Source organism: Streptomyces sp. NPDC054834, assembly GCF_053611185.1.
On sequence record NZ_JBSGZV010000003.1, the window covers coordinates 227199 to 282932 of the forward strand.

The window sequence follows — 55734 nt, forward strand, 5'->3', positions numbered from 1 at the left end:
CTTCGGGGTGGGAGGCCAGGTCGCTGTTGGTGACGGTCGCACCGATGCGCAGGCCGCCGGCTTCGGTCGGCTCGACGCGGTCCAGTGGAAGGTCGCGTACGTCGACGAGCCGGGCGGGACGTTCGACGCCGGCCTTCATCAGGTCGACGAGGTTGGTGCCCCCGCCCAGGAAGCGCGCGTCGGGATCGGTCCCGAGCACCGCGACCGCGCCGGCGACGTCGGAGGCCCTGTGATAGCCGAACTCCTTCACGCCGCGACCTCCCCCTGCTCCGCTGCCGCCTTCTCCGCCGCCGCCCGGGCGACCGCCTCGACGATCGACACGTATGCGGCGCAGCGGCACAGGTTGCCGCTCATCCGCTCCCGGATCTCCTCGGCGGACAGCGGTGGCGGCCCGGACTCGGGCCGGAGGTCGTCGGTGACGGCGCTCGGCCAGCCGGCCGCGTGTTCCTCGATCACCCCGATCGCGGAACATATCTGCCCGGGCGTGCAGTACCCGCACTGGAGGCCGTCCAGATCGAGGAAGGCCTGCTGCACCGGGTGCAGCCGGTCGCCCTCGGCCACGCCCTCGATGGTGGTGATCTCGCGCCCCTCGGCCGCCACCGCCAGCTGGAGGCAGGCCACGGCTCGCCGGCCGTCCAGCAGGACGGTGCAGGCGCCGCACTGCCCCTGGTCACAGCCCTTCTTGGTGCCCGTCAGGTCGAGCCGCTCGCGGAGTGCGTCGAGCAGGGTGGTGCGGTGGTCGACGGGTAGCGTGTGCTTCTCGCCGTTGACGTTCAGGGTGATGACACTGGACGTCGATGAGGCCATGAGCAGCTTCTTTCGCTTTTCCGGAACAGGAAGGACGTCCGGTAGCCGGACGGATCGGACGTCGGAGGGATGGCGTCGCACAGGGCGCCGCCGCTTCAGCGAAGGCACGTCCACGGCTATGGTGGACCGAACCGGACAGCTGTCCGCTACTACGAGAACCTAACGGACAGCTGTCCGCTTAGCAAGGACCGGGTTCGGACACGAACCTCGAGGAGGACGGGTGCAGCAGAAGAAGGACGCGCCCCTGCGCTCGGACGCGCAACGCAACCGCGAACGCATCCTGGAGGTCGCCCTGGCCGAGCTGACGCGGAACGCGGACACCCCGCTCAGTGTGATCGCCAGGAAGGCGGGCGTCGGGCAGGGCACGTTCTACCGCAACTTCCCCAACCGCGAGGCCCTCGTCCTCGAGATCTACCGCCACGAGATGCGGCAGGTCGCCGACAGCGCGGCCGAGTTGCTCCAGGACCGGGCACCCGACCAGGCCCTGCGCGCGTGGATGGACCGGCTGGCCGAGTTCGCGATGACCAAGGCCGGCCTGGCCGACGCGATCCGCCAGGCGACCAGCGCGCCGGGAAGTCCCGGCAAGCCGGCCCCCACCGCGGTGGCCGCCGCGGCCGGACTCCTGCTCCGTGCCGCCGAGAAGGCCGGCACCATCCGCCCGGGAGTGACCGGGGACGACTTCCTCCTCGCCATCGCGGGTCTCTGGCAGATCGACTCCACCGACGACTGGCAGTCACGCGCCAACCGGCTCCTCGACCTCGTCATGGACGGCCTGCGCGTGGGAGCGCCGGGACGGTGACCGCCGCGGTCACGATCCCAGCTGCGCCTGGGTGACCGCCCGGGCTGCCGCCATGACGGTCAGCTGCGGGTTCGCCTCGGGACAGCGGGGAGCACGGACGCGTCCGCGACCAGCACGCCGCGCGCCCCGCGGAGCCGGCCCGTCGAAGCGGGCGTGCCGTACGGGTCCGTCCGGAGGGAACACGGCGGCCCAGCCGTGCGCGTACGGGGCGGAGCCGCCGGCGGGCGCGGTGAGTTCGTCGCGGAACCAGAGCCCGCTGCCGGTCGCCGGGTCGGTGACGGTGGTGTACCAGACCTCGGTACGGCCCGGCTGGCCGCGCCGGCGCGGGGCGAGATGGCCGGCCGGGTCCTCCCGGCGCGGGAAGCGGAAGCTCGCCAGGACGGAAGGAGCCGCGTGACCACGGGAAAGCGGAGCGTCCCGGTGCCGGTCCGTGCGCCGTTCTCGTGCAGGGTGTATGGCAGCACGGTCATCGAGGCCGGCGGCCTCAGCGGCGTCACGGACTTCCAGCCGTCGAGTGTCAGCCGGCGCCCGTGCGCGGTGAACGCGAGGCGGTGGCGGATACGGCGTCACGCGAGCGGTGAGATCTCCACCTCGCCCTCGGCGTCCGGGTCATGGGCCCAGCCCGCGATCCGGATCCGGCCGGTGGCGCGGGCCTCGGTCGTGCCGGTGAGCCGCATGACGCCGTCCGCCGAGACCCTCAGGTGCAGCCGTACCCGGCGGGTGCGGTCCCCGTCGCCGAGCCGCAGCGTGCCGAGCATCGTCTCGCTGAAGACGGTGCCGCGGGCAGTGGTGTCCGCGTTCATGCGAGGCGTCCAGCATGATGCGCTCGGTCGCGGTCAGATACTCCTCGGCCGCCCGCCGGGCGGCGGCCTCGTCGCCGGCCACGACCGCGTCGACCACGGGCTCCAGACGGCCCCTGGCCGCCTTGGCGTGCGTGAACGGTCCCCTAGCACGCCGCGCACCGGCACGTAGGCGTTGAAGAGGGTGTTGGTCAGCAGGACGTAGACCCGGTTCGGCGGTGGCGCGGGCCAGGGCCCGGTGCACCTCGATGTCCGCGAGCTGTACGGCGTCGGCGTCCGCCGCCTCGCCGACGGCCCGGAGCAGCCGGCGCAGTTCGGCGCGTTGCCGGTCGGTCGCCCGGGCCGCGGCTCGCTCGTCGATCAACGCTCCGATGCCGCGCCGTACTTCGAAGATCTCGCCGATCCAGTCGGGGCTGTGCCGTACGAGCATGGGCAGCAGATCGGCTCCGCCCAGCGCAGGCAGTCGCGCACGCGGGGGCCGACCCCGTGCCGGGTCTCCAGCAGTCCCGCCTGCACGTGGCGGCCGCAGGCGTGCTTGAGGGTGGTGCGGGTGACGCCGTAGCCGTCGGCGAGCCGCCGTTCCGGTGGCAGGTGGCTCCCGGCCGGGTGGCGTCCGGCGAGGATGTCCTCGCGCAGACGGCTCTCCAGGACATCGACGGTGGTCTCGCGGGGCAGTGCCTCCACGCCGTCCTCCCCAATGGCTGAGTGGATGAGCCACTCAACAGCCGGTGGTGGCACAGTCGATGGGCCGGTGCGTGAGGCGAGTTGCTCAGCCTTCGGCTGCGTCCACGGTGGCGCCGCGGCCGACTTGTTCCGGGCGGGTGGGAAGGGCGGGGTTCAGCACGCGGGCCGGCCGGCGGTTCCAAGGAGGTGTGGCGGAAAGGATGAAGCTGACGCGGTCGGCGAACCGGGGTTCGGGGACGGGGATTTCGATGCTGGGGTGGCGTGCGTAGCCGTGCGTGACGGCGTGGGCGACGTAGTTGGTGATGGCGTCGGCCCGGTGGGTGCGTGGGCGGAGGCCTGATGTGCTCAGGCGGCTGAGGACGCGCAGGACGGTGGGGACGCTGGCGTCGAAGCGGAACTGGTTGTGGGGTGGCCAGGCGCCGGTGACGGTGAGCGTCTCCGAGTCGGTGACGGACTCGAGGCCCGTCTGGTCGTACCAGAAGCCGGCCGCGTGGGCCTCGCCGCGGGCGAGGTGGTGCAGGGACAGGCAGTAGGCGGCCGGGGTGTGGCCGGCGCCGGCTGCGTACTGCCACCAGAAGCGGGAGCCGTCGTCGATCCCGGCGAGATTCAGCGCGCAGCCCAGCAGCCAGGCCCCTTCGGGCTCGGGGAGCTGGTCGGTGAGGAATTCCAGCGCTCCGGGGGCGGCGGTGGTGACGACGGCTTCGCACAGGGTGTGCAGGTGCTGGGCGGCGCAGCCGTCGGTGTCCGCGCCGTCGGGACGCGGGGTGGCCGGGTCGTGGGTGAGATCGGGGTAGGTGCAGTCCTCGTAGGGGACGGTGTCGGGGTGCACCTGTGCGTCGTGGTGCAGGCGGGCGCGGGCCAGGAGCTGGTCGATGGCGGTCATGGCGGGTGGGTTCACTCCCGGGGACTGTAGGGGCGGAGGAGGTCTTCGAGGGCTGCGCGGGCGTGGTGGTCGACGGCGTGGCAGATGGCCGGGCTCAGACCGAGGACGTCGGGCATGTCGTCGGGGTGCATGCCGCACAGGTAGCGCAGCACGGCGACGTCCATCTGGTCGTGGGGCAGGCGGCCGATCGCGTCGAAGAGGTCGACCAGTTCGGTGAGGATGATGAAGTGGCCCGGCGTGCTGTCGCGGACCTCCGCCGTGGAGAAGACGGCCGGGCGCAGATCGGGGTGGCCGTCGTGGTGGCGGTCCGCGCGGGCCATGACCCGGGAGCGCAGCAGGCGCCAGGCGTAGCGGCGGATGTCCTCGCTGGTGCCGGCCTCGCTCCAGCACAGCCACAGCAGGTCGAAGGTTTCTGCTACGACCCAGCGGGCGCGGTGGTCGGTGAGGAGGAAGGCCCGCGTGTAGTCGGTGTAGGGGGTGCGCAGGGCCTCGGTGAAGGCCTGGTGGGCGACGGGCGGGTGTTCGGGTTCGAGGGCGACCTGCTGTATGCAGTGCTCGATCCAGCCCGGTTCCTTCCGGGCCTCCCGCGCGGCCGCGGTCCACAGGCGGCGCATCGGCTGGACCGGCAGGCCCAGGGCGCGTATGACGCTGAAGGTGATCTCCCAGGCGGGGTAGTAGCCGTTGCCGCGCAGGAGTTCACTGATGCGGGTCTTGGAGTAGCCGGAGCGGTCGACGAGGTCGTTGAGGGTCAGGCCGCTCGAGAAGAGGAAGCTGCGGACCGGCTCCAGCCAGGCCCGGTGCGACAGGCCGGCGGCCTGGGAGATCGGGGCCGGCTTGCGGCCCCGCTTGCCGCCGGTGTCCGGTGGCGGAGGCTGGTCTGCGTCGGGGGTCCAGATCATCGGGGCGGCTCCTGTCCGCCGACGGCGGTGGGGCCGGGCTCGGCCGGCGGGCGGGAGCCGTCGGGCGCGGTCAGGGCCTGGACGATCTGCTGCACGAGCAGGCCCAGGGACGGGAGCAGGGCGGCTGCCGCGGCCACCTGCCCCAGCGCGGTCATCACCGTGCTCCACGTGAGGACCGCCACCAGAACGGCGACGGTCACCACCTTCTTACTCGACATCGCACTCGGTTTCTGTGAGCAGTTCACACACCAACAACCCCTGTCGGCAATGCCGTTGAAGCACCACCGGCAGGGCGACGCCAGCATGGCCCGAGATCCGCCCGGCACGCCACGTGATCATGGAGTTACGGAACAATGCCCCCGATGACCCAGTCGACTGCCGTGGCGACGTCCCCGGCGACATGAGTGGGACGGTAGGGGACCTGGGGCCACGGCCGCCCGTTCGAGACCCATACGCTGCGCAGACCGAGCGCGTTCGCGCCCGCTACGTCGGCGTGCGGGGAATCGCCGACGACCCACGCGCCGGTGAGGGGCACTCCGACGGCATGCGCCGCGGCGTGGAAGATCTCCGGTTCGGGCTTCTTGTGACCGACGCCCTCGGAGATCACCCACCCCTGCACGAGCCGGTCGAGTCCGGTGTGGCGAATCTTCGCCTCCTGCTGGCCGGTGCGGCCGTTGGTGACGATCACGCAGGTCCAGCCGCCGGCCCGGGCCCTTTCCACGGCCTCGCGAGGCGGCATTGGTCACGAGGTCCTCCAAGTACGGCTCGGGCAACGCCCGTTCAGCCTCGCGTCTCGCGGACCTCGGCACACTGGGGCGGTCCCCCGGCGCCTCCTGGTGCCTGCCCCCGTTCGCTTCAGGGGGTGGGGATGCCTGCCGGACGGAGCGGGCCCCCGAGGCGGACCGGTACGCCCGGGGAGTACAGCACACTGACCGGCGCGTCGGCAGGTGCCGGCAGACCGGCGGCGGCGAGCAGGTTCTCCTCACAGCCGAGCAGCTCGGCGCGGTGCAGGGGCCAGCGCGGATGGTGATTGGGCAGATAGGAGGCTCCGCCGAAGAACGAGTTGTGCATGCCCCAGCGGGCGGTGAGGAAGTGCTCCAACTCCGTCGGCCGCTCGATGCGTTCGCCCCTGCGTACGGTGATACGGCTGTACGCTCCCCGTGGGCCGGGCCAGCGGCGGGAGCTGGTGTAGGTGACGGTGTCCTCGGCGGCCTGGACCCTCATCCGCGACCAGAGGTAGGGCAGCCGGAAGCCGACGCGCCCCATCACCACGGGGATGAGCCGTGAGGCGTCCATGGACCGGAAGACGACACCGCGTCGGCCGTGCGCGTCGACGGAGTACAGGCGGACGTTGGTTTCCGGGAAGGACCCCAGATACGGCACGCCGGGCAGCCGCAGCCACCCCACCCGATGCATGCGGAAGGCGACGAGTCCGACGTACGTGACCCCGTCGTGCGTGTCCGGAACGGTTCCGCCGGGCAAGAGCCCCGCCACCGAGTCCGGTGCGACGGCCCAGTGGACGAAGCACAGGTCGAGCCACTGCTGGGTGAGCAGCGGGGCACGTATGCCGGTCGGGGCGTCGGGGGTGATGGGCGTCGGCTGCTGCACGGGCCCAAGCATGGCAGAGGCGCCGGCACCGGTGGCCTGCGGACGGTGCGCTAGCCCTGGGAGCGGGTGGCGCCGAAGTTCGTCTCGTGCGACCAGATGTGGGTGCACGACGGGCACTGGAGGTGCAGGAGGCTGCCGGTGTTGGAGAGCAGGTAGCGCCAGTGCTCGGAGCACGTACGTCCCTGCTCGCACGTGGCGCACCCGCGGTGGTCCGCGCAGTTCGGGCAGTCCACCCAGGCCCGGCGCCCGATGTCGGCCTGCGGGTCAAGCGGCAGCATGGCCGCCTCCTCGCCTGGGGAGCACACCGGCCGAGACCAGCTCGTCGTACAGGCGCTGCTGCTCTTCGCTGAGGCCGGAGTACAGCAGGTCCTGCGCCTCCTCCTCGCCGCGCAGCGCCGCGGCCGGGTCCCAGTCGGGGCCGAGGGCGGACATGACATGGGTCCGCCGGAGCATTTCGTGCGAGCTCAGGTCGACGGCGAATTCGACCGGTGCCGAGCTGTCGGGGCCAGGGGAGGACATGCCACCGAACCTAGGAAAGCCCTGCGGGCTGGGGCAAGAGCAGGTGGGAGAAGTCACAGCAGGTCAGCGACTCGCCGCAGCCGGCCTGCCCCAGCACCGGGCGGGCTTCAGATGCCGGTGACGGACGCCACGGTGAACGGCGTCTCGGGCACGCCGGGGCCCATCGGACCGCCCTTGTCGAACTGGGACCGTACGACCAGCAGCCGCCCCCGGTCGCGGACCAGCGTGGTCGGGATCTGCAACGCGCTGTCGGTGAACCGCCGCTCCAGACGCGCGGACGTGCCGTCGGCGGACAGCCGCCAGCGGGTGAGGGTGTTGACGCTGTTGTGCGCGGCCCACAGCGTGCCGTGCGCCAGTTCCAGTCCGTCGCCGTGCGTCAAGTCCCCTCCGTGCAGGGTGACTCGGCGGACCGACCCGGTGGCGGTGTCCACTTGGTACAGCCCGCCGCCGGTCATGTCGACGACGTACAGCCGGCGTCCCGCGGGGTCCACGACGATGCCGTTGAGGGTGACCGCGTCGCGGGCCTGCGGGTCCTTGACGGCGGTCAGGTCGTAGGCGGCGTCGAGCGTCCCACGTCCGTCGCGGGCGGCGGTGGCCAGGTCGGCGGGGGTGACACGGTAGACGACCGCGCGGGTGCTGTCGGTGAGGTAGGCCGTCCCGTCGGGGGCGAGGGCCAGGTCGTTGACGAAGCGGGGCGCGTCGCCGGGGACATCGAGGCGGGCGATCAGGTGCCGGGTGCGCGAGTCGTAGACGCCGACCCCGGCGGTCGAGTCGGTGACCCACAGCCGGCCGGCCCGGTCGGCCTTCAGTCCGTTGGCGGTGGTACGGCCGTCCGCGCCCGGCGGGAGGAAGACCTCGGCGGTACGCCGCCCGGGCACGGCCCGGTAGACGGCGCCGGTGGTGTACGACCCGACGTACACGTCCCCGGTCCGCGGGTCGAGCGCGATGCCCTCGGGGTAGGCGCGGTCGCCGGGGAGGGCGAAGGCGGTGGAGACGCGGGGTGCGGTGGCCGCGTGGGCGGCGGGTGCGGCGGCCGTGGACACGGCCAGGGCGGCGGCGGAGGCCAGGAACGTGCGGCGGTGCATCGAACGGGACACGGTGGTCGACGCCTCTCGGTTCGGCTACTAACAAGCTGACGTACATGAACGTAGATTAGACCTCTAATACTCGTCAATGCATTAACGAATGCACGTGCGTGAATCGATGGATGCGCCCGCTACCATGCGTGCATGACGTCCATGCCCGCCTCCGAGCGCCTCGGTTCCCATCTCAAGCGGGCTGAGCAGGCTCTCAACGCGACCAAGAACGCGGTCCTGAAACCGGCGGGCGTGACGGTCGCGCAGTACGGCGCGCTGCTCCACCTCTCCGCCAACCCCGGCATCTCGGCCGCGGCCCTGGCCCGGCTGTGCGGGGTCACCCCGCCGACCATGAACACGGTCCTGAAGAACCTCCAGGACCGCACCCTGATCGAGCGCACCCCGCACGAGTGGCACCGCAACGTCCTGGAGACCCGCCTCACCGAGGAGGGCCGCGCCGTCCTGGCCGACGCGGACGCCCGCGCCGTACGCGTGGAACGCGCCCTGGCGGCGGAGTTCACCGAGGAGGAGCGAACGGCACTGGAGAGCCTGCTCGCCCGTTGCGTCGGCCTGCTGGAGCGGGAGCGGCCCTGACGCCCGGACCGGTGTCGCCGCTCACCGGCCCCGCCCGCCCCTGAGGCCCCACCGGACACCTGGGCAACAACCGGACTTCCACCACTACAGGCCGCCTACCAGGCAGTTCCGGAAAAACCCTCCTCGTCGTACGCACGGCCGAATAGCGTGCGAGGACCCGAGCCGCTCCCCCACCTGGAGTTCCGGAATGCCTCACGGCGATGCCCTTGCCCATGCCCGGCCGCACCACGGCGACCTGCGGCGACTGCGACGCAGGTACCGATTACAGCGCCGGGTCACCACACTGCTGGCCCTCGGCTACTTCACGGCCTTTCTGATCCTCTCCGCGGGAGAACCCGCCCTCATGGCGCGCCCGCTCCTCGGCGGACTGCCCACGGGTCTCGTCCTGGCGCTCTCCCACGTCCCCGTCACCTGGCTCGCCGTGCTGCTGTACGAACGCACCGCGCGGCGCTATGTCGATCCCCTGGCCTTCCGGGTCACCCGGCACGCGCCGTGGGCCGCCGGGACGGAGCGGGGGCAGCTCCCGTGACCGGCTTCGGCGAGACCGCCCAGGCCTGGTCGCTGGTCGCCTTCTGCACCGCCGTCACAGTGACACTGCTGCTGTGCGTGCTCACCGGCCCGGGCCACGACGACCTGGACGAGTTCTACACCGGATACCGCTCACTGTCCCCTTTTCGCAACGGACTCGCGATCGCCGGGGACTACATCTCCGCGGCGACCGTGCTGACCATCGGCGGAGTCATCGCGCTGTGCGGCTACGACGGTGTCGTCCTCGCCGTCAGCACCCTGCTGTCGCTTCTGGTCCTGATGTTCCTGCTGGCCGAACCACTGCGGAACACAGGCCGTTTCACCATGGGGGACGCCCTGGCCCGGCGCATGCCCGGACGATCGGTACGGATCGTCGCCTGCGTCGTCACCATCGCGTCGCTGGTGCCGATGATGCTGGTCCAACTGGCCAGCACAGGGCAGCTGCTGGCCTTCATCCTCGGCTTCTCCGGCACCGCCGGGAAGACCGGCTGCATCGTCGGGGCCGGCACGTTGATGATCGTCTACGCGGCCATCGGCGGGATGCGGGGCACCGCGCTGCTGCACATCCTGAAGATGGTGGCACTGCTGGGATCCGGTGTCGCCATCGCCGTACTCGTGCTGCGCACCTTCGACTTCAGCCCCGCGCGCCTGTTCGGTGCCGCCGCCGACCGGAGCGGGGCGGGCAGGGCCTTCCTGCGCAGCGGCCTGCAGTTCGCCGGCGGCCCCCACCCGCGCCTGGACATGGTGAGCACCCAGTTCGCCATCGTGCTCGGCGGTGCCTGCCTGCCGCACGTGACCATGCGCATGTACACCGCCGACAGCGCGCGCCAGGTGCGACGGTCGATGTCCTGGGCGGTGTCGTCCGTGGCCCTGTTCGTCCTCGTCATCACGGTGATCGGGGTCGGAGCGACGGCTCTGGTGGGCCGCACCGGCATCGCGGCCGGGGACCCGCGCGGCAACACCGCCTATCTCCTCGCGTCGCGAGCGGTGTTCGGCGAGCACGTGTCCCGCCCGGAGACCCTGCTCTTCACTGCGGTCACCACCGCGATCTTCCTCACCCTGCTCGCCTCGGTCGCCAGTATGACGCTGTCCTGCGCCAACTCCCTGGCGCACGACGTCATCGCCTCCCGCCGTTCGGGGATGGCCCCGCCGCGGGAGTCGGCCGTCGCGCGGGTCTCGGCGGTCGTGGTCGGCGCTCCGGTGATCGTGCTCGCCGCACTCGTCCAGCAGCGCAGCCTGCAACCGCTCGCGACGCTGTCCTTCTGCCTGGCGGCCTCCGCCATCGCGCCCGCGCTCGTCTACAGCCTGTTCTGGCGCCGCTTCACACGTGCCGGCCTGCTGTGCACCCTCATCGGCGGCACCACGGCGGTACTGGTCCTGATGCCGGGCACCAACCTGGTCTCCGGCTCACCCATGGCGGCCTTCCCGGACGCCCACTTCAACTGGTTTCCGTTCACCACCACGGGCCTGGTGTCCATTCCGCTCGGCTTCGCCTTCGGCTGGCTCGGCACGATGCTGCCGGGACGGCGCGCGCGACAGGAGGCACGCGCCCGGTACGAGGCCGTCGAGCCGCTGATCCTCGCCGGACCGCAGCGCAGACTCCGGTGACGGTGCGGGCGGGCCGCCGAACATGCCGCTGAGTGGAGCAATGACCGGTGTGCCGGGACGCGGCACCGCAGGCTGGACCTCTTGTGGAGATCGTGTGCCAGGAGTCCCGTGTGCGCAGGCCGCATGAGCCGAGCCGTCAGGCGTGTCGTCCGCCCGCCCACCCGAGTGCAGCCGCGTCCGGGAGCGCCGGGTGAGGCACGGGCATACCTTCCGCGCGGACCGTCATGCATCGCCGGCGGGCAGCACGGCGAGGACGCGGCTGCCCGCTCCCCCGGCGTGGCTGCGCCGGCTCCCGGTGCTGTACCTCGCGGCCGTGCTGCTGCTCGAACCCGCCACGCCGGTGGAGTGGCCGGTGAGCTTCGCACTGATCGCCCTGCCTCTGGTGGCCGCCTTCGCCCACGGAGCCGTCGTCGTCGGCTGCACCACGGTGTTCGCCGTCCTCTTCCAAGGTGTGCTGGCCGGCACCCCCTGCTGTGCCGGCCGCTCCGTCGGCTACCTGTGGGACCGCCACTACGTCGCCGCCTACGTGTGCACCGCCCTGGTGGGCGCCCTCGGCACCGTCCTGGCCGCTCATCGCATCCACCGGGAGCGCACGCTCGCCGATGTGCGCTTCGTGGCCGACATCGCCCAGCGCGTCCTGCTCAGACCCGTCCCGCGCCGGATCGGCGACCTCCGGCTGGAGAGCTTCTACCTCTCCGCCGCCGCGGAAGCACGCATCGGCGGGGACCTGTACGAGGCCGTCCCCACCGCGTACGGAGTCCGGCTGCTCATCGGGGACGTCCGCGGCAAGGGCCTCCTCGCGGTGGAGACCGCGGCCGCGCTGCTGGGCGCGTTCCGCGAGGCGGCCCACGACGAACCCGACCTTCCCGCCCTTGCCGAGCGCCTGGAGACGAGCATGTCCCGCAGGGCGACGCAGATCGCCGGGAGCGAGACGAGCGAACGGTTCGTCACCGCCGTCTTCGCCGAGCTGCCCACCGACGGCCGCCACGTCCGCGTCGTCAACTGCGGCCACCCGCCCCCGCTGCTCATCCGCACCGACGAGGTGCTCGAACTCGACAGGGGCCCGTCGGCTCCGCCGCTGAACCTCGGCGTGCTCGTGGGCGCCCCGTTCCATGTCGACACCTACCCCATCCGTCCCGGCGACCAGCTCCTGCTCTACACGGACGGCATCACGGAGACCCGCGACCCGGCCGGCTCCTTCTACCCCCTCCTCCAGCGCCTCCGCTCCTGGGGCCCCTTGCCGCCCGGAGACCTCCTGGACCGCCTCCACCAGGACCTGCTCGCCTACAGCCACAACCGCCTCCAGGACGACACCGCCGCCCTCACCGTCTGGCTCCCTCCCGACACCCCGGCCACCGGGCCGGCCGGGGGCGATGGTCCGGGGTGACGGCGTGGGCCGCTTCGGTGCCACAGGGCGACGTACCGGGGTGTGCGCCGCGACGCCAACGCCTTGCCGGGGCCGGCAGCGCCCCGGGGCGCGGGTGCCCGGCCGCATCCGGCGGCCCCCTGCCGTCGTCCCCGTGGTCCGCCTCTAGGCTTGGCCCGTGACCAGCTTCGATCAGGCAGGCAGCGCTCCCAGGCCGCAGTCGCTGATGCTGAGTTTCTTCGGCATCCATGTCCTCGGCCGGGACACCGCCCTGTCGTCCAGCAGCCTGATCGACGTGTTCGCGCGGGCCGGGATCACCGAAGAGGCCGTACGGTCCACGCTCACCCGGATGGTCAAGCGCGGTCTGCTCGAGCGGCACCGGCGAGGCCGCAAGACGTACTTCGGCCTGACCCCGCGCGCCGTGGGTGTTCTCCAGGAGGGGCACGACCGGATCTGGCACACCGGAGCGGTCAACCGGACCTGGGACGGCACCTGGACCCTGGTGGGCTTCTCCCTGCCGGAGGCCTGGCGCAGCGAGCGGCACGATCTGCGGTCCCGGCTGGTGTGGCACGGGTTCGGCCCGCTCCAGAACGGTCTCTGGGTGGCGCCCGGCACGGTGAACGTGCCCGAGGTGGTGGCGGAGCTCGGCCTCGACTCCTATGTGCGGGTGTTCCAGGGGGCCATGGCCGGTGCCCCGACCGAGGCGCGGACCGTGCTCCGGACGGCCTTCGACGTCGAGGCCATCGCCAAGGGCTACGAGGAGTTCCTCGCCCGCTGGGGCGCGGATGCCGACGTGCCGGACGGCGGCGACGAAACGGGCGCGCTCGTACGGCAGTTGCTGCTGCACACCGACTGGCTGGGGCAGGTGCGCCAGGACCCGCATCTGCCCGCCGAGCACCTGCCCGAGGACTGGCCGGCGGGTCGGGCGGAGCAGGTGTTCCAGACGTTGGCGCGACGCTACGAGGGGCCGGCCCGGCGGCAGGCGGCCGACACGTTGGACATGATCACCTTGGGCGCATCGCAGGAGTAGGTCCCCGCGCACGGCAACCGGGCCCGCAGCCGACGTCAGGCGCGGGCCCGCGTCGGCATGCCCGCGAACCGCTCGCGCGTCGATCGACACTGGGCACTCTATTGACCGTGGTCGAAAATCTGCCCTACATTCACCGCACACCCGCCGCTCACCCCGCACACCCGCCGCTCAAAGGGGAGCCACACGTGTCCACTGCAACGACCACGCACTCCGATGCCACCGTCCGCGGACCATCCAAGGGGCTGCCCGTCGGCACCCTCGTCGCCGGCTGTTTCGCCGTCTGCCTGGCCCAGATCGCCCTCGCGATGCCGGCCACCCTCAACGGCCTCTTCCAGCAGGACCTGCACCCCGTAGGCTCACAACTGACGTGGATCTCGGACGCGTTCCTGCTGCCCGTCACCGTGCTGGAGCTGACCTTCGGCGTCCTCGGCGACCTCTTCGGACGCAAGCGGCTGCTGGTCGGCGGTGGCGCCCTGCTCGTCGTGGGTGAGGCCGTCGCCGCCGCGAGCAGCGGCATCCACCTGCTCTGGGTCGGCCAGATCATCGCCGGTCTGGGCGCCGCGGCCCTGTTCCCGACCTCGCTCGCCGTCATCGCCGCGGGAACGCACACGGCCCGTGACCGCGCCCGGGCGATCACCATGTGGGCCGCCGCCCTGTCCAGCGGCGGATTCGTCGCTCCCGTACTCGGTGGCATCACCGGCAACTACGGTTCCTGGCGCTGGGCCTTCGTCGTCGTCACCGGGCTGGCGCTGATCAGCACGGTGCTCAGCCAGCTGCTGGCACAGAACTCCAGCGCCCCCGAGGGGCGCTCACTCGACCTCGCCGGGCAGATCACCATCGGCGTCGGCATGTTCGCCCTGCTGTACGCGGTGATCCAGGGCCCGACGGACGGCTGGACCGCGACGCCGGTGGTGATCGCGTACGTCCTGGCAGCCGTCTTCATCGGGCTGTTCCTCGTCGCCGAACGGCGCGCCGCCTCCCCGCTGCTGCGCCTGGACCTGTTCACCAACCGGGCCTTCGCGGTGGCCTCGTTCGTGGCCGTGGTCGGCATGTTCAGCTACCTGGGCACCGCCTACGCCACCAGCATCCGGCTCGGTCCGATCCAGCACCAGAGCCCGCTGCGCGGCTCCTTCGCCTTCATCCTGCTCAACTGCTGGACGCTGCTGCTGATGCCGCTGATCTCGCGACTGCTGGAGCGGGTGAGCGCACGCTGGGTGCTCGGCTCCGGGCTGGCGCTGATGGCCGCGGGAGACTTCGCCGCCGCCACCCTGGCCGTCGACGACCGTGCCCTTACCTCCCTCATCCTCCCCATCGGCCTGGTCGGCATCGGTTTCGCGCTCACCGTCTCCTCCATCACCGCGACCGCCGTCAACACGGTGGAGGTCCACTACGCGGGCATGGCCAGCGCGTCCACGAGCCTGCTGCGCGACTTCGGTTTCACTCTCGGCCCCGCTGTCATCGGGGCGATCGCGCTCAGCCACGCGGCCGACGAGTTCAACCGGAAGCTGGCCGCCTCCGGCCTCGGCGCCCAGGTCAAGGCGGCGGCCGGTCAGGTCGCGGCCGAAGGCGGCCCGCTCGCCGTCAACTCGGTTCCCCCGGCCTCCCCTCCGGGTGGCGCGGCCCCCCTCGCCCTGGAAGCCCTGGGCAACGGCTACACCATCGGCTACGTCGTCTGCGGCATCGCCGCCCTCGCCTGCTGCCTCCTCAGCGTGGTCGCCCTGCGCGGCAAGGGCGGCGAGGAACAGGCCAAGGCCGGCATCACCGAGGAGGAGCCCGCGGCGGCCTGAGCACCACCGCTCCCCCGTCGCAGCCCCGTGCGTTCAGCCGGCCTTGCGGGCCACGCCCCCGTAGAAGCCGATCTCGCCGGAACGGGGCGGCGGCGGGGTGTCCGGGCGCCAGAACGGGACCTGGGCCAGGCCGGGTTCGAGCAGTTCGAAACCGTCGAAGAAGCGCTCGACCTCGGCGCGGGACCGCAGGTTGAGGGTGGCGGTGGCGTTGTTGTAGACGGCCTGGGCTCCGCTGCGGTCGGCGATGTCGCCCGTGGCGTGCGACAGCACCAGGAAGCTGCCGGCCGGCAGCGCGTCGCGCAGGGTGGCGACGATCTGCTCGGGCTTCTCCGCGTCGGTGAGGAAGTGCAGGACGGCGACGAGGAGCAGGGCGACGGGTTCGTCGAAGTCGATGACCTGGCGGACGTCGGGGTGCTCCACGACGGCCCGCGGGTCACGCAGGTCGCCGAGCACGATGCTGGTCGTGCCGGAGCGGCTGAGCAGCGCGTTGCCGTGCGCGCTCACGATCGGATCGTTGTCGACGTACGCCACGCGCACGTCGGGCGCCGCCTCCTGGGCGATCTCGTGCACGTTCGGCGAGGTGGGCAGCCCGGTGCCGATGTCGAGGACCTGGCGGACGCCACTGCCGACCACGTACCGGACGGCCCGCCGGAGGAAGGCACGGTTGGCCCGCACGCCGATGCGCACCTCGGGTGCGGCGACGGCGAGCGCGTCGCCGGCTTCGCGGTCCACGTCGTAGTTGTCCTTGCCACCCAGCAAGTAGTCGTAGATCCGCGCAGGGTGCGGCCTGCTGGTGTCGATCTCCTGCGTGTGGAAGCCGTCCCGCGTCACCCTGCGCTCCTCTCGACGGACCGCTGCCACGGCCCCCTCGCCCGCGAACGGGTCACGACAGTTTCCCACATCAACTACCGCGCTCATGGCGGGAGTTCCCGGGAACCATCGGGCACTCCCGGAAGTTCCCGTGACCGTACGTCTGCGGAATTGTCCGTGGTTCGTAACAGGCGGATCCCTCGGCGCTCCTTTTCCGTCCTGATCAGTGCACGAGATCGACAGAGACGGTGAGGGCGGGGCGGACATGGCACGGCATGGCGGACGGGGTTGGCACGGTCGGGTGCTCGCGGCGGCGGTCGGTGTGACGGCGCTGGCCGCCGCCACCTCCGCGTGGACCGCGCAGGCCGGTTCGACCGGGGCGCAGGACGGACGCACGGGTGCGTCGCACCACAGCTCGGCGGACGCCGGGTCGCAGGGCCGCGCGGGGAAGCCGGTGTCGGTGGAGATCGCCCACGCCTCCGACCACGGCGACCGGGGGGTGAACATCACCATCGACGACGGCCCCGACCCGACGTGGACGCCCCAGGTGCTCCAGGTGCTGAAGGACAACGGCGTGAAGGCCACGTTCTGCATGGTGGGTACGCAGGCCCAGGCTCACCCCGACCTGGTCAAGGCGGTGGTGGCGGCCGGGCACCGGCTGTGTGACCACACGGTCTCCCACGACACCACCATGGACCGCAAGTCCGAGGCGTATCAGTCACAGCAGATCCTGGACGCCGAGAGCATGATCACCAAGGCCTCCGGAGGTGTCCGGCCGCTGTACTACCGGGCTCCGGGCGGCGCGTTCACTCCCTACAGCCGCAAGCTCGCCGCCTCGCACGGCATGCGGCCGCTGGGCTGGAACGTCGACTCCAAGGACTTCGAACGTCCCGGTACGGCCGCCATCGTCAGCACCGTGAAGAACGAGGTCTCCAACGGCCCGACTCTTCTTTTCCACGACGCGGGCGGCGACCGTTCCCAGACGGTCGCCGCCCTGCGCGAGATCCTGCCCTGGCTGAAGCAACAGGGTTATTCCTTCGGCTTTCCCGTGCGCTGAGCCCGCGGGGTCACCAGCGATACCAGCGGCCCTTGCGGCCGCCGGTGTCGGCGGTGCGGACCACGAAGCCCAGCAGCCAGACGACCAGCACGATCACGGCGATCCACCACAGCGCCTTGAGGGCGAAGCCCGCGCCGAAGAGGATCAGAGCCAGCAGCAGAACGAGAAGCAGGGGAACCATAGTTATCAACCTCCGTCGCTCCTGGTGCCCGGCGAACGGGGGAACACACAGCCGATTCACCTGGTTTCTTCACCACTTCTGCGGGCACCGGCCGGGGGTCAGCCGAGCCCCAGGGTGCTGAGGGTCTGCTGGGCCATGCGTGACTCACCCAGGGCGTTGGGGTGGACGGGGACGATGTTGGTGCCGAACAGGAGCGGTTCGATCCAGCGGGTTCCGGCGGCCGCGCAGGCGTCGTGACCATCGGACGCCTGGGAGAAGTCCACGAAGGTGGCGCCGGCCTCCTCGGCGGCCCGCTCGACGACGGCGTTGAGGTGCGCCTCCATGCCGCGCAGATAGGGCACGTCGCCCGAGGCGACAGGCAGCTTCGCGTAGCAGGACGGGTCGGCGGTGGCGGGCACGATCCACGGGTAACCGAGCACCGCCACTTCGGCGTCGGGCGCCGCGGCGCGGACGCTGCGCAGGGCGGCTTTCAGCGCCGGGTAGGTCTTCGCGTCGATCTGGTCGTCGAACGTGCTGCCGTTCTGGTCCTTGCAGGGGCTGCCCTGTCCCCCACTGAGGACGCCCGCCGTGCCGCAGGCCAGCACGGCGTTGATGAAGGTGCCGTTGTCGTTGCCGCCGACCGTGAGCGTCACCAGGTCGGTGTCCGGCCCGAGGGCGTCGGTCTGCGGCGGTACTCCCGGGTACTGGGACTCGGTGAAGTCCTTGGTCTGCGCGGCACCGCAGCTGACGTCGGTGAGGTCGGCGCCGGTCCGGGCGGCGATGACGTGGGGGTAGTTCGCCGTGGAGCGCAGGCACAGCAGGTTGGTGAGGTCGACGGGCAGTACTCCGGAGGCGGCGCTGTAGCTGTCGCCGAGGGCGGCGTATCGCAGGGGTGTGGTGGCGTGCGCGGTGGGGGCCGTGAGGCTGAGGGCCACGGCACCCACGACCGCGGCTGACGCGGTCATGACATGACGAAGGGCATGCATCGGCGTATGCTCTCTTCTCGGAAAGTGGACCCGGCGCCTGCGGGCATGGCAGTGCCCTCAGGCGTATCCATGGCGGGAGTTCAGCGGCTCGAGCAGCGAAAGTGCCGAGGAGTGCGGGGTTACCGCACGTACCTACTGATAGGTAATGTGCGACCACTTGGACACCGCGTCAACGTTGTTGACCGCACTTCTTCAATCCCGCACGTAATGTGCCCATGACGAACGGGCCGGCCTCCGGAGCGCACACTCCGGAGGCCGGCCCGTGGCCCGGTGGACGGGTGGGGACTAGCCGGTCGTCAGCAGCCCCTCGCGCAGCCTGGCCAAGGTGCGCGAGAGCAGGCGGGACACATGCATCTGGGAGCAGCCGAGACGGTCACCGATCTGCGCCTGGGTCAGTTCCTCGACGAACCGCCAGTGCAGGATCTGCCGATCGCGCTCGTCGAGGGCGGCGATGAGGGGTGCCAGGGCGTGGAAGTCCTCCACGAGTCCCAGCGCCGCGTCCTCGGAGCCGATGAAGTCGGCCAGGACACTCTCGCCGTCCTCGCTGTTGTTGATCGCGGCGTCGAGGGAGGAGGCGTTGTAGCCGTTGGAGGCCAGCCGGGCCTCGATGACCTCGTCCTCGCTCAGGCTCATCAGCTCCGACAGTTCCTTGGCGGTGGGTGTCCGGCCCATGCGGCTGCGCAGTTCCTCGGTGGCGCGTGCCAGTTGGACGCGGGCCTCCTGGAGACGGCGGGGCACATGCACGGCCCAGGAGGTGTCACGGAAGAACCGCTTGATCTCGCCGACGATGTAGGGCACGGCGAAGGAGGTGAACTCCACCTCGCGCGAAATCTCGAACCGGTCGATCGCCTTGATCAGACCGATCATCCCCACCTGGACGATGTCCTCCATCTCCTCCGGGCCACGGCTGCGGAAGCGGCCGGCGGCGAAGCGGACGAGGGACATGTTCATCTCGATGAGTGTGTTGCGCGCGTACTGGTACTCGTGCGTGCCCTCCTCGAGGACCGCGAGCCGGTCGAAGAAGAGCCGGGACAGCTCTCGTGCGTCCTTCGGTTCCACAGCGGTCGGCTCGGCGATCTCCGGCAGTTCGACCGTTGCCTGCTGACCGGTGTTCCTGGCCGTCGCGACCGTCATCATGCCCCTTCCCCCGCCGGAGTCTCCGACGTGTGTTCGTAGTGCCGATGAGCGGCGGCTACCCGGGTCCGCTTCGGATATGCAGCGTGTGTGTTCGGAAATGCAGCCCGCGCTGCCCCGTTTACCGATTGCCGGGTACGACTCACAGCCAAATGGGTGTACTCGCCCGTATCATCTGTCGCCCGAAGAGACTTGGTGAGTCGTCCGAAGACGCAGTCACCGGTCATGACCCGAGGAGAGTGCCGCCACATGCCCGAGAACACCACCCCCGCCACCGAACTGACATCGCAGTACATCACCCAGGTAGCCTCGGACCTCGAGCAGAACGTCAAGGAGCAGGAGCGCGTCAGTGAGGAAATCACCGCGCTCCAGGAGCAGTTGGCCGTTCTCCAGCACGACCACACGGTACTCGTGAACATGCGGCAGGCCCTCGGTACGGCCGCGGTGCCCGTTCAGCCGGCGGCCGAGTCCGGCACGGCGACGAAGGCCGAGGCCCGTACGGCGGAGCCGGCCGCCAAGGGCGCGGCCAAGCGGTCGCGCGGCAAGGACGCCACCGCCGGCCGGGCCCGGCGCAAGGCCGCGAAGCCGGCCACGAAGCCGGCCGCGAAGAAGGCGGCCGCCGCACCCGCTGCCGCCAAGAAGCCGGCCACGAAATCCCCGGCCGCCAAGAAGTCGGCGACCACTGCCCCGGACGCCAAGAAGTCGCAGCCCAAGCTGATCGAGCTCGTCCGTGCCCAGCTCGCCGAGCAGAAGGAACCCCGTTCCGCGGCGGAAGTCGCCACCTCCCTCGGCGACGCCCATCCCGGACGGGGCATCAAGGTGACGGTCGTACGCTCCACCCTGGAGAACCTCGTCGCCAGGAACCAGGCCCAGCGCAGCAAGCAGGGCACGTCCGTCTACTACACCGCCACGGAAGCGGCCCCGGAGACGAAGGCTCCCGACAGCGACACCCAGCCCGAACCGGCTGGTGCCTGACCGGCCCGAAGGGCCTGGTTCCGCAAGGGGGGAGACCTCCGCGGAGACGAGGATCGCGGGCAGCCGCACGGCATCTGATGCGGCGCCGCGACCACCACCCGGCACATCATCTAGCGTGGGCGCTATGTCCGAGTTGCCGCATGGTGTTCACGGTCGGCCGCCCACCCGGGCGGAGCGCTGGGCCGCTTTCCGGGAGAGTCCTTTCCTGCCCGCGACGGTGCTGGTGCTGATCATCGCCGCGGCGGCCGGACTCTTCGCCGGCTCCTACACGTACGCCATGGCCAACCCGACCCCGCACACCATCCCCACCGGGGTCGTCGGCGCCTACGACGGGGAGCAGGGCCGGCGTTTCGTCACCGGGATGGAGAAGGCGCTGGACGCCTCCCTGAAGCTGCACCCCTACGCCACCCGCAATGCCGCGAAGGAGGCGGTGGACGACCAGAAGGTGTTCGCGGTGCTCGATGTTCCCGCCTCCGGTTCCCCGGTCACCGTGGACGTCTCCGGCGCGTCCGGGGCCACGGTCGCCCAGGTGATGGCGGAGGCGGCGGTGAAGGTCGGCACGGCCACCGGTGTCCCCGTCGTCGTCCACGACCTCAAGCCGTTGCAGCGGGGCGATCCCCGTGGTCTGGCCATCTTCTACATCTCGCTGGCGGCCGTGATCATCGGTTTCGTCGGCGCCATCCAGCTGAGCGTGCACGCGCGGGCACTCGATCCGCCGGAACGCATCGCCGTCACCGCCGTGTACGCCCTGCTCGGCGGCTTCGCGATCGCCGCGGTGGTGGACTGGCTGCTGGGGTCGGTGGACCTGCCGTTCGTCGAGTCCTGGCTGATCCTGGCGCTGACGATGTTCACCACCGGCATGGTCTTCACCATGTTCAACACCATGATGGGACGCTGGGCCATGCTGCCCACCTGGGGACTGATGGTCCTGCTGGGCAACCCCTCCTCGGGCGGTGCCGTCTCCTGGCCGCTGCTGCCCTCCCCGCTCGGCACGATCGGCCGCTGGCTGCCGCCCGGGGCCTCGGTCAACGCCCAGCACACCGCCGTGTACTTCGCCGGTCACCAGCACGCCTTCCCGTTCCTGGTCCTGGCGGGCTGGGCAGCCGTCTCCATGGCGGTCTTCTGGATCTGGCGGCGCCGCTACCCCGGCGGCCGGCCGGCCCCCGCCCACGCGTCCTCCTGAACAGTTCACGGTGCGAGCTCCGTGCGGGTTTGATGTGGTCGATCGCGTCAACGTTGTCTGTATGGGCCAGTCGACACGAGAGATCGAACGCAAGTACGCGGCACCGGCGGCGGACGACATGTCGTGGCTGTCCGACCTGGCCGGTGTGGACACCGTCGCGTCGCTCGTCGACCGCGGGGTGCGGGACCTGGACGCCGTCTACTACGACACCGCCGATCTGCGGCTGGCGCGCAGCTCGGCGACGCTGCGACTCAGGACGGGAGGCACGGACGCCGGCTGGCACCTCAAGCTGCCCCTGGCCGGCGACAGCCGCGAGGAGATCCACAGTCCGCCGGGCGACGAGGTGCCGGAGGAACTGCGCGAGCTGGTGCTGGCCCGGACCCGCGGCGCGCCGCTCCGGCCGGTGGTACGCATCCGCACCACGCGCTCCGTGCGTGAGCTCGCCGACACCGGGGGCGGGGTGCTCGCCGAGCTGAGCCTGGACACGGTCCGTGCCGACTCCCTCCTCGACGAGGACGGGCACGCCGTGTGGACGGAGATGGAGGTGGAGCTGGCCGAGGGCGGCGACCCGGCGCTCCTGGACGACGTGGAGAAGGTGCTGCGCAAGAACGGCGTGGACCGCGCGCCGACCCCGTCCAAGCTCGCCCGCGCCCTGGCCGAGACGACACCGGCGCAGGAGGCCGCCCCGGAGCCGCCCTCGGAGGTCGTGCCCGGTTCGGCCGGCGAGCATGTGTACACGTACCTGCGCGCCCAGGCCCGGGCGCTGGTGGACCTCGACCCGGACGTGCGTCGCGGCGCGCCGGACTCGGTGCACCGGATGCGCGTCGCCTGCCGTCGCCTGCGCGGCGCCCTGCGGTCCCACCGCCCCGTCCTGGACCGCGAGGCGGTCGACCCCCTCCGCGGGGAGCTCAAGTGGCTGGCCGGTGAGCTGGGCGCCGAGCGCGACCACGAGGTGCTGGCCGACCGCCTGGGCACGGGCGTGCACGAGCTGCCCGACGAGCTGGTCCTCGGCCCCGTCGCCGCACGTCTGCGGGCGTGGGACGTGGCGCAGCGGGACGCGACCCGCCGACGCTCCCTGGCCGCACTGGACTCGCCCCGCTACCTCACCCTGCTGGACCGGCTCAGCGAGCTGACCACTCGTCCGCCGCTGCGCACCAAGGCCGCCCGCAAGCCGAAGAAGGTGATGGCGAAGGCGCTCACCAAGGAGTTCGATCGGCTGCGGCGACGGATGGACCGCGCCTTGGAGACGCCCCCGGGTCCGGAACGCGACGCCGCCGTCCATGAGGCCCGCAAGGCGGCCAAGCGGCTGCGTTACGCCGCCGAGACGGCCCGCCCCGCCCTGGGCAAGCCGGCCCGGCGTCTCGGCAAGCGCGTCAAGGCGGTGCAGAAGGTGTGCGGCGATCACCATGACGGCGTGGTGGCCCGGGACATGCTCCGCCGGCTGGCCGTCGCGGCGAACGCGGCGGGGGAGGCCGGGTTCACCTGGGGCCTGCTGCACGGTCAGGAACGGGCCGCCGGCCGCGCGCGGGAGCAGCAGTTGCCGGCGGTCTGGCAGCGGGCCTCGGCTCCGCGGCTGCGCAAGGCGCTGCGATAGGCGCGGGGGCGCCAAGTCACTGGTGCTTGGCGCGCGGGTGAGGGAGCTGCTCGCGTGCGCTGCGCCAGCCCGACCGCGCCTGTTCGACCACGTTGTCCCACTCACGGCGGACCTCGTGCTCCGACGGCCTGAGCCCCTGCTGGATGCGTACGAGTTCGTCGCGTACCTCCCGCCCCACCGCCGCGGACGCCACGACGACGAGCATGACGGCGAAGAGCGCCGAGATCATCGCGAAGACGGCCCCCACGGTTCCGTAGCGTGCGGCGTACGTGTTGAACAGCCGCGGCAGATAGAGGGTCGCCCCCACCGAGTAGACGGCGATCAGCACCGCCGCCACGACGGCGAACGGCAGCAGGTCCCGCCGGCCGATCCGCTTCGCCGAGAGGATCCAGCCGCTCCAGACGAGGAAGGCGGCGGTCACCGGCACCTCGCACACCGCGGCCGTCAGACCCAGCCGCCCTGGGGGCAGGGCCCCGGAGATCCACCCGATGACCACCGTGTAGCCGATGACGGACAGCAGCCACTCGAGGCCGTTGCGCGTGTTGCGCACGCTGAGCGGCTTGAGCTCCCAGGCCTGTTCGCAGAGCCGTTGTGCCGCACGCGCGAAGCTGAGTGCGGAGATCACCAGGAACACGGCCCCGACGGCACCGATGCTCTCGGATTCGCCGGCCGGGGAGGAGAAGAGTTCCTTGACCGCTTCGGCGCCCGCACCGGTGAGGTCGAACCGGCTGATGATCCCGTCCGCGATGTCGTGGCTCAGGACATCGCCGAAGACGGCGCCGGCCAGGACCCCGAGCGGAATCAGGGCGGTCAGGGCACTGGAGGCCAGGGCCATCGAACGGTCGAACCCCACGATCCGCTGGAACCGGTAGACCACCCGCAGCGCGAACGCGGGGCGCAGCCAGAACGTCAGGGTTCTGATGACGCGTTCGCGACGGATCACGGGGCGAGCCTAACGGGTGGTCAGCCGGCGGCGAAGGAGGACGCGGGCCGGCTCACCCGAGTGCCCGGGAACCCGGGTGAGCCGGCCGGTGCAAGGGGTGGGTCAGCTGCTGCTGACGCCGATCGTGAGGGTTGCCTTGTAGCCGTCCGACACACTGGAGCCGAGCGCCGTGAGGGTCAGCAGTCCGGAGGAGGCGCCGCCGCCGTCGTACGAGGACATCCCGCGCGACCGGGCCGCCGTACTGGCCCGCGCCGCTCGGCTCGTGGAGTACGCCCGCGGCCGGGGCCTCGACGTCGTCGTGCCGCTGTTGAGGGTGTCGTACGCCACCGATGAGTCGCACGCGGAGTCGGTGACCGTGCTCGCCGAGGCCGGCGCCACCGGGTTCACCCTCTTCGACGGGCCGGACGCGATGAGCCCCGAGGCGTACGCGCATCTGGTGCGGCTGACCCGCACCCTGACTCCGGGTGTCGAGGTGGGGCTGCACCCGCACAACACGTTCGGTCTGGCGGTGGGCTGTGCGGTGCGGCGGCCCCGGTAACGCGGACCTGCACGCGACCGCCCTGGCCTTCGAGGCACCGTACGGCGTACGTACGGGCATCAGGACCGAGCGCCTGACAGAACTGGCCCGGACCGGTGAGCAACTGACGGGCTATCACACCGTTTGGAACCATCCGGTCACCGGAACGCACGCCTTCTGCTGGGGTGGCATGGATCTCGTCAGCAGGAGACGCGGATCGACCCCTCCTCCACGACTGCCTGGAGCCGACCCCGGTGGGCAACGCCCGTACGACGCCGTTCACTTCGCACAGCGGCCACTACACACTGGCCGACAAGCTCGCCGAGGCCGGCGTCGATCTCTCACCCGCCGAGGTGGCCGACGTACCGGCATGCGCGAGGAAGGTGATGGCCGACGAGCAGCACCTGCTGACCGACGAGGAGTTGGCCTGGCCGCGCCGGCACGGGGAAGGCGGTGAAACCCGGGCAGAAGCCTTTGAGTTCACGCTGATGAACTCAAATCATGTGCACGTCTATTGACGCACACATGGCGCAAGCCTAGTTTCTGGGGAAAGCGCTTTCTGTGCCGGTGGCGGGAAACCCCTGCACGGCGCGCGTTCACGCACTCGAACAGACCCATGTTGCCGCACACAACCTGGAGACGAACGATGCACCTCAGACCAGTCATCGCGTCCATCGGCCTGCTGGCCGGCACACTCGTCGCGCTGTCCGGCACCACCGCGCAGGCCACGACCACACGTTACGAGGCCGAGAGCTCCCCGGCGGTCTGCACCGGCACCATCGACTCCGACTGGACCGGCTACTCCGGCAGCGGATTCTGCAACGGCACCAACGCGACCGGCGCCTACGCGCAGTTCACCGTGAACGCCACGAGCGCCGGCACGGCGACGCTGAACATCCGCTTCGCCAACGGGACCACCGGTGCGCGTCCGACCGGCCTCGTCGTCAACGGCTCCACCGTGCAGAGCCCGTCCTTCGAGGCCACAGGCGCCTGGTCGACCTGGGCCACCAAGACCCTGACCGTGTCGCTGAACGCGGGCAGCAACACCATCCGCCTGAACCCGACGGCCTCGGGCGGCCTGCCCAACATCGACTACCTGGAGGTGGAGACCAGCGACAGCACGACCCCGCCGACGAGCGGCGCGCTGTACGTGGCGCCGAACGGCACCGACGGCGCGGCCGGCACGCAGTCCGCGCCGACCACGCTCAGCTCGGCGATCAGCCGCATCGCCGCCGGCGGCACGATCTACATGCGGGGCGGTACGTACAACTACTCCTCGACGGTCACCGTCCCGGCCGGCAGCGACGGCACCTCCAGCGCCCGCACCACCCTGTCCGCCTACCCGGGTGAGACACCGGTGCTCGACTTCTCGGCGCAGAGCGAGAGTTCGTCCAACCGGGGCATCCAGCTGAACGCCAACTACTGGCACGTCCACGGTCTCACCGTCGAGCACGCCGGTGACAACGGGATCTACGTCGGCGGCAGCAACAACGTCATCGAGCGCACGGTGACGGCGTACAACCGCGACACCGGGCTGCAACTCGGCCGGATCTCCTCCAGCACCCCGAGCAGCCAGTGGCCGTCCAACAACCTGATCGTGAGCGCCGAGTCGCACGACAACGCCGACTCCGACGGCGAGGACGCCGACGGCTTCGCGGCCAAGCTCACCACCGGCACCGGGAACGTCTTCCGTTACGACGTCTCCCACAACAACATCGACGACGGCTGGGACCTCTACACCAAGACCGACACGGGCGCCATCGGCCCGGTGACCATCGAGTACTCGCTCTCCTACAACAACGGCACCCTCTCCGACGGCACCGTGAACGCCAACGGCGACCGCAACGGTTACAAGCTCGGCGGCGACGACATCGCGGTCAACCACGTCGTCCAGCACGACATCGCCTACCACAACGGCCATCACGGGTTCACCTACAACAGCAACCCCGGCACGATGACCGTCTCGAACAACGTCGGCATCGACAACGCCGAGCGCAACTTCTCGTTCGACACCGGCACTTCGGTGTTCCGGAACGACACCTCGTGCCGGTTCTCCGTGAGCGGCTCGAACGACAAGACCATCGGCGACGCGGACAGCTCGAACCAGTTCTGGACCGGCTCGAACGGCTCCCGGTGCTCCTCCTACAGCGGCGCCCTGGGCTGGTCCTACGCCACCGACGGCCACCTCGTCGTGACCTTCGGCGGGACTCAGGTGACCCCGTAGCCCACTCCTCGCGGCTCGCACTTCCGGCGCATCCACGGGGTGGATGCGCCGGACACGCTGATGGCCACGGTGCTGCCCACACCGGCCGGCCGCGCGGCCGGCGCGGCCGGCGGACGCCCGTCGTCCGTTCCGTACGTGGCGGGGCGCGGTGTGCTGCTGGACGTGGGCCGGGTGATCGGCGGGGACGGCGAGTTCGCCGACGGTTTCGCCGTCACCGAGGAGCATCTGACCGCGGCCGCCGAGGCGCACGGGGTGCGCGTGGGCCGCGGTGACCTCGTCGTGTGAGGCGGCCATGCGCATAGCCACCTACGTCCACGCGGGACGGCGTCTGTGCGGTGTCGTCGAGGACACCTTCGTACGCCCCCTGCCGGACACCACCTCACCCCTCGATGCCGTCGGAGTCCACCCGACGGGCCGCGCCGTACCGCTCGCCGACGTCCGGTTGCTGCCGCCCCTGGAGCCGCCGAGCATCCGTGACTTCGTTGCCTTCGAGGAGCACGTCGAAGGCGTACGGCGATCCGTGGACGGGTCCACCGGAGTGCCGGCCGCCTGGTACGACGCCTCCACCTTCTACTTCACCAGCCCTTACGCGGTGATCGGCCCGTACGACGACCTGCCCGTTCCCCCACCGCCCTCGGCCCGTACCTCGTCACCGCCGACGAACTGGAGCGGTTCCGGGACCCGGAGGGCTTTCTGCGGCCGGCGCTGACCGCCGAGGTCAACGGCGAGGTGGTCGGCAAGGACCTGCTGTCCAACATGAGCTGGACGTTCGAGGAGATGGTCGCCTACGCCTCCCGCGGCACGTGGGTGCGCCCCGGTGACGTCCTCGTTCGGGCACCTGCGGCAACGGCGGCTGTCTCGCCGAGCTGTGGGGCGTGCGGGGCGGACAGGATCCGCCGCCGCTGAGGCCCGGCGACATCGTCACCCTCACCGTCGAGGGCATCGGCACCGTCTCGGACACCGTGGTCGCAGGCGCGGAGCCGGTACCGCTGCCGCCGCACCCGGGAGCGGCCGTGAGCGATCCCCACCCCTGGTGAATCCCGCCTGGTACGGGGCGCCAGGTGGTGCGACGCTGGGTGGAGAGGGGTCCGAGGAGGGGAAAGGCCGGGAGGACCGATGGGACGGGACGTCCCGGCGCTGGTCTTCACGCGCGAGGACCGCCGCCGGTACCGGGTCAAGATGCAGGAATGCCTCGACGCGTTCGCGCAGATGCTGCGCGAGTCACGGTTCGAGTCCGAGCGGCCCCAGGTGGGGCTGGAGATCGAGCTGAACCTGGTCGACGACCGGGCGGAACCGGCGATGCGGAACATCGACGTGCTCGAGGCGATCGCGGATCCCGCCTGGTCCACCGAGCTGGGCCGGTTCAACCTCGAGATCAACATTCCGCCCCGCCGTCTGACGGAGGGCGGCCCCGACTCCTGGGAGTCCGAGATCCGCGCCGCGCTGAACCACGCGGAGGAACGCGCCAGGTCGGTCGGCGCCCATCTGATCATGATCGGCATCCTGCCCACCCTCGAGCATGCGGACGTGGGCGAAGGAGCCCTGTCGGAGAACCCGCGCTACCGGCTCCTCAACGACCAGATCTTCGCGGCCCGGGGCGAGGACCTGCTGATCGAGGTGGACGGCGCCGACCGGCTGCGGACCTACGCGGACACGATCACCCCAGAGGCCGCGTGCACCAGCACCCAGTTCCATCTCCAGGTCTCCCCGGAGGAGTTCGCCGGCTACTGGAACGCGGCACAGGCGATCGCCGGCGTCCAGGTCGCGCTGGCGGCCAACGCGCCGTTCCTGTTCGGCAAGGAGCTGTGGCACGAGACCCGTATCCCGCTGTTCGAGCAGGCCACCGACACCCGTCCACAGGAGATCAAGGTGCAGGGGGTACGGCCCCGGGTGTGGTTCGGCGAAGGGTGGATCAACAGCGTCTTCGACCTCTTCGAGGAGAATCTTCGCTACTTCCCGGCGCTGCTGCCCCTGTGCGACGAGCAGGACCCCGCAGAGACGCTGGATCGCGGCGACATCCCCCAACTGGCCGAGCTCACGCTGCACAACGGCACCATCTACCGCTGGAACCGCCCCGTCTATGCCGTCGCCCACGACAAGCCGCACCTGAGGGTGGAGAACCGTGTACTGCCGGCCGGCCCGACCGTCGCCGACACCCTGGCCAACGGCGCCTTCTACTACGGGCTCACCCGCGCCCTGGTGGAGGAGGAGCGGCCGGTGTGGTCGCGGATGTCCTTCTCGGCCGCCGAGGACAACCTGCACACCGCGGCCCGGCACGGCATCGAGGCGCGCCTGTACTGGCCCGGGATGGGCGAGGTCCCGGCGTCCGAACTCGTCCTGCGGCGTCTGCTGCCGCTGGCACACCGGGGACTGATGCACTCCGGCATGGACGAGGCCTGGCGGGAGCCGCTGCTGGGCGTCATCGAGCAGCGGTGCGTCACCGCCCGCAACGGAGCGGTCTGGCAGAAGGAGATGTTCCACCAGATCGACGACACCGCCCATACCGGCCGCCACGAGGCCCTTCGGCGGATGACGCAGCAGTACATCGACTACATGCACCTCAACGCCCCGGCACACACCTGGCCGGTCGACTGAATCGGCCCCCGACCGGGCGATCAGCACCTCCATCCACAGGCGCCCACCTTGGCGGCCGGTCACGAAATCTCCCGGCAACCATCTATTGACATGACATTTGGACAGGGGTCATCGTACTGCACTAGAGCGCTCTAGTAGAGCGCGGCAGACACCTTCCGTGAGTGCTCCCGGGAGTCCGTACCCGGAGTGAGGGGAAACCAGCGTGATGCCGTTCGAAGGCACCCCCGACGTACCACCGCCCATTGCCACCACCACCCGCGAACACCCGGCCGGCTGCGGCCTCACCGGAATCCGACGCCCGACCAGCAACCGGTAAGGAGCGGCCATGGACGTCAGGGACGAAACGACTCAGGCCACCACCCCCACCACCGCCGTGCGGGACCACCCGTCCGCGGCGGTCTCCCGACGCCTGCGCGTCATCACCGTCATCGCCACCTTCGGCGGACTCCTCTTCGGCTACGACACCGGCGTCATCAACGGCGCCCTGCCCTACATGACCGACGACCTGGGCCTGACCCCGGTCACCGAGGGCATGGTCACCAGCTCGCTCCTGCTCGGTGCCGCGCTCGGCGCGGTCGTCGGCGGGCGGCTGTCGGACGCGCGCGGCAGGCGCCGTACGATCCTCACCCTCGCCGTGCTGTTCTTCGTCGGCGCGCTCGGCGCCACCCTCGCCCCGACCACCGTGGTGATGATCGTGGCACGGTTCGTGCTCGGCCTCGCCGTCGGCGGCGCGTCGGTGACCGTGCCCGTCTACCTCGCCGAGATCTCCCCCGCCGAGCGGCGCGGCGCGCTGGTCACCCGTAACGAACTGATGATCGTCAGCGGGCAGTTGCTGGCCTTCACCTCCAACGCGATCATCGCCGACGTCGGTGGCGAATCCGGTGGCGTCTGGCGCTGGATGCTGGTGATCGCCACCGTCCCCGCCGTCGTGCTCTGGTTCGGCATGCTGGTGATGCCGGAGAGCCCGCGCTGGCTGGCGTCCAAGACACGTTTCAACGACGCCCTGGAAGTGCTCAGGCAGGTGCGCTCCCGGCAGCGCGCCGAGGCCGAGCTGGCCGAGGTGTCCGCGCTCGCCGTCAAGGAGGACCAGGAGAAGCTCGGCGGCTGGCAGGACATGAAGGCCACGCCGTGGGTGCGCAAGCTGATGTTCGTCGGCTTCGGCATCGCGATCGTGCAGCAGATCACCGGCGTCAACACGATCATGTACTACGGAACGCAGATCCTCACCGACGCAGGGTTCGCCGCCGACAGCGCGCTCACCGCGAACATCGCGAACGGCGTGATCTCGGTGCTGGCCACCTTCGTCGGCATCTGGCTGCTCGGCCGCGTCAACCGCCGTCCCATGCTGATGACCGGTCAGGTCGGCACGAGCTGTGCCCTGTTGCTGATCGGCGTGTTCTCTCTGGTGCTGCCCTCCGGTGACGGCCGCGCGTACGCGGTGCTCGCCATGACCGTCACCTTCCTCGCCTTCCAGCAGGGCCCGATCTCCCCGGTGACCTGGCTGATGCTCTCGGAGATCTTCCCGATGCGGATGCGCGGCTTCGGCATGGGTGTCGCGGCGGTGGTGCTGTGGCTGACCAACTTCGTGATCGGTCTGGTCTTCCCGTCCCTGGTGTCCGGGATCGGGATCTCCAACACCTTCTTCCTCTTCGTGGTGGCCGGGCTCCTCTCGCTCATCTTCGTCAAGTTCTGCGTCCCCGAGACCAAGGGCCGCACCCTCGAAACCCTCGAAGCCGAACTCCGGGCGCGCTTCTCCTGACACTCCCGTCCACTCTGCGCGAGCTCGGATCCGACGGCGCAAGGAACTCGTCGGCTGACCGTGAGTCCGCGGGGCCCGCCCCACCCGGGGCGGGCCCTGCCCTGTCTCCCGTCCTCACCGCCGCCGAGCGGGAGTCACGGTGCGAGGACTCCGTGGAAGGCGTCCGTGAGGAGCCCGCGCGGGGCGTCCTCGGTGACCGGTCGCGGGTTGGCGTGGGGCTGGGCCTGTGCCTGGGCGGTGACCTCGAGGAGGTCGGGCTCGGTGAGGCCGAGGTGGGCGAGCGAGCGTCGGCATCGAGGGCAACCTCGCTCCGGAGGACTGCTTCCTGAGCCGGCCGGCGGGCACCGGCCGATGTACTCGCACCCGGTGGCCACGGGGGAACGCATCGCCGACTTCCACGCGCACCAGGACCGGGTGACACGGGAGTGACGGTCTCGTCACGGCCGTGCTGGCACCCTGCGTCGGGGTGTTCCCGGGCACCGGGTTCCCGTCGTCACCGACGTGCCGTGGGAGGGATCGCGTCCGATGCCAGCACCGAAGGCTCTGGCACTGCGGCCGACGGTGTCGACGGCTGCGGCCGGCACGGCGGCGACGCACCGGCCGGAGGCACCCAGCCGCACGGGCGCCCAGCCGCAGTCGTCCAACGCGGCGGTGACGGCCCTCCTGGCCGCCGGACGCGTACCGGCGGCGAGTCCGCCCGTCCCGGGGCGGCCGGCGTCCGCCGCGCAGGACATGTTCGGCAACGGCGCCGTCGCGGCGGCCGGCCAGGCTCAGAGCGGCCCCGCAGGACCGGCGGCCACAGCACCGGCGGCCCCAGCACCCGCCCCCGCCGCGGCCGGTGACGCGCAGGCCGCGCGGGCACGGCCCGGTCCGGACGCGGATCCGAAGTTCGCCCGGCTGAAGAAGGACGTGGGGCACAAGAAGCGGGCGCTGGCCGCCTCGCACCCGCCACCACGGACCGAGGCGACGGCGGCCCAGAACGCCGCCCGTCCGCCGAAGGACGACGCGGAGGCGCAGGGCAAGACCGCCAACGCGGAGAAGATGAACGAGGCCCGGCCCAAGGAGTTCGACAAGGAGGCGTTCATCAGGGCGGTCGAGAAGGCGATCGCCGACAAGGCGCCCAAGAACCTCGACGAGGCGGACAAGTTCGCCGACTCCGGCAAGGCCGACGAGGTCCGCGCGGAGGTGCACGGCAAGGTCGGCGAGGGCAAGTCGGAGTCGGCGCAGCAGATCGCGACGACGACCGCCGCCCCGCCGGACATCGCCGCGGCCGTGCCCAAACAGGTCGTACCGATGACCGCGGACCGGCCGCCCGCGCCCCCCGGCGCACCGGACGCGGCGAGCGCCGTGCCGGACCGGCTGCCGCCGTCGGCCACCGATCTGTCCGCCGGTCCGGCCGACGTCAACCAGCGGATGGCGGACGCGCAGGTCACCGAGGCGCAGTTGCAGCGGTCCAACGAGCCCACGTTCAACCAGGCACTGGGCGAGAAGAAGGCCGCCGAGCGCCACTCCGAGATGGCCCCCGGGCGGATGCGCGGTCACGAGAAGCAGGTGCTGAACTCCGCGACCGCGCAGGCTCGGCGGCTCGGCACCGCGGCGATGGGCGCGATGGGCGTACAGCGGGCGCTGACCGGACAGCGGGTCGACACGGGCAAGAGCGGCGCCAAGGGCCGGGACGAGGAGAAGCGGGCTCAGGTCACGACACTCCTGCAAGGTGTCTTCGACACGATGCAGAAGGACGTCCAGGGCATTCTCGGCGGTCTCGACAAACTGGTCGACGACCAGTTCGGCAGGGGCGAGAAGCAGGCGCGGGACGCGTTCACCGCCGAGCACAAACAGAAGATGGAGGAGTACAAGGACCGCCGGTACTCGGGCGCGACGGGAAAACTGCGCTGGGTGCGCGACCTGTTCGCGGGCCTGCCGGCCGAGGCCGACAAGATCTTCGAAGAGGCCCGCGACCACTACGTCCGGCGGATGCGGCAGGTCGTCTCCGATGTCGCCACCACGATCGGCGCGGAGCTGAACCGGGCGAAACGGCGTATCGCGCAGGGCCGGTCCGAGATGCGGGCGGCGGTGGACAGGCTCCCGGCCGACCTGAGGACCATCGGGCGGGAGGCGGCCGCCGAGTTCTCCGACAGGTTCGACCAGCTCACGCAGTCCGTGGACGACAAGGGCACCCAGCTCGTCGACACCCTGGCCACGAAGTACACCGACGCGCTCAAGTCCGTCGACGACGAGATCGCCGCGGAGAAGGAGAAGAACAAGGGGCTCGTGGCCAAGGCCGTGGACGCGGTCAAGGCCGTGATCGACACGATCATGGAGCTCAAGAATCTGCTGCTGGCGGTCCTGGCCAAGGCCGCGCAGGCGGTGATGCTGATCCTCAAGGACCCGATCGGCTTCCTGCGCAACCTGGTGACGGCTGTCGGCGCGGGGCTCAGGCAGTTCCTGCGGAACATCGGCCGGCACCTGCAACAGGGCATCATGTCCTGGCTGCTGGGCAAGGCGAGCGAGGCGGGACTCGAACTCCCCGCGAAGTTCGACGCCCAGGGCGTCGTGCAGATGCTCGCCTCGCTGCTCGGGCTGACCTGGAAGTCGATCCGGGCCCGGATCGTCCGCAAGGTCCCGAAGATGGAGCCGGCGATCGCGGCGGCGGAGACCGCGCTACCGCTGGTCGCGGAGGTCCGCAAGCGGGGCGTCGCCGGGATGTGGGAGGACCTCAAGGCCCGTGTCGGGGACCTGAAGAAGGAGCTGCTGGACAAGGTCATCGCCTATGTGACACCCACGGTCGTCGAGGCCGGGATCATGTGGGTGCTCTCGCTGCTCAACCCCGCGTCCGCGTTCGTCCGCGCCGTGAAGCTGATCATCGACGTCGTGCGCTTCGTGGTGACCCAGGCCCGGCAGATCTTCGAGTTCGTGAACGCCGTCCTCGACGCGGTCATCGCCATCGCCCGGGGCGGCAGCGGCGGCGTACCGTCCCTCATCGAACGCGCCCTCGCCCGTTCCGTCCCCGTCCTGCTCGGCTTCCTCGCCTCACTCCTGGGCCTCGGCGGCATCGCCGCCAAGGTCAGGCAGATCGTCCAGGCCCTGTCCAAGCCGGTGAACCGGGCGGTGGACTGGGTGATCGACAAGATCGTCGGCTTGGTGAAGAAACTCTGGGCCAAGATCAAGTCGAAGTTCGACACGACGGGCAGGAAAAAGCAGCACAAAGCCCGCAAGCCCGGAGGCGAGAAACCAGGGCACCGACCGGCGGCCACGCACAAACCACAAACCGTCCGGGACGGAAAGAAGAATCTCGATGGTAAGGATGCCGAAGTACCCAAGCGGCTGGCCGAACCCGCGGAGCTCACCATCAGCCGGGTCAGCCGCGAACTCGCCAAGGAAATCCAGGAAGCCCGCGACGGACAGGTCGTCCATCGAACCGACGGCAACCCGAAACAAATCACCAAGGCTCTGCTGGCCCGACACAGTGACGCCAAGTATGACAAGGCCAGCGGCACGCTCATACTTCCCAAGCTGTCAGGAAGCATCACCGGTTCGCTCTCGGCGCTCGGCTCACAGATCGCCGCCAAGACCGGCGTCTCCAAGGTCTCGCTCGAAAAGCAGGACAAGAACGTCGAGATCTGGGGAGGGATCAACCCTCGGACGCGACTCGCGAAGATCACGGGTCTGCCGACCGATGAGGCGATCCTGCGCATCGCGGTGACACAGGTCGGCATCGTGCAGTTCCTCAAGAACATGGCTTCGGGTTCATCCATGACCGTGACTCAGGGCACGGTGACCGGCACGATCGGCATGACTGAACTTGAGGCGGCATGGACCGAGCAAGCCAACATCGACTACCTCAAGAACAAGTTCCGAGATGCGATGAAGGGGCATCATGAATGGCTGCCGAGCGACTACATTCTTGAAGTGACCCGGCGTGCGGCCAGGGATCTCGTCACCGGTCCGAGGTGGATCGACCTCCAGCATGAGCTCCGCAGCGCCACGTTCCGGGTTGTGTACAATCCTTCATTGGCGGCACCTGTGATCGTCCGAGACAAAGTTGCCTCCGATCCCGCAGAACGCCCCTACAGCGTCCCGCACGGGCACGTCGGCGCCGTCTACTTCCCGGGACGGTCGGGCAGCGAGAAGACCAATGGCTCATCCACGTTCCACAACGAACTCCGCACCGCCTTCACGGGAGCGACAACCGTCAAGGGGTCCGCACAGGCAGCGCATGCGGTCGCGAAGAGATGGGTCTGGGACGGATCGCCGATATCACCGGACATCCACCCCAAGTGCGTGGACAAGAACAGCAAGCAGGTTACGGCCGCCGGCCAGGCGGTCAACGTGGCCGATGTCGAAGCCCTCTTTCAAAGGTTCATCTGATGGGTAGGACGGCATGACCGGATTCGACTACGAGCAGCACCTGATCAAGGGCGACGCCGACACCGCCCTTTCCTGGGTCGAGTCTTCCGCCCTGCCCGATGACCAGAAAGCCGGCCTGCTGCGGTTCGTGACCAATTTCCCCTCGCTCACGTTCGTCAAAGAGGACGACGTCATCCTCGACCACTACGCCGCAGCGGACAGGGTCGCGCTTCCCGCATGGCTGCGCGAGGTGCGCTCAACGCTGGCTTTCGTCGATCCACCGGTGCTGCTGCGGGTCGACGACTTCCAGTGGCACTATTCGCCGCGATCCGACGACGTGGAGGACATCTGGTACGAGCTGCGGTTCGGGTACCACGGCGAGGAACAGCGCGCACTGTTCTTCGGCGACGCGAAGATCTACCGGATCGGAGCGTGGTGGGGCACCGATGAATCCTGCCTGGGGGTCGACCTCCAAGCCCCGGAGGATCAGCGCATCTTCGACTTCTCCGGCGCCGACCTGCGGGACAACAAGCTCGCTGGACGCCCTGTACGCGGCTCGTTGTACCCCGTCTTCGACTCCTACGCGCAGTTCCTCGCACACGTCGCAGAGGTGCGGCCCCTCGACGACGCCGGACTCTAGGCCAGGCTACCGGGCATCGCGCGCGCCATCGTTCTGGCCACGGCAGCGTTGCCGGTCTGGTCGTGGGCGGCCTTGAGCATCGGATGACCGTGGGGCAAAGGTGTGGCAGGGGTCGTGTGGGCCGCGATGGCGTTGCTCTCCGCGACCGGGACCATGACGTGGAGTGTCCGCCTCTGGCTGACGTCGTCGACCTTGCGGCTCTCCTGGGCCATCCTCGGCGGAGCGGGCACCACGGCCCGGCCGAGTGAGGGGGACAGTTCGGTGGGCAGCATCGGTGTCACCCCGGGATTCCGTCGTCGAGCAGATGGGCGTGCGGGCCGAGTTCGGCCGGGCGGAGCAAGCGTGCCTCGCGTTGGAACTGGCGGGCCGCACCGCGTACGACGTGGCGCATGCCGATCGTGGGGCTGTCGCTGTCGGCGGCGGCCAGCGCGGCCGTGCGGGCCGCCGCCGTGATGCCGGCGCCCGTCATGTCGAGGCGGGCCAGGACGTCCAGGTCGACGTCGGGGGCGAGCGGGGCTTCCGGGGGGAAGGCGAGGCGCCACAGGCGGCGGCGCTCCGGGGCGGCCGGGCGGGGGAAGTGGACGACGAAGTGGAAGCGCCGGGTGAACGCGGGGTCGATGTTGTCCTTGAGGTTGCTGGTGAGGATCACCAGGCCGTCGCTGGCCTCGAGGCGTTGCAGGAGGTAGCCGACCTCGAGGTTGGCGTAGCGGTCGGTGCCGTGCTTCACCTCGCCGCGCTTGCCGAAGAGGGAGTCGGCCTCGTCGAAGAGGAGTACCGCGTGGCTCTCCTCCGCCTGCCGGAACGCCGCTTCCATGTTCTTCTCCGTCTCCCCCACCCACTTGGAGACGACCTGGGCGAGGTCCACCTTCAGCAACTCCAGGCCGAGCATGCCGGTGACGATCTCGGCGGACAGCGTCTTCCCGGTGCCGGGTTCGCCGGTGAAGAGCGCCTTGACCCCGCCGTGTGCCGCGCGCCGGGCGAAGCCCCAGCTCTCGGCGATCCGGGGCCAGGCGCGGAAGGCGGAGGCGATCTCCAGGATCTGGCCCAGCTGCACGTCGGGCAGGACCAGGTCCTCGACGGTGCGCCGGGGCAGGATGGAGCGGACGGAGCTGCCGCTGCGTCCCCGGGTGACGGTCGCGATGGCGGGTTCGACGTGCTCGGAGACGGGATCGGGGCGCCCGTTGCCGGCCAGGCGTGCCCCGGCCCCGGCGACGGACGCCACGGCGCGCAGTTCACCACCGCTCATCCGGTACCGGACGGCGAGGTCCTCCAGCAGGGGGCCGTCGAGGTCGGGGAGCGCGGCGGACCACATCGCCCGCCGGTCCCCCAACCCGGGTACGGGCACGGTGAGTTCGGCGTACACGCGGGCGGCGAGCAGGCCCGCCGGGCGCCAGGGCTTGAGGCCGGTCAGGCACACCGGTACGCGGGAGCGCAGCAGTGCCGCGGACGCCGCCCCGGCGTGCTGCCCGTGCGGCTCGCCGTGCAGGTCGTCGGTGGGGATCCACAGCACCGCGCCCAGTGCGGCGGCCGTCCGCAGGTCGGCGGCGGGGTCGGTGGTCAGCCGCCGTAGCGGTGCCCCGGCCGCGCGTGCCAGTGCCTGTACGGCGTCGAGCTGGGCGTCCGGCGGGCATCCCCACAGTCCGGCGAGGTCGATGTCGCCGGAGCCCAGTGCGCCGCCGAGCCGGGTGAGGTGCTCGGAGGACAGGTGCGGGGTGGGGACTCGTGGTTCCGGCTCCGCGACCTCGCCGGGGTCGTGGCCGAGCAGGCCGACGTCTCCGCCCCAGCCGAGCAGGAACTCCAGGACGCCCGGGCCGAGGACGAGTTCCTGGGCGAGGTCGACCGGGGCCTCGCCGTGCGGGCGCAGCAGCCCGTACCGGCGCAGCGGCCCGGCCGGTCCGAGGGCGCGGCGCAGGGCGAGCCGGCTCGCCGCGCCGGGCTCGACCTCTTCCGTTCCCGCGCATACCGTGACCAGTAGTTCCACGCTCGGCAGCCGTCGGTTCAGGTTGTCGACGACGTAGGCGTAGATCCGCTCGTATCCGCGGTCCAGTTCGGGCGCGGCGACGAGGAGCAGGGCGTCCTGTTCGGCGCGGGTCAGGGTGAACCGGGCGGCGAGCGCGTCCAGCGGCAGGGTGCCGCCGTCGGCGGAGGCGCGCCGCCTGAGCAGCCGTTCGGCTTCGGGCTCCGGGCATGCGGGGCCGCACGGCTGTGTCATGGCCTCGGTGAAACCGTGCACCTCCTCGAGGAGGACGCCGACCTGTTCGTCGGTCACGCAGTACGGTGTGAGGTCCGGCCGGGTCAGCCTGGCGGCGATCCGCGCCTGCCGGTCGACGGCGGCGCGCAGCGCGGAGTGCAGGCCGGCCAGCCGCATCCGCAGGTGCTCGACGGCGGGTTCACCCATACCGCTCACCCGCCCGAGAAGGTCAGGGTCCGGCCCCGCAGCCAGACCACGTCGTGGACATCGGCGAGCAGTCCGCCGCGCAGCAGGTCGGCGTGGCGCCGCCCCAGCGGGACGCGCACCCGTACGGCGTCGGACTCGAACCGGACCGTGGCCTCCAGGTCGGCGAATCGGCTCAGGGCGAGCAGCGGATCCGGTGTCTCGCGCTCGCGCCAGAGCGTCCAGGCGATCGTGGACAGGCCCAGGGTCGCGGCGAGGGTCACGGTGCGCTCCAGGTCGCCGTGGGATGCGAGGGGCACCGCCCTGCGTTCTTCGGCCAGGGCGGTGACCAGGTCCGCGAGGCGCGCCGCGTGACCGGGCAGGGCGGCGGCGAGCCGTGGGTCAGGGCGCCCCTCCCCCACCGTCCACAGCGGGGTGCGCCAGGGCAGCCGGGTCACGGGGTCGCCGCGCAGCGGTCGTACGGCGGTCATGAACGGCACGTCCGCGGAGGTGAGTTCGCCCAGGGCGCCGGGTGGGAGCGGGCCGTCGCAGATCAGTACGGGCGGTCTTCCGCAGGCCTGCCAGTGCGGCAGCAGCCGGGCGGTGTCCCCGGCCCAGGCGATGGGGAACATGCCCTGGGCGTCGACGAGGAGCAGCCCACCGTCCGCGCCGGTGAGCAGGAGCGGGTCGGCGGGGTCGTGTCCTCGGCACACCGCGAGCGCCAGGACGCCGTCGAGGACCGGGAGCGCGGGGCGCACGCGGTCGGCGAAGGCGGTGAGCCGCTCCTCGGGCAAGGGCGGTTCGAGACCGGCGAAGGCCGCCGCGGCCTCGCCGTCCTGCCTGCCGCGACGCCAGCCTCGTACGGTCGGGCCCAGCACCTTGTATGCCAGCGCCGCAGCGAACAGCGGTGCGTCATCTCCGAGTTCGACTCCGGCCAGGGCGGGTCCGATCGCGTCCAGATAGCCGATCCGGGCCAGCGGCCCGGCGAGCAGGAAGGGCAGCGCGGAGCACACCTGTGCCTCACGCCCGGTCGTACGAGGTACTGCTGAGCCGACCGCCGCCGGAGCGGGTACGGCGTCCTCGCGGGCCGCCGACGCGGCGTACTCCGTCAGGAGCCGGGGCGGGCCCCCGTCCGGCGGGTTCCCGCGCGGCGGCCCGGGCGGCGCCTCGTCCGGTCCGGCCTCCAGCACGGCGCGCCGGGCGAGTTCGGTGAGCAGCTGCCCGGCCGACGGGTCGTCGGCGTCGAGCAGCGCGCGCAGGAAGAGGCGCAGCGAGTCGTCCGGGAGCAGTTCGAGGAGCGCGTCCAGTTCGTTGCGCTCGGCCAGTTCGGTGAAGAGCGCGCCGGTGCCGGGCGCGGACCACGGCGTCCGTGCCGTCGCGAAGGACTCCTCGAACGACGCGGTTTCGGCGTCCGGCGCGCCGGCGTTGACCTCCACCACGGACGCCGGTACGACATGGACGTCGAAGGACACCTGGTCACGCCCGGACCGCCCGGTCCGGACGGGCCCGCCCGGCCGGACGACGACGATCACCGGCTCGGTGATCTCCACGTCCGGGCCGTCGCCCGCGAGATGCTCGGCGAAATGCTCCTCCAGCGCCTGCGGGACGGCGTCGACGGCCCGGCGGACCAGGCCGCGGGGATCGGGCCCCCAGCTCCAGCCGCCGCACCGGACCACCGTCACGGTGCACCGGTGCACCGTGATCTCCCCGGTGGATCCGACGCCGGGCCCGGTCACGGCACGTCCTTCCTCTCCAGGCGGCCCGCCCAGCCGCCCACCAGCACCAGCACGCCGTACGAGGTCGCCGCGGCGAGGTTGACCGACAGCTTCACCTCGGTCTGCTGGGCGGGAATCTCCCCGGCGAGCACATGGGTGTCCTGGTCGTCGGCGACCAGCGCGACCACGTTGACCGTGCCGGTGGGGGCATGGGGGACGGTGACCGTGAGGCCGTCCTTCGCCAGGGCCAGGCCGGCGTCGGTCAACGACGGCAGGCGTAGCAGCGTCGGCTTGGGCTTGCCGTCGGACCCGCGGTCGACGCCGTAGGCCAACGGCTCGGCCAGCACGCCGGGTTCGTCGTCCACGGCGGCCACTGCGAGGTTCCGGGCGTCGAACGGAAGGGTCGCCGTGCCGTGCGCGCCGAGGGAGACCCGAAACGGCAGGGCACGCCCGACGAGCGCCGCCGGATCGGCCGGGGCGGTCCCGCCGGTCAGGGCCAGCGCCCCCACGACATGGCCGGTGTCGAGCGCGTACGCCACGGAGAGAGCCATGGTCAGCCACCGCCGTTCGTTGCCGCGACCGTCGCCACGACGAGGAAGTCCACCGCGCCGGGCCGTTCGACGACCTCGCCCGGTGCCGCCACGGGGTCGTACAGACGGGCCCGGCACCTCACTCGCAGGTCCTCGTCCACCGTGGCCTCCACCGGGCTGTACAGGGCCGACTCCCCCACCACGGGCGGCGTGCGCGGAGTCAGGTGGACGTGTGCCACCACCCGGCCGTCCGCGACCTGTTCCGCGGTGATGCCGGACGGCAGCGGCAGCAGCATGCCGTCGGTGGCCGTCCCGGAGGTCACGAGGGTGCTGCCGACGGGCAGGAGGCCGTTGAAGCTGCCCGTGATCCGCAGGTTGCCGTTGGCTTCCACGGTCATCAGCGGGTCGATGGCGCCGCCGCCCCGGTAGAGGCCGAAGACCAGGCTGGGCTTGTCGCCGCCGGACAGCACGATCGCCGGCTTGCCCTCCTGGGTCGCCGGGGCCGTGCGCAGCGTCAGCGAGCCGGACTGGGCGGACACGGTGTCCGCGCGCACTCCGGAGAACCGCACCGGGACTCCGCGCGCCGTGGTCTCGACGCCGGTGAAGTGCCCATCGGTCCATTGGACGTACCCCAGCAGGATGTGCCAGAGGGCAGGCGGGTCGGCCGGTGCCGCACCGATCGCGGGCGGTCGCGGGTCCGCGTACACGCGTTCGTCGCCGAGCCGCCCGAAGACGATCTGGTACGACTCCTCCACCCGGGTCTTCGCGGCGCCGCCCGCGCACGAGTCCGGCCGCGGGGACGTGGCCGGTTCGCGGTCGGCCGCGGCGAGGAACACCGGATAGGGCTCGGGTGTCGCCTGGTCCGCGCCGTTGACCTCCTCGAAGTCGCTCTCGCGCAGCACGACCGGCTCGGTGAGGACCACCTCGCGGCCGGTCCCGTCGACGGCGTACCCCGCCGACACGCTCACCTCGACGTAACGGGCGTTGGTCAGCGGGTCGGTACGGGGCTCGGTGACGAGGCCGAGCCCTTCGGCGACGCCCCAGTCGTGCAGATGCCGCGCGTGCCGCGCGGAGGCACCGCGCGCGTACTCCACCGTGGCCGACAGGTCCGCGGCGGCCAGTACCTGGCCCTCGTGGAAGGCGGGACGCATCGGGCCCGTCATGGCGTCTCACCGGGCTTCCGGGACCGGGAGGGACGGGTCCGCTTCACCGGAGGCTTCGCGGGGGCGGCCGGGTCGGCGGGGTCAGCGGGCTCGGAGGGCTCGGGGTCTCCGGCCCGAGGTTCCCCCTCCAGCTGTTCCAGGCGCGGTCCGAGCCTGTCCGGCAGTTGGTCCGCCATCCGGCTCACCTGTTCCTGCGCGCCGCCCAGTTGTGCCCGCAGGCCCTCCAACGCGGCCGTCAGATCGGCCACTCGGTTTCTGAGCATGGCCAGCTCCTGCATGCTGTCGGTCACTTCGCTGGGGGTCGTGTAGACCTGCTCGTGCAGGGCCTTGGGCGGTGTCTCCCCGGGTGCCGGGGTGAGCAGCAGGGACAGCATCTCCTCCAGGTCGCCGGTGCGCGGCCAGTCGCCGAGCAGCCCGTCGGCGTACGGGCGCGGAACGGGCCCCTCGGACGGAATCTCCGGCCTCCGGTATCGCGGCAGGGGCCGGCAGCAGATCCGTTCGGCCAGTTCCCGCAGCCGGTAGAGCTTGGGCAGCCACTCGCCGTAGGCCGATCCGCCCGGCAGCACCTGTTCTCTGGTGGCGGAGCAGATGCGTACGACATCACAGCCGTCCAGCTCCACGTACGCGAGCAGAACGTCGGTGTCGGCACAGTCCGCGCACGGCGGGTTCAGCGTGGCGCACGCCGCGTCGGTGACGAACCGGCGCACCGCTGTGGCCAAAGCCGCGGCCGCCTCCGCGATCTGCTGGAGGCCGGCGATGGTCGTCCGTTCCGTGCTCTCGGCGGGCGGGGGCGGCAGCAGCGGCGGTACGTCGACGGCGGCGACCTCCGTGCGCAGCGCGCAGTCGGCGAGGCCCGCGCTCTGCTCCAGGCGGCCGAGGAGCCACTCCCGGATCAGGGCGAGGTCCGCGCGGAACTCGGCCTGAAGGGCGTGGCTGAGCGGTGTGCCCTGGGCGATCAGGCGTACTTCCAGCGACGCGTCCGGGTCGCCCCGTTCGGGTACGACCCGAGCCGCGGTCTCGGTGACCACCGCGCGGGCGATGGTGCGGTGCAGCGGATCCGGCCAGGCCGCTTCCATGTCGGTGTCGTACAGCCGGTCGCAGGCCGAGCCCAGGACGCCGCGGGCCACCTGCACGGACGCGAGGTCCGGGTACTCCCTCGCGAGCTGCTCCCGCCCGGCCGGATCGTAGGTGTCGAACCGGGCGACGGCACTCGCCAGCGCGCGGACCTGCTCGGTCATCTCGCGGGCCGTGGGCGGGGGCGGCGGCCCCTCGCCGCCCGAGTTCTGCTCCAGCCAGGCGAGTCCGGCCGAGTAGCGCTTGGCGTCGGCGGCGTCGAAGCGGAAGGCGCGGCCCGTGCCGAGCGACGCGGCGAACAGGGCGTCGAGGTACCGGCCGAGCCGCTGGTCACGGCTGCGGGCCTGGTCGGCACGGCTCAGATCGCCGAGGCCGGCGAGCAGTCGGGTGCCGGGGTTGTGGCGGTGGTCCTCGAAGTCACCGCACTTGACGAGGAACCGGTAGCCCTCCTGGACCCGGGAGGGCACGCAGCCCGTGGCGGGGCAGGGTTCCTCCGTGGCGTACGGTGCGACCGGCTCGACAGGGAGTTCCCGGTAGCTCACGAAGAGGCCGTAGCGGCGTGTGCCGTCGTCTTCGCAGGGCTCCTGGCAGTCCACGCCGAGGGCGCTGACGCGTCGCTCCTGCACCAGGGCCCGTACGTCGACCTGTTCGGTGCAGGACACCACGATGTCGTTGCCCGCGCAGTCGAACGCGTGCCCGGGGTGCACCACCACGGTGCCGCCGCCGCAGGGGTCGCAGCTGACGCCGAGTCCGCAGACGACTCCCGGCCCGGACAGGGAACGGTTGTGGAGTCTGTTCTTGGCCGTCAGGTAGTCCACCAGCAGGCTGAGGTCGTCCTCGGTCAGCAGTTGGCCTGCGAAGAAGCGAGGACGCACGAAGGCGGAGGTGCGGGTGGCGTCGCCACCGCAGCCGCATCCGCAGTCTGTTCGCATGATCAGCGCTCCTTCACGAAGAACCAGCTCTCGAAGACGTCCCCGCCCACGCCGGTGCCGGACGTCCACGGCCCGATACCGGACGGCGGGAGGTCGCAGCCGCCGCGCGTGCGGGCTGTTTCGGCCGTAGCGGCCGTATCGGTCGTGACAGCGGTGTCAGCCGTGTCGGCCGTGTCGGTGTGGGTTCGGATCAGCGGTACGCGTCCGCCGACGTGTGTGCCGTCGACCGGGCGGCAGCAGCGGTCGAGGATGAAGGCCGTACGGACGGTGATCAGTACCCGGTCGCCGTCCTGAAGCGTCTCCCGGGTCGTCTGCCGGTACCGGAACTCCTCGGTGAACTCGCACGGGTCGTCGTCGGGTCGGGCGAAGGTACCGCCCATGTACCAGGTGGAGGCGTTGCGGCCGCTGCCGCCCTCGATCACCTGGATCTCGGCCACGCCGGGCTGGAGCGAGTCGGTCCGCACACCGGCGGAGAACCGCACCACCAGCCCGCCGTCCTCGTGCTGGGTGCCGAGCAAGGCCTTGGCCTCGTCGATGGTGTAGGTGTGTCCGTGGATCCAGTTCACGCCGGTGATGACCGTGGGCAGGTGCCGGCCGAACGGGCGGCGGACGTTCATGTGGATCCGGTCCTCGCGCACCGGTTCGCGGAAGTCGACGCAGTCGATCCGGGCCAGCCACAGAACCTTGTGCCCGCACGGGGAGCAGCAGGTGTCGCAACGCTCGTCCGCCGGCGGTTCGCACCCGGTGACGCGGACCGACCAGCACTCCTCCGTCCAGCCGTACTCGCAGTCGGAGGTATCGGCGCAGGCGTCGTTGTACACGGCGCGGGTGGCCTCCACGGCCCGCTCTGCGTACTGGACGCCGACCCAGACCGTGCCGGTTTCGCGTTCGTCCGGGGGCAGCGCCTTCCACAGGTCGACGACACCGCCGCCGCGGACCACGACCTCGTTGCCGTCGGCGTCCACCGCGAGTCCGGGCGTGATCCTCACCCTGGCCCTGTGCCGGGTGCGTTCCGCCTCCTCGGCCGTGGCCGCCTCGCCGGCCGGCGGGCAGTCGTCGTCGTCCCGTGGCCCCGGTTCCACGAACAGGCCGCACACCACGCCGTAGCCGAGCAGGCAGCGCATGCGCAGCCTCAGCTTCTCGCGGTGGTACTCCTGTTCGCGCTGGAAGTCCCGGGCGCCCAGCATCTGGCCGTGGAAATACCGCAGCCTGCGCAGTGGCGGCGCGTCGAACTCCGCGCACCTCTCCGTCTCCGTCTCTGTCTCCGTCATCGCCTGTCCTCTCACACAGCTCGTGTATGCACACCGACGGCGGAGACGACTCCCACGCCCACCCCTCGGCGCGACCCTCTCGGTCCTGCCCTGAGCACCCCGTCGCGGCCCAGCCGCAGGGGACGTTCGCCACCCAGCACGGGTGGCGGCAGTGGTACGAACGCGGTGTCCACGCCGACCGTGGACCGCGTACCGACCACGAAGCCCGCGCCCCCGGTCCGCACCGAGCCCACCGTGTGGGCCGGTGCCTGCCGTTCCACCAGCCGCCGCAGCGCCGTCTCGTCCGCCGCTCCCGCGGGCAGCAGCACCCGGAACCGGTGCGCGTGCGCGGTGAGCGGGTCACTGTCCGGTGCCCCGAACGCCCGCAGCGGGGCGGATCCCAGCGCCGAGCCGCCGAGGCGTAACCGGCTCGCCGACCGGCTGAACAGCCGCACGGCGCCCAGGCCCTGACCGCGACCACGGCCGGCGGCCTCGCGCAGCCACGCCCAGCGCCGGTCCGACGCCGACTCCTCGATGACCGGGCTCACCCCGAACACGATGCGCACCGCCTCCCGCAGCGCCCACGGTGTGCCCCTGCGCCGGTACAGCGCCGGGGCGGCCGCGAGCAGCGCGCGCCGGGTCCCGGCGTCCCAGCCGGCCTCGAAGGACAGGCCGAGCAGCCCGGCCAGCCACGGCAGCACCCGGTCCGGGACACCGGCCGGGTCCAGCAGCGCCGGATAGCGCTCGATGACCCGGTCGAGGTCGTCGAGCGAGGCGTCGAACAGCGACAGGAAGCGCTCGGTGAAGTCGTCGGCCGCGGGGTCCGTGCGGTAGGCGGGCGGCAGGAGTTCGGCGCTGGTGACCCGGGGGAAGTCGAGTCGGATCCGGCGTACGACGGGTGTCGCGCCGCCGTCGCCGGAGAGCCGCAGCCGCAGCCGCAGCCGGCGGCCGGGAGGCTGGTCGACGAGGAAGTCCGTGACTCCCGGGGGCGCCGCCTGCCAGTCGCTCTCGTCGTACCGGCCGTCCTCGGTCACCACGATCTCCACCGCGACCGCCGTGCCGGCGGGCACGTCGGCGTCCACGCGTACGCGGTGCCAGCGGCAGCGGGAGATACCGCTGTCGATCAGCCCGGTGAGCAGGGTCCCGCCGGTGACGTACGGGGCGGTCGCGGCGGGCGGGGTCTGTCGCGGCGCGCCCTGCCAGGTGTGGCAGGTCGTCACGGCGCCGTCCGGGCCGTCCTCCCGCAGGCAGAACCCGTCCTCGTCCGCCGAGACGAGCGCCGACGGCGGCAGGGCCGCCGCGAGTTCGTCCAAGGTGACGACGCGGAAGCGGGCGTGCCGGCCGCTCCGGTCGACGCCCCGGTGGATGCTCAGCCGGCCTTCGTCCTCGGTGAGCAGCCAGACCGTCCGGTCACCACCGGTGCGCAGCCCGACGACCTCGCCCCGCACTCCGGTGCGCAGCACCCCGCGGGAGGCACCTGTGGAGTCGAACCGGCGCAGGTCCGTGCTTCCCTGACAGGCCACGAGCACCTCGTCGCCGGGTGCGAGAGCGGCCCACCGGGGCCGCTCGGCCCTGATCACCCCGGCGAGCTGTGCGCCCTCGCGGCGCCACACCAGGACCCGGTCGTGGTCCACCACGGCCAGCCGGTGTCCCCGCGCGGCCACGGAAAGGGGCTTGCGCAGCTCGCCGGGGCCGCATCCGGACGGCCACACGCACGTCCAGGCCCCGGTGCAGGCGTCGCGGCGCAGCAGCTCCGGCCCGTCCGGGACGAGCAGGTACCAGGCGCACGGACCGCACCCCGGAGCGAGGCGGGCATCGGGGAACCACGGCAGCAGTTGCTCCCTGCTGGGTCCCTCCGGCGCAAGGCCGCGGTGGGCCAGCCGGATACCGGCCGGATCGTCGAACCCGACGACGCCGTCCGCCCCGGGCTCGCCGCCGACGGGCTCCTCCCAGCCGACGTAGGCGTCGAGGAGGCGGAAGGTGGCGGGGTGCGGGATGCACGTCATGACCGGTCTCCTACCGGGATCAGCAGCGGGCGCTCCGGCCAGACGAGGGTGTGCGGCGGGATCGCGTGGTCGGTGCACGGCGGCCGGCGCACTCCGTCGACGACGAGGGAGAGCCGTGAGACGGCGAGGACACCGTCGGCCGCGAGGAGCCGCCGGACCAGCGCCGTGTGCCGCAGCGCACCGCCGAACGGCCAGCCCGCGCCGTCCTCCCCGCCGTGCACCGGATCCAGGTAGGCCCGGACCGCGTCGCCCGCCCGCGCCAGCACGGCGGCCCGGTCCTGGTCCTCGTCGAGCGTCACCCAGGCCTCCACGGCGACCCTGCGGTACGTGGCCGGGGCGGCGACCACCGTGACCCCGGCGGGCGCGACCTCGCGGGTCAGGAAGCCGGTGACGGCCCGCAGCGTCGCGTCGGTGGGGACCGGCGGCTCTCCGCTGTCGTCGCCCGGCGGTACGACGAGCACGCCCACCACACCGGGGATGGGCACGCCCGGGAACCCCGGGTGCAGGCCTGCCACGCCCTGGGCGCGGGCCACCGAGGCACCCGGCGCGTCGGTGGCGAGGAGGCCGTAGTCGGCGGGTGCCACGGCCCGGCCCCGGGCCCGCAGCTGCCCCACGCCCCGGCGCATCGCGTCGGCGTCCGGCTCGGCGTCCGTTCCTCCGCTGGCCGGGAAGGGGTTGTTGACGCCGGTGACGAACGGCAGCGCGGTCACCACCCCCCTGACGGCGCCGGCCTTCACGGCGCCGGCGCTGCCACCGCCGACCCGGTAGCGCACGGCCCGGACGTTGCGGAAGCCGGGCGGTACGGCCGCGCCGTTGACGCCGTCGCCGAAGGTGACCTCACCGGTGGCGTGGTCCACGGTGAACACCCGGTCGTCGGCGCCGTACCCGGCCAGGCTCTCCACCTCCCGCCAGCGCGAGGAGGATCGGGCGGTGGTGCCGAACACGTCGCCGCCCGTGTCGTCGTCGACCTCGATGACGAGGGATCCGGCGAGGATGGGCACCTGGCTCAGCGTCATGTGCCGTCGGCCGTCGGCTCCCGGGGTCTGCACCGGTTGCAGCGGCTCGTCCCGGACCGTCCGGGCGGCCGTGGCCGCGACCGTGTTCAGCCGCAGCCCCGAGAGCACCGGCGCCGCCCCGGCGAAGGCGCCCTGTGCGATCCGCAGGCGCAGCCAGCGCAGCCGGGGCCTCGGCCGGGAGCCGGGCGGGCTGCCGGGTTCCCAGGAGCGCGGAACCCGGAGCTCTATGGTCCCGCCGGCGCTCAGCCCGGCCGTGGAGTCGCGCATCAGCTCGGCGGGCACGAGCCGGGTGCCGTCGAGGACGTCCCAGCGCAGCAGTGGCGCGGCCGGCAGCGGCAGGGGGGTGAGGCCGCCGGAGGCGGCGGGCGCGGGGGTGGCGGCGGCGACCACCAGGCCCAAAGTGAGCCGCGGGTAGGGTGCGGCGGTTCCGGCGAGACCGATCCACAGGCCGTCGCCGGGCTGCGGGTCCCGGCCGAACGGGGCGAACGGGCGGCCCGGTCCGGCGGGCCCCAGCGGCAGGTCTTCGAGCGTTCCGCCCTGCTGCACGGCGAGCGCGGCGAGGGTCGCCGGGGTGGCGTACAGATCGTCGTCCGTCTCGTAGACCACCTGGCCGTCCGGGGTGGACGCCGCGCTCTGGAAGCCGGCCGGGACCAGGACGGACGCGCCGTCCGGCGGGTTCACGGTGAACTCCAGCAGCGCGGCGGCCGCACCGGCGGGCCGGCGTGCCACACCCGCCGTCGCCAGATGCTCGGCCAGCAGCTTCTCCGGGAGCCGGTTGACCCGGGTGAGCACGGGTTCGGCCTGCGTGCCGAAGAGGCGTACGAGGGCGACGCCCGCGTCCTGGCGGTCGGGGTCGGTCCAGTCCGGGGTGTATCCGGCGATCCTGCCGCGTACGTCGGAGCGGACGGCCTCCGCGGTCGCCTCGAGCAGTTCGGGCTGGACACCGGACGGCCCGGGATTCGGTACGAGTACGCCCTCGTCCCGCGCGTCCTCCCCCGCGTCCTTCTCCCACCACACCTCGCCGGTCATGCCAGCCCCTCCCCCGGTTCCACGGCCGTCACGATCCGGGTGCGGACCGAGCGCAGCACGGGCAGTTCACCGGCGCGCAGCTGCACGTCGTGGCAGTCCTCTTCCGGGTCGGCCCCGTCCAGGCCGATCGCGACACCGGCGACGTCCGCGAGGTCCCCGAGCGCCGTCTGGGCCGCCCGCAGCAGAGCCGAGGGGCGCAGTGCCTCCCCGAACGGCCAGCCTTCCCGCGTATCGCCGCCGATGAGCGGGTCGAGGAAGCGGCGCAACGCGGTGGTGACCACGGCGGACACCCGGCCGCGGTCGGCGGGGCCGCCCGACAGGTCGACCCGGAGGGCGACATCGCGGTAGCGGGGCCCTCGCACGAAGACCTCGGCGGTGAGCAGCCGTGCCTGGTCGAGACGGACGGCGACCGCGCTGAGCATGCCCGGATCGGGCCGGGGAGCGGCGACGAAGTCCTCCCGGGCGAGATCGGTGCGCGGCGCCGCGGGGACGATGTGGACGCAGGCCGCGCCGGGGACCGGCGCGCACGCGAACCCGGGATGCTCACCGAGGGACGCGTAGGCGCGGGCGACGGCGACGCCGGGTGTCGTCCGGGCGAGGGTGACGAAGTCGTCGGCGGTGACCGCTCGGGTCACCTCTCCCAGGGCCGCGGCCGCGCGCTGTCGCGCGGCGGTGACGGTCTCGGGGTCCTCACCGCCCTCGGCGCGCACGAGGTTGGCGGCGGTGACCGCGCCGAGTGCCGCCGGGGAGTCGGGGACCGGGGACCAGTTCGCGGTCAGTCCGCCGTTGCCGTCCCGGCCGCCGCCGACCACGTAGTCGACCGTGACGTCCGGGTCCGGCCGGGGGATGCGCCCGGTGAGCCCGTCGCCGAAGACCACCGCGCCCTCGGTCCGGTCGAGGACGTAGACGCGGTCGGCCGGCGCGCCGAAGGTGAAGTCCGGCACAGGCTGCCAGTCCTGACCCGCCAGACGCACGGCCGCCGCCAGGAGACGTCCGGCGGCGCCCGGCAGGAGGAGGTGCTGGCCGGGGAGTTTGAGCCAGGCGCCGGTCTGGTCCGCCAGGTCGGCGCCGTGCGCGGTGTACGCCCTGCGGTGACGGGCGACGGAGACGTTGACGGCGAGCTGGAGCAGGCGAGGCGGTGCCGCGTAGGTCGCGGCCGGGGTCGACACCAGCACGCCGGTGTCCCGGGCGGACCAGCCGGCGGGCGGGTACAGGCGGACGATCCCGGACCGCCGCAGCCCGGCCGTGCCGTCCTCGACCTTCTCGAACGCGCCGGTGGTGTCGGAGCCCGGCCGGAACCAGGACCAGGTCAGCTCCGCCGGGGGCGGTACGTCAGCGACCGCGCCGGGCAGCCAGGACGCCACGGACGCGGCCGGTGCGTCCAGTTCGACGAGGAGACAGACCGGGCCGGGCGCGGGCCCGTCCCCGGTGACGGGCAGGGTGAACCGGGCCTGGGCGGGCCCGCCGTCGGCGGCCAGCAGCGGGACGCCCCGGCGCGCCCTCAGGTCCGCCGTGCGGTCCCGGTCGGTCCACACGGTGACGTCCTGGTCCGCGGCGAGCGGGAGGACGGTGACGTCGTCGTCGAGGGTGAACACGACGTTCCCCGTCGGGTCCCTGGTCAGTGCCGTCCCGGCTGGGACGACCGGGACCGCCGTGTCCTGCTGCCGCGCGGACAGCCGCAGCACGGTGGCCGCGGGCCGGGCGGGGCGCGGCGGGTCGAGGCCGAGCAGGCGCAGTATGGCGACGACCAGCGCGTCGGGCACCTGGTCGAGCCAGTACAGCCGTTGTTCCAGGAGGTAGGCGAGGAGTTCGAGGAGGGTGACGCCCGGGTCGACGGGTGCGTGCAGTGTCCAGGTGCCGTCCGACTCGGCGGGGATCCGGCGGCGGACGGCCGCCATCATGTCGGCCCACGTGAGGTCGTCCAGCCGGGGAGCGGGCACGGTCATGAGGCGCTCCCCGTCGGGCCGGTGAGGCCCGCGTAGAACGGGAACACCAGGTTCGCCTTGGTGTTGCTGCGCCGGACGCGGTAGACGACCGAGACGGTGACCCGTGATGCGTCGGCGGGGTCCGCCTCCGCCCGGACCTCGTCGAGCTCGACCCGGGGCTCGTACGCGCGGACGGCCTCGGCGATCGAGTTCTCCAGGTCGCGCAGGTTCTGCACACTGCCGGGCGCGAACACCAGATCCGGTGCCCGGGTGCCGAGTTCGGGCTGCATGACGCGTTCGCCCCGGCCGGTGAGGAGCAGCGCCCGCAGACAGTGCTCGATGCTCTCCTCGCCCACGGCGTAGCCGAGCCGGCCGCTCTCGTCGGGCAGGACGGGAAACCGCCAGCCGGTGCCGAGGAAGTCCTCGCTCATGCCGTCCTCGCCTTCTTGGCCAGCACGGCCGGGGTGAGCGGCGGGGTGGGCGGGCCGGTGGGTCCGGCGGCCGACGGATGCGTGTGCGTGTTGAACGCCTGGAGCAGTGCGTTGCCGAGGACCAGGGGTTCGGTGGCTCCGGCGCCGAGTTCGATGGAGGCGGAGTCGACGGTCACCTTCGGCGCCTTGATGGTGATCTCGCCCTGCGCGGACACGGTGACACTGCCGCCCTCGGCGGCGGTGATCCGGACCGCCTTGCCCTGGTCGTCCAGCTCCACCACATGGCCGGCGGCCGAGGTGATCCGTACGGCGGCCTGGGAGGCGGTGTCGTCCAGGAGTACCTGGTGGCCGTGCTTGGTCCGGATGAGCTTCTGGTCGCGGCCGCCGGCGCGGGCGGCCGGCGGCTTGTCCTGGCCGTTGTAGAGGCCGCCCAGGACGATGGGGAACCGCATGTCGCCGTGGACGAAGGCGACGAGCACCTCGTCGCCCTTCTCGGGGACGAACACGGAGCCGTAGCCGTTTCCCGCGTAGAGCTGGCCGACCCGGCACCATTCGGTGACCGTGGTGCCGTCGAACCACGGGAATTGGAGCTTGACCCGGCCCTCGTCGTCGCCCTCGTTCTCCACGACGAGCGCTTCGACGACGCCGTAGTACCGCTTGTCGGTGCTGCGGGCCCGTGGCGTGGTCCTGGTGGTCACTGGTCCCCCTGGTGGATCCGCCGTCCGGTGAACTGGGTGAAGAAACCGCTGGTGTTGAGCGTGTGCTCGACCCGTTTGACGAAGTACGTGCCGGAGAAGCGGCGGCCGAGACCGTAGATCTCCAGGTTGTCGCCGGGCCGCAGTTCGGGCAGGCCCGCCACCTTTCCGGTCGCGGTGATGAACTCGTAGGCGCGCTCCCGCAGCAGGCTGATCGCCAGGTCGCGGGCCTCCTGGTCGCTGGTGACCGGCGCGTCGACCATGACCTCCTGGCGGCCCTGGAGCGTGGACTCGGCGACCTGCGGCCCGCTCTGCCCGTCGGCCGAGTTCTGCCCGGCGGGGAGGTTCTCGGCGGTCGCGGTGAACGCGATGGCCTGTTTGGTGCGGGGGTCCCAGCCGCGTACGGTGAGCTTGCTGACCTGCTGGGAGACCGTCAGCGTCGGGGTGAACTCCAGCAGGTTGGGGATCAGTCCCGCCGGCTGGGCGGTGGGGCCGGTGGACAGCCCCGGCGCGTACGCCAGCCGGTACACCCGGATCGGGCGGCCGTCACGGCCGTCGGTGGGTTTGATGAAGTAGAGCGTGTCCTCGCCGGTGGCCGGGTCCGGCAGGATGTAGCAGTCGAAGTCGAGCCGTTTGGCGCGTTCCAGCAGGAAGCTCGCGTCGTCCTGGTTCTTCTGCACCACGAGGTCCTGGGTCGGGCCCTCCCTGGTGACCTCGATCCGCAGGTGGTTGCGCTGGGCGATCTGCTCGGCGATCCGCCAGTCGGGCACGTCGCGGTAGACCTTGGTCTCGTTCTCGGTGGGTTTGCGGTCCTTGAGTCTGAGCAGCCCGTCGACGCCGCTGACCTGGACGGTGGGTGACGCGCCGTCGGTGAACTTGGGGCTGAGCGTGGAGATGGTGCCGGTGGCGACGGTGAGCAGCTTGTCGGCGTAGCCGAGCCGGACGGAGACCCGGCCGCCGAGCCGGAATTTCGGTGAATCGCTGTGCTTGAACTTGAGGTTGACGTCGTCCCAGTTGTTCAGGGTGAGGTCGAAGCCGGACATCTCGTCGAGGTCGCGGTTCACCTTGATGTCGAGGATGTCGTTCTTGGTGGAGGGGTCCATCTCCAGTCCCTCGATGCGCACGTCGAACTCGGGCGCGTACCGGTCGGGGGAGGCGACCTCCGGTGTGGGAGAGCTCATCGCACGCTCCTCACGGCAGCCGGGGCACGGTCAGCACCCGGCCCGGCCTGAGGTCGCGTGGATCGCTGATCCCGTTGGCCCGCGCCAGTTCCCGCCAGGCGTCGGGCCGCCGGTACAGCGCGGCGGAGATGGAGCTGAGGGTGTCGCCGCGGCGCACCACGTAGCTCTTCTCCACCGTGGGCGAGGAGCGCGGCGTCTCGGCGACCTGGACGGCGGCCGGGCGGAACTCCTTGAGGGAGAGGTCCAGCAGGGCCCGCAGCGGTACGCCGTCCGGCCGGAACAGCTGGTAGTTGACGTCCAGTTTCTCGACGACGCCGGTGAAGACCTCCTCGTCCCACACGAACCGGACGACGGGCGGCGCGTGTTCCCGGCTGTCGGGCCTGAGCAGGTTGCGCAGGGCGGCGACATACGCGGTGCGTACGTTCTCCAGGGTGTCGGAGGTGTCGACCAGCGCCTGCACGGTGAGCGTCTCCGTGCCGCCGCGTACGAACTGAAGGGGCGGTGTCTCCAGGCCGGGGATGGTGATCTCGGCGAAGGTGTTGCTCTTGCTCAGCTTGTAGTCGGTGGGGTTGAACCGCAGCGGGATACGGCGCTGCCGTTCGTCGGCGATGACCGGCCGGACGATCTCGAGGCGGGCCTGGGCGGCGCCCTGGCGGGCGAAGGAGACGGGCGTCACGCTCACGGCCGGTCCTCCCCGTCGCCGAAGCTGCGTTCGGCCCGGGTGTGCTGCGTGCGGGCGCACTCGGCCTCGTAGAGCTTCGCCCAGGCCTGGATGTGCTTGTTGAACAGCCGGGTGAACACGGCGCCGTCGTCGCCCTCCACCTGGAACCGGACTTCGAGGTTGTGAATGGTCACCTTCGGCACGCCGGTCACCTCCCTTGGCTCGGCCGCGACGGGGTGTCCGCGGCGGTGTCCTGGACGACTCTGGTCAGTCCCTCGTGCGCGATCTCCAGCGACTCGATCGCGATCGCGTTCTGTTCGGCGTGCAGGTCGGGGCCGCTCCACCTGGCGGCGAGCCCGCCGTGGAACGCCCAGGCCGCGCCGGGTGTCCCGTCCGGGGCGAGCACGATCACCGCGCCGTCGCGGCGGGCGCCCAGCGAGTCGGCGAGCCCGGCCTGGTACCACGCCCACAGACCGGCGTCGCGGACCACCCCGCGCTTGAGGGTGATCCGGTTCCACGAGTGCCGCAGCGGCAGTTGGTGGACGGAGTCGTTGCGGCCGCCCTCCGGATAGCTCGTCACCTCCAGCTGCGCGCCGAGCCCGGTGACCTCCTGGAACGCCCCGGAGGCGACCAGTGGCAGCAACAGCGCCTGGGCGGGCGGCAGATAGGCGTCTCCGGGGTCGAGCGTCACCAGGAAGCGATATTTGGGCAGCGGGTCCTGCATCATGCCTCGATCACCTCCAGGCCGCGGTCCTGGCCGAGCACGAGGCGCAGCCGGACGAACTCCATGGGGACGGCGGGGGCGACCTCGATCTCGCAGACCAGTTGCCCCGGGTCCTGTTCCGGCGGGTTGTTCGTGTCGTCGCACACCACCTGGAACGCCTGCTCGGGCCGTGCTCCGGCCAGGGCGCCCGCGCGGAAGGCGGCGAGGAGCACCGAGGTGACCGCGCGGACGAGGGTCAGCCGCAGCTCGGCCGAATTGAGGTCGAACACGAGCGGGCTCGCCACCCGCCGGATCGCGCGCACCAGCAGGTGCACCAGCCGGCGGTGGGCCACGTAGCGGGTGCGGGGTTCGGCGGACAGGGTGCGTCCACCCCACACCATCAGCCCCCGGCCCCGGGTGCACCGGATCAGGTCGACGCCCGCGTCGAACAGCCGGACCTGTTGGGGCTCCGGCAGGTCGGCCGCGAGGTCGACGGCCTCCAGGATCACGGCGCCCGCGGGCGTGTGGTGCGCTCCGCGCTCGCCGTCGAGCCGGGCGATCACACCCAGGACGTGACCGGACGCCGGGACGGTGCGCAGCCCGGGACCGTCGGGGGCGCGCAGCCCCGGGTGGTAGACGGCCGCGCAGCTCAGCAGTTCGCTGTCGCCGGTCGCGGTCAGTGACTCCACCCAGTCCACCGTGTCGTCCACGGAGGACAGCCCGGGCGGCACGTCCAGGGCGACGAGCCGGTCGAGCAGCGGGGACACGGTCCTCAGCAGTTCCAGGACGGCGTCCGTGTGCTCGGTCCCGGACAGGTCCGTGCCGAGGTCGGGCAGTGCCACCAGTGCCGGTTCCGGGAGTTCGGCCTGCGCGGTCACGGCGTCCGCGTACTCCTGCCGGGTCGGCGGGGCGTCGGTGCCGCCCGTGAGGGTCAGTTCCCAGGACATCGAGATCGGGCCGGTCGCCGCCGGGGGCGGCTCGGGTCCGTCGGGGAGCAGCCGGATGTAGCGGGACGCGGTCAGCCGGTCGGCCACCCCGGCGAGCGGCAGGCCGGGGAAGGACTCGGGGGTCTCGCCGGGCACCGTGATCCGCAGACTCACCGTGGGCGGTCCCGCTACCGTGCTGGCCTGGAAGCGG

General features: G+C 71.7%; 53 protein-coding genes and 4 pseudogenes (2 of these 57 running past the window's edge). 20 read left to right on the forward strand and 37 right to left on the reverse strand.

Annotated elements, in window-relative coordinates:
* Together ACWGJM_RS06000 and ACWGJM_RS06005 are read right to left on the reverse strand one after the other, a co-directional pair.
* On the reverse strand, positions 1-250 hold the 5' portion of the coding sequence (locus tag ACWGJM_RS06000) for an FAD binding domain-containing protein (protein WP_453410444.1). Its footprint begins 743 nt before the window's first position; 250 of the gene's 993 nt are visible here — the first part of the coding sequence; it begins with the start codon at positions 248-250; its stop codon lies off the left edge, out of view.
* Positions 247-807: a (2Fe-2S)-binding protein gene (locus ACWGJM_RS06005; protein ID WP_453410445.1), complete on the reverse strand. Its 561-nt coding sequence runs from the start codon at positions 805-807 to the stop codon at positions 247-249. Before ACWGJM_RS06005 ends, ACWGJM_RS06000 begins: the two co-directional genes overlap by 4 nt.
* Before the next feature lie 220 nt (positions 808-1027).
* Between ACWGJM_RS06005 and ACWGJM_RS06010 the strand changes: the two genes are divergently transcribed.
* On the forward strand, positions 1028-1606 hold the full coding sequence (locus tag ACWGJM_RS06010; RefSeq protein ID WP_453410446.1) for a TetR/AcrR family transcriptional regulator: 579 nt from the start codon (positions 1028-1030) through the stop codon (positions 1604-1606).
* Positions 1607-2172: 566 nt separating this feature from the next.
* Here the strand turns inward: ACWGJM_RS06010 and ACWGJM_RS06015 are convergent.
* The 11 genes and pseudogenes from ACWGJM_RS06015 to ACWGJM_RS06065 all read right to left on the reverse strand — a co-directional run bounded on the left by ACWGJM_RS06015 (position 2173) and on the right by ACWGJM_RS06065 (position 8096).
* Positions 2173-2409 (reverse strand): hypothetical protein, encoded by a 237-nt coding sequence (locus ACWGJM_RS06015; RefSeq protein WP_453410671.1) that lies wholly within the window; start codon positions 2407-2409, stop codon positions 2173-2175.
* Positions 2410-2500: 91 nt separating this feature from the next.
* Positions 2501-2836 (reverse strand): annotated as a pseudogene (locus ACWGJM_RS06020) (FCD domain-containing protein); the annotation flags it as partial.
* The gene (locus ACWGJM_RS06025; RefSeq protein WP_453410447.1) at positions 2767-3090 is read right to left on the reverse strand and encodes a winged helix-turn-helix domain-containing protein; all 324 of its coding nucleotides are present in this window, start codon (positions 3088-3090) and stop codon (positions 2767-2769) included. The pseudogene ACWGJM_RS06020 and the gene ACWGJM_RS06025, both read right to left, overlap by 70 nt.
* A gap of 85 nt (positions 3091-3175) precedes the next feature.
* Complete coding sequence (locus ACWGJM_RS06030; protein WP_453410448.1) at positions 3176-3973, reverse strand: hypothetical protein; 798 nt, start codon at positions 3971-3973, stop codon at positions 3176-3178.
* An 11-nt stretch (positions 3974-3984) separates the two neighbouring features.
* The gene (locus ACWGJM_RS06035; protein ID WP_453410449.1) at positions 3985-4872 is read right to left on the reverse strand and encodes an XRE family transcriptional regulator; all 888 of its coding nucleotides are present in this window, start codon (positions 4870-4872) and stop codon (positions 3985-3987) included.
* Positions 4869-5090, reverse strand: a complete 222-nt coding sequence (locus tag ACWGJM_RS06040) for a hypothetical protein (protein WP_390738732.1) — start codon at positions 5088-5090, stop codon at positions 4869-4871. Before ACWGJM_RS06040 ends, ACWGJM_RS06035 begins: the two co-directional genes overlap by 4 nt.
* 125 nt (positions 5091-5215) lie before the next feature.
* Entirely contained in the window at positions 5216-5611 is a 396-nt protein-coding gene (locus ACWGJM_RS06045) for an HAD family hydrolase (RefSeq protein WP_453410450.1), read from the reverse strand.
* A gap of 116 nt (positions 5612-5727) precedes the next feature.
* Positions 5728-6480, reverse strand: a complete 753-nt coding sequence (locus ACWGJM_RS06050) for a YqjF family protein (RefSeq protein ID WP_453410451.1) — start codon at positions 6478-6480, stop codon at positions 5728-5730.
* Positions 6481-6530: 50 nt separating this feature from the next.
* The gene (locus ACWGJM_RS06055; protein ID WP_453410452.1) at positions 6531-6758 is read right to left on the reverse strand and encodes a hypothetical protein; all 228 of its coding nucleotides are present in this window, start codon (positions 6756-6758) and stop codon (positions 6531-6533) included.
* Positions 6745-6999, reverse strand: coding sequence for a DUF6400 family protein (locus ACWGJM_RS06060; protein ID WP_453410453.1), 255 nt, complete (start codon positions 6997-6999; stop codon positions 6745-6747). The genes ACWGJM_RS06055 and ACWGJM_RS06060 overlap by 14 nt, the downstream gene beginning before the upstream one ends.
* 107 nt (positions 7000-7106) lie before the next feature.
* Entirely contained in the window at positions 7107-8096 is a 990-nt protein-coding gene (locus ACWGJM_RS06065) for an SMP-30/gluconolactonase/LRE family protein (RefSeq protein ID WP_453410454.1), read from the reverse strand.
* A gap of 132 nt (positions 8097-8228) precedes the next feature.
* Between ACWGJM_RS06065 and ACWGJM_RS06070 the strand changes: the two genes are divergently transcribed.
* The 6 genes from ACWGJM_RS06070 (at position 8229) to ACWGJM_RS06095 (ending at position 14988) form a co-directional block, all read left to right on the forward strand.
* Complete coding sequence (locus ACWGJM_RS06070) at positions 8229-8669, forward strand: MarR family winged helix-turn-helix transcriptional regulator (RefSeq protein ID WP_453410455.1); 441 nt, start codon at positions 8229-8231, stop codon at positions 8667-8669.
* Positions 8670-8856: 187 nt separating this feature from the next.
* Positions 8857-9198, forward strand: coding sequence for a DUF485 domain-containing protein (locus ACWGJM_RS06075; protein WP_453410456.1), 342 nt, complete (start codon positions 8857-8859; stop codon positions 9196-9198).
* Complete coding sequence (locus ACWGJM_RS06080; protein ID WP_453410457.1) at positions 9195-10805, forward strand: sodium/solute symporter; 1611 nt, start codon at positions 9195-9197, stop codon at positions 10803-10805. The genes ACWGJM_RS06075 and ACWGJM_RS06080 overlap by 4 nt, the downstream gene beginning before the upstream one ends.
* Positions 10806-10995: 190 nt before the next feature.
* A complete protein-coding gene (locus ACWGJM_RS06085) occupies positions 10996-12192 on the forward strand; it encodes a PP2C family protein-serine/threonine phosphatase (RefSeq protein WP_453410458.1) in 1197 nt (398 codons plus the stop codon).
* A gap of 157 nt (positions 12193-12349) precedes the next feature.
* Complete coding sequence (locus tag ACWGJM_RS06090) at positions 12350-13201, forward strand: PaaX family transcriptional regulator (protein WP_453410459.1); 852 nt, start codon at positions 12350-12352, stop codon at positions 13199-13201.
* A 185-nt stretch (positions 13202-13386) separates the two neighbouring features.
* On the forward strand, positions 13387-14988 hold the full coding sequence (locus ACWGJM_RS06095; protein ID WP_453410460.1) for an MFS transporter: 1602 nt from the start codon (positions 13387-13389) through the stop codon (positions 14986-14988).
* 33 nt (positions 14989-15021) lie between these two features.
* Here the strand turns inward: ACWGJM_RS06095 and ACWGJM_RS06100 are convergent, their stop codons facing one another.
* A complete protein-coding gene (locus tag ACWGJM_RS06100; RefSeq protein WP_453410461.1) occupies positions 15022-15819 on the reverse strand; it encodes an SAM-dependent methyltransferase in 798 nt (265 codons plus the stop codon).
* A gap of 244 nt (positions 15820-16063) precedes the next feature.
* Here ACWGJM_RS06100 and ACWGJM_RS06105 point away from each other — a divergent pair, with 244 nt between their 5' ends.
* Positions 16064-16855: a polysaccharide deacetylase family protein gene (locus tag ACWGJM_RS06105; protein WP_453410462.1), complete on the forward strand. Its 792-nt coding sequence runs from the start codon at positions 16064-16066 to the stop codon at positions 16853-16855.
* 10 nt (positions 16856-16865) lie between these two features.
* Here ACWGJM_RS06105 and ACWGJM_RS06110 read toward each other — a convergent pair whose 3' ends face one another.
* The 3 genes from ACWGJM_RS06110 to ACWGJM_RS06120 all read right to left on the reverse strand — a co-directional run bounded on the left by ACWGJM_RS06110 (position 16866) and on the right by ACWGJM_RS06120 (position 19135).
* Positions 16866-17036 carry a hydrophobic protein gene (locus tag ACWGJM_RS06110; RefSeq protein ID WP_132851822.1) on the reverse strand — a complete coding sequence of 57 codons (171 nt, stop codon included), beginning with the start codon at positions 17034-17036 and terminating at the stop codon, positions 16866-16868.
* A 98-nt stretch (positions 17037-17134) separates the two neighbouring features.
* On the reverse strand, positions 17135-17980 hold the full coding sequence (locus ACWGJM_RS06115; RefSeq protein WP_453410463.1) for an SGNH/GDSL hydrolase family protein: 846 nt from the start codon (positions 17978-17980) through the stop codon (positions 17135-17137).
* A gap of 306 nt (positions 17981-18286) precedes the next feature.
* On the reverse strand, positions 18287-19135 hold the full coding sequence (locus ACWGJM_RS06120; protein WP_453410662.1) for an RNA polymerase sigma factor SigF: 849 nt from the start codon (positions 19133-19135) through the stop codon (positions 18287-18289).
* Positions 19136-19384: 249 nt separating this feature from the next.
* Between ACWGJM_RS06120 and ACWGJM_RS06125 the strand changes: the two genes are divergently transcribed.
* From ACWGJM_RS06125 to ACWGJM_RS06135, 3 genes are all read left to right on the forward strand, one after another.
* A complete protein-coding gene (locus tag ACWGJM_RS06125) occupies positions 19385-20110 on the forward strand; it encodes a hypothetical protein (protein WP_453410464.1) in 726 nt (241 codons plus the stop codon).
* A 124-nt stretch (positions 20111-20234) separates the two neighbouring features.
* Positions 20235-21293: an ABC transporter permease gene (locus ACWGJM_RS06130; protein ID WP_453410465.1), complete on the forward strand. Its 1059-nt coding sequence runs from the start codon at positions 20235-20237 to the stop codon at positions 21291-21293.
* Between the two features lie 61 nt (positions 21294-21354).
* Positions 21355-22887, forward strand: a complete 1533-nt coding sequence (locus ACWGJM_RS06135; RefSeq protein ID WP_453410466.1) for a CYTH and CHAD domain-containing protein — start codon at positions 21355-21357, stop codon at positions 22885-22887.
* 16 nt (positions 22888-22903) lie between these two features.
* Here ACWGJM_RS06135 and ACWGJM_RS06140 read toward each other — a convergent pair whose 3' ends face one another.
* Both ACWGJM_RS06140 and ACWGJM_RS06145 read right to left on the reverse strand, forming a co-directional pair.
* Entirely contained in the window at positions 22904-23830 is a 927-nt protein-coding gene (locus ACWGJM_RS06140) for a YhjD/YihY/BrkB family envelope integrity protein (RefSeq protein WP_453410467.1), read from the reverse strand.
* Positions 23831-23932: 102 nt separating this feature from the next.
* Positions 23933-24046 (reverse strand): annotated as a pseudogene (locus ACWGJM_RS06145) (protocatechuate dioxygenase); the annotation flags it as partial.
* Between ACWGJM_RS06145 and ACWGJM_RS06150 the strand changes: the two are divergent.
* From ACWGJM_RS06150 to ACWGJM_RS06180, 7 genes and pseudogenes are all read left to right on the forward strand, one after another.
* Entirely contained in the window at positions 24000-24368 is a 369-nt protein-coding gene (locus ACWGJM_RS06150) for a hypothetical protein (protein ID WP_453410468.1), read from the forward strand. The pseudogene ACWGJM_RS06145 and the gene ACWGJM_RS06150 sit on opposite strands and share 47 nt — an antisense overlap.
* A 233-nt stretch (positions 24369-24601) precedes the next feature.
* Positions 24602-24865, forward strand: coding sequence for a hypothetical protein (locus ACWGJM_RS06155; protein WP_453410469.1), 264 nt, complete (start codon positions 24602-24604; stop codon positions 24863-24865).
* A 128-nt stretch (positions 24866-24993) separates the two neighbouring features.
* Positions 24994-26571, forward strand: coding sequence for a carbohydrate-binding protein (locus ACWGJM_RS06160; protein ID WP_453410470.1), 1578 nt, complete (start codon positions 24994-24996; stop codon positions 26569-26571).
* A 129-nt stretch (positions 26572-26700) separates the two neighbouring features.
* Positions 26701-26853: pseudogene (locus ACWGJM_RS06165) on the forward strand (cyclase family protein); the annotation flags it as partial.
* A 10-nt stretch (positions 26854-26863) separates the two neighbouring features.
* Positions 26864-27608 (forward strand): annotated as a pseudogene (locus ACWGJM_RS06170) (fumarylacetoacetate hydrolase family protein).
* A gap of 79 nt (positions 27609-27687) precedes the next feature.
* Positions 27688-29166, forward strand: a complete 1479-nt coding sequence (locus ACWGJM_RS06175; protein ID WP_453410471.1) for a glutamate--cysteine ligase — start codon at positions 27688-27690, stop codon at positions 29164-29166.
* A 325-nt stretch (positions 29167-29491) separates the two neighbouring features.
* The gene (locus ACWGJM_RS06180) at positions 29492-30925 is read left to right on the forward strand and encodes a sugar porter family MFS transporter (RefSeq protein ID WP_453410472.1); all 1434 of its coding nucleotides are present in this window, start codon (positions 29492-29494) and stop codon (positions 30923-30925) included.
* A 134-nt stretch (positions 30926-31059) separates the two neighbouring features.
* Here ACWGJM_RS06180 and ACWGJM_RS06185 read toward each other — a convergent pair whose 3' ends face one another.
* Positions 31060-31311, reverse strand: a complete 252-nt coding sequence (locus tag ACWGJM_RS06185) for a hypothetical protein (RefSeq protein ID WP_453410473.1) — start codon at positions 31309-31311, stop codon at positions 31060-31062.
* 139 nt (positions 31312-31450) lie between these two features.
* Here ACWGJM_RS06185 and ACWGJM_RS06190 point away from each other — a divergent pair, with 139 nt between their 5' ends.
* Positions 31451-35293, forward strand: a complete 3843-nt coding sequence (locus ACWGJM_RS06190) for a phage tail protein (protein ID WP_453410474.1) — start codon at positions 31451-31453, stop codon at positions 35291-35293.
* Positions 35294-35306: 13 nt separating this feature from the next.
* The gene (locus tag ACWGJM_RS06195; protein ID WP_453410475.1) at positions 35307-35912 is read left to right on the forward strand and encodes a hypothetical protein; all 606 of its coding nucleotides are present in this window, start codon (positions 35307-35309) and stop codon (positions 35910-35912) included.
* Here ACWGJM_RS06195 and ACWGJM_RS06200 read toward each other — a convergent pair.
* The 17 genes in view from ACWGJM_RS06200 to ACWGJM_RS06280 are tightly spaced (at most 11 nt apart) and all read right to left on the reverse strand, a layout consistent with a single transcriptional unit that may run on beyond the window.
* Positions 35909-36184, reverse strand: coding sequence for a hypothetical protein (locus ACWGJM_RS06200; RefSeq protein WP_453410476.1), 276 nt, complete (start codon positions 36182-36184; stop codon positions 35909-35911). The genes ACWGJM_RS06195 and ACWGJM_RS06200 overlap by 4 nt on opposite strands.
* Before the next feature lie 5 nt (positions 36185-36189).
* Positions 36190-38310, reverse strand: a complete 2121-nt coding sequence (locus tag ACWGJM_RS06205; protein ID WP_453410477.1) for an ATP-binding protein — start codon at positions 38308-38310, stop codon at positions 36190-36192.
* A 5-nt stretch (positions 38311-38315) separates the two neighbouring features.
* On the reverse strand, positions 38316-40022 hold the full coding sequence (locus ACWGJM_RS06210) for a hypothetical protein (protein WP_453410478.1): 1707 nt from the start codon (positions 40020-40022) through the stop codon (positions 38316-38318).
* Complete coding sequence (locus tag ACWGJM_RS06215) at positions 40019-40552, reverse strand: hypothetical protein (protein ID WP_453410479.1); 534 nt, start codon at positions 40550-40552, stop codon at positions 40019-40021. Before ACWGJM_RS06215 ends, ACWGJM_RS06210 begins: the two co-directional genes overlap by 4 nt.
* A gap of 2 nt (positions 40553-40554) precedes the next feature.
* Positions 40555-41694 carry a hypothetical protein gene (locus ACWGJM_RS06220; protein WP_453410480.1) on the reverse strand — a complete coding sequence of 380 codons (1140 nt, stop codon included), beginning with the start codon at positions 41692-41694 and terminating at the stop codon, positions 40555-40557.
* Positions 41691-43700 carry a hypothetical protein gene (locus ACWGJM_RS06225; protein ID WP_453410481.1) on the reverse strand — a complete coding sequence of 670 codons (2010 nt, stop codon included), beginning with the start codon at positions 43698-43700 and terminating at the stop codon, positions 41691-41693. The genes ACWGJM_RS06220 and ACWGJM_RS06225 overlap by 4 nt, the downstream gene beginning before the upstream one ends.
* Positions 43701-43702: 2 nt before the next feature.
* Positions 43703-44971: a hypothetical protein gene (locus ACWGJM_RS06230; protein ID WP_453410482.1), complete on the reverse strand. Its 1269-nt coding sequence runs from the start codon at positions 44969-44971 to the stop codon at positions 43703-43705.
* An 11-nt stretch (positions 44972-44982) separates the two neighbouring features.
* Positions 44983-46956 (reverse strand): phage tail protein, encoded by a 1974-nt coding sequence (locus ACWGJM_RS06235; protein WP_453410483.1) that lies wholly within the window; start codon positions 46954-46956, stop codon positions 44983-44985.
* Positions 46953-49001 carry a putative baseplate assembly protein gene (locus tag ACWGJM_RS06240; protein ID WP_453410484.1) on the reverse strand — a complete coding sequence of 683 codons (2049 nt, stop codon included), beginning with the start codon at positions 48999-49001 and terminating at the stop codon, positions 46953-46955. Before ACWGJM_RS06240 ends, ACWGJM_RS06235 begins: the two co-directional genes overlap by 4 nt.
* A complete protein-coding gene (locus ACWGJM_RS06245; protein WP_453410485.1) occupies positions 48998-50947 on the reverse strand; it encodes a putative baseplate assembly protein in 1950 nt (649 codons plus the stop codon). Before ACWGJM_RS06245 ends, ACWGJM_RS06240 begins: the two co-directional genes overlap by 4 nt.
* The gene (locus ACWGJM_RS06250) at positions 50944-51357 is read right to left on the reverse strand and encodes a GPW/gp25 family protein (RefSeq protein ID WP_453410486.1); all 414 of its coding nucleotides are present in this window, start codon (positions 51355-51357) and stop codon (positions 50944-50946) included. The genes ACWGJM_RS06245 and ACWGJM_RS06250 overlap by 4 nt, the downstream gene beginning before the upstream one ends.
* Positions 51354-52055, reverse strand: coding sequence for a phage baseplate assembly protein V (locus ACWGJM_RS06255; protein ID WP_453410487.1), 702 nt, complete (start codon positions 52053-52055; stop codon positions 51354-51356). Before ACWGJM_RS06255 ends, ACWGJM_RS06250 begins: the two co-directional genes overlap by 4 nt.
* Positions 52052-53233, reverse strand: coding sequence for a phage late control D family protein (locus ACWGJM_RS06260; protein ID WP_453410488.1), 1182 nt, complete (start codon positions 53231-53233; stop codon positions 52052-52054). Before ACWGJM_RS06260 ends, ACWGJM_RS06255 begins: the two co-directional genes overlap by 4 nt.
* A 10-nt stretch (positions 53234-53243) precedes the next feature.
* Positions 53244-53915: a CIS tube protein gene (locus tag ACWGJM_RS06265; RefSeq protein ID WP_453410489.1), complete on the reverse strand. Its 672-nt coding sequence runs from the start codon at positions 53913-53915 to the stop codon at positions 53244-53246.
* Positions 53912-54097, reverse strand: coding sequence for a putative phage tail protein (locus ACWGJM_RS06270; RefSeq protein WP_453410490.1), 186 nt, complete (start codon positions 54095-54097; stop codon positions 53912-53914). The genes ACWGJM_RS06265 and ACWGJM_RS06270 overlap by 4 nt, the downstream gene beginning before the upstream one ends.
* A gap of 5 nt (positions 54098-54102) precedes the next feature.
* Positions 54103-54621: a phage tail protein gene (locus ACWGJM_RS06275; RefSeq protein ID WP_453410491.1), complete on the reverse strand. Its 519-nt coding sequence runs from the start codon at positions 54619-54621 to the stop codon at positions 54103-54105.
* Positions 54618-55734: the 3' portion of a phage tail sheath subtilisin-like domain-containing protein gene (locus ACWGJM_RS06280; RefSeq protein WP_453410492.1), read on the reverse strand. 377 nt of this gene lie beyond the right edge of the window; 1117 of the gene's 1494 nt are visible here — the last part of the coding sequence; the start codon falls outside the window, past its right edge; its stop codon occupies positions 54618-54620. The genes ACWGJM_RS06275 and ACWGJM_RS06280 overlap by 4 nt, the downstream gene beginning before the upstream one ends.

Bases quoted from the DNA above. Each gene is read 5' to 3' on its own strand.
- ACWGJM_RS06105 (WP_453410462.1), top strand. From the start codon at position 16,064: ATGGCACGGCATGGCGGACGGGGTTGGCACGGTCGGGTGCTCGCGGCG.
- ACWGJM_RS06115 (WP_453410463.1), bottom strand. From the start codon at position 17,980: ATGACCGCGTCAGCCGCGGTCGTGGGTGCCGTGGCCCTCAGCCTCACG.
- ACWGJM_RS06125 (WP_453410464.1), top strand. From the start codon at position 19,385: ATGCCCGAGAACACCACCCCCGCCACCGAACTGACATCGCAGTACATC.
- ACWGJM_RS06220 (WP_453410480.1), bottom strand. From the start codon at position 41,694: ATGACGGGCCCGATGCGTCCCGCCTTCCACGAGGGCCAGGTACTGGCC.
- ACWGJM_RS06015 (WP_453410671.1), bottom strand. From the start codon at position 2,409: ATGAACGCGGACACCACTGCCCGCGGCACCGTCTTCAGCGAGACGATG.
- ACWGJM_RS06110 (WP_132851822.1), bottom strand. From the start codon at position 17,036: ATGGTTCCCCTGCTTCTCGTTCTGCTGCTGGCTCTGATCCTCTTCGGC.
- ACWGJM_RS06180 (WP_453410472.1), top strand. From the start codon at position 29,492: ATGGACGTCAGGGACGAAACGACTCAGGCCACCACCCCCACCACCGCC.
- ACWGJM_RS06245 (WP_453410485.1), bottom strand. From the start codon at position 50,947: ATGACCGTGCCCGCTCCCCGGCTGGACGACCTCACGTGGGCCGACATG.
- ACWGJM_RS06225 (WP_453410481.1), bottom strand. From the start codon at position 43,700: ATGCGAACAGACTGCGGATGCGGCTGCGGTGGCGACGCCACCCGCACC.
- ACWGJM_RS06200 (WP_453410476.1), bottom strand. From the start codon at position 36,184: ATGCTGCCCACCGAACTGTCCCCCTCACTCGGCCGGGCCGTGGTGCCC.
- ACWGJM_RS06035 (WP_453410449.1), bottom strand. From the start codon at position 4,872: ATGATCTGGACCCCCGACGCAGACCAGCCTCCGCCACCGGACACCGGC.
- ACWGJM_RS06175 (WP_453410471.1), top strand. From the start codon at position 27,688: ATGGGACGGGACGTCCCGGCGCTGGTCTTCACGCGCGAGGACCGCCGC.
- ACWGJM_RS06130 (WP_453410465.1), top strand. From the start codon at position 20,235: ATGTCCGAGTTGCCGCATGGTGTTCACGGTCGGCCGCCCACCCGGGCG.
- ACWGJM_RS06120 (WP_453410662.1), bottom strand. From the start codon at position 19,135: ATGACGGTCGCGACGGCCAGGAACACCGGTCAGCAGGCAACGGTCGAA.
- ACWGJM_RS06045 (WP_453410450.1), bottom strand. From the start codon at position 5,611: ATGCCGCCTCGCGAGGCCGTGGAAAGGGCCCGGGCCGGCGGCTGGACC.
- ACWGJM_RS06215 (WP_453410479.1), bottom strand. From the start codon at position 40,552: ATGGCTCTCTCCGTGGCGTACGCGCTCGACACCGGCCATGTCGTGGGG.
- ACWGJM_RS06185 (WP_453410473.1), bottom strand. From the start codon at position 31,311: ATGCGTTCCCCCGTGGCCACCGGGTGCGAGTACATCGGCCGGTGCCCG.
- ACWGJM_RS06260 (WP_453410488.1), bottom strand. From the start codon at position 53,233: ATGAGCTCTCCCACACCGGAGGTCGCCTCCCCCGACCGGTACGCGCCC.
- ACWGJM_RS06060 (WP_453410453.1), bottom strand. From the start codon at position 6,999: ATGTCCTCCCCTGGCCCCGACAGCTCGGCACCGGTCGAATTCGCCGTC.
- ACWGJM_RS06235 (WP_453410483.1), bottom strand. From the start codon at position 46,956: ATGACGTGCATCCCGCACCCCGCCACCTTCCGCCTCCTCGACGCCTAC.
- ACWGJM_RS06240 (WP_453410484.1), bottom strand. From the start codon at position 49,001: ATGACCGGCGAGGTGTGGTGGGAGAAGGACGCGGGGGAGGACGCGCGG.
- ACWGJM_RS06040 (WP_390738732.1), bottom strand. From the start codon at position 5,090: ATGTCGAGTAAGAAGGTGGTGACCGTCGCCGTTCTGGTGGCGGTCCTC.
- ACWGJM_RS06005 (WP_453410445.1), bottom strand. From the start codon at position 807: ATGGCCTCATCGACGTCCAGTGTCATCACCCTGAACGTCAACGGCGAG.
- ACWGJM_RS06070 (WP_453410455.1), top strand. From the start codon at position 8,229: ATGACGTCCATGCCCGCCTCCGAGCGCCTCGGTTCCCATCTCAAGCGG.
- ACWGJM_RS06230 (WP_453410482.1), bottom strand. From the start codon at position 44,971: ATGACGGAGACAGAGACGGAGACGGAGAGGTGCGCGGAGTTCGACGCG.
- ACWGJM_RS06275 (WP_453410491.1), bottom strand. From the start codon at position 54,621: ATGATGCAGGACCCGCTGCCCAAATATCGCTTCCTGGTGACGCTCGAC.
- ACWGJM_RS06055 (WP_453410452.1), bottom strand. From the start codon at position 6,758: ATGCTGCCGCTTGACCCGCAGGCCGACATCGGGCGCCGGGCCTGGGTG.
- ACWGJM_RS06160 (WP_453410470.1), top strand. From the start codon at position 24,994: ATGCACCTCAGACCAGTCATCGCGTCCATCGGCCTGCTGGCCGGCACA.
- ACWGJM_RS06205 (WP_453410477.1), bottom strand. From the start codon at position 38,310: ATGGGTGAACCCGCCGTCGAGCACCTGCGGATGCGGCTGGCCGGCCTG.
- ACWGJM_RS06030 (WP_453410448.1), bottom strand. From the start codon at position 3,973: ATGACCGCCATCGACCAGCTCCTGGCCCGCGCCCGCCTGCACCACGAC.
- ACWGJM_RS06195 (WP_453410475.1), top strand. From the start codon at position 35,307: ATGACCGGATTCGACTACGAGCAGCACCTGATCAAGGGCGACGCCGAC.
- ACWGJM_RS06075 (WP_453410456.1), top strand. From the start codon at position 8,857: ATGCCTCACGGCGATGCCCTTGCCCATGCCCGGCCGCACCACGGCGAC.
- ACWGJM_RS06190 (WP_453410474.1), top strand. From the start codon at position 31,451: ATGCCAGCACCGAAGGCTCTGGCACTGCGGCCGACGGTGTCGACGGCT.
- ACWGJM_RS06250 (WP_453410486.1), bottom strand. From the start codon at position 51,357: ATGAGCGAGGACTTCCTCGGCACCGGCTGGCGGTTTCCCGTCCTGCCC.
- ACWGJM_RS06135 (WP_453410466.1), top strand. From the start codon at position 21,355: ATGGGCCAGTCGACACGAGAGATCGAACGCAAGTACGCGGCACCGGCG.